We start from the raw sequence: 55,746 nt of genomic DNA on the forward strand, positions 1-55,746 counted from the left end.
GTGGGAGCAGAACGAACAGGCGCAGCCCTGGGCTGAGGACCAGTTTCAAGCCCTCGCGCAGGTATTGCGGGCCGCAAAGAGCGGGTGCAGGCATGGGAGCCTCCAAACGTTGAAAACGCGCCGACCTTACCGACTTTGTGACATTGGCGGAAGCCGGATCGGCATCATGACATTCGTCGAAACAATCTCGCGCCGCCAAAGTCTATCGACCTCATGCGGGTAACCAATGCCGGGATAGCGACAACCTATGAACTGGATAATGAAACGATATTTCCTTAATCTTCGCCGCCCCGATAAGCTTGCGGGCAACTTTTAGACCTATTCCCATTCACTTTGAACCTCGAAGGAGTCGTAATGAGCGTTCTGGTAAACAAACAGGCCCCTGATTTCACAGCAGCGGCAGTCCTGGGTGACGGTTCGATCGTCGACAGTTTTCAGCTGTCCTCCCTGCGCGGCAAATACGTCGTGCTGTTTTTCTGGCCATTGGATTTCACATTCGTGTGCCCTTCGGAAATCATCGCGCACAACAACCGCATTGCTAAATTCCGAGAACTGGGCGTCGAGGTCGTTGGCGTTTCCATCGACTCTCACTTCACCCACGCTGCGTGGCGCAATACGCCGGTTGAGAAGGGCGGTATCGGTGAAGTTGAATTCACCATGGTTGCCGACATCAAGCACGAGATCACTCGCGCTTACGGGATCGAACACGAAGACGGCGTTGCGCTGCGCGGGTCGTTCTTGATCGACCAGGCTGGCGTGGTTCAGCATCAGGTTGTCAATAACTTGCCCTTGGGCCGCGACGTTGATGACATGGTGCGTCTGGTCGAGGCGCTGCAGTTCACTGAAGAGCACGGCGAAGTTTGCCCTGCCGGCTGGCGTCCAGGGCAGAAAGGCATGAAGGCTGACGCTTCAGGCGTCGCCGACTACCTGGCTGAAAACGCCAAGAGCTTGTAATACCGGGCTGCGACCTGGGTCGCAGCTTCAAGATTTCGGGATGGGTAAGCGATTCTTTACTTGCCCATCCTTTTATTCCAGCCGGTACGCCGGTTTAGACCACAGTAACTCCGACCACACATCACGATGGCCGGTCAATAGGAGTGTGTCATGTCTGATGTACGTCATTCCCGAGTGATTATTCTCGGCTCCGGCCCTGCCGGATACAGCGCTGCGGTCTATGCGGCCCGTGCCAACCTCAAGCCACTGCTGATCACCGGCATGCAGGCTGGCGGTCAATTGACCACCACCACCGAAGTCGACAACTGGCCGGGCGATCCCCATGGCCTGACCGGCCCGGCACTGATGGAGCGCATGCGCGAGCACGCCGAGCGTTTCGAGACCGAGATCGTGTTCGATCACATCAACGCCGTTGATCTGGCCGGTAAACCGTTCAGCCTCAAGGGCGATAGCGCTACCTACACCTGTGATGCGCTGATCATCGCCACCGGCGCCAGCGCCCGCTACCTGGGTCTGCCGTCCGAAGAGGCGTTCATGGGCAAGGGCGTTTCGGCCTGCGCGACCTGCGATGGTTTCTTCTATCGCAACAAGCCGGTGGCAGTGATTGGTGGTGGCAACACGGCTGTGGAAGAGGCGCTGTACCTGGCCAACATCGCGAGCAAGGTGACGCTGGTTCACCGCCGCGATACGTTCCGTGCCGAGAAGATCCTGATCGACAAGCTCCATGCGCGTGTGGCCGAAGGCAAGATCGAACTCAAGCTCAACGCGACGCTGGATGAAGTGTTGGGCGACAACATGGGCGTCACCGGTGCGCGTCTGAAAAACAACGACGGGACTTGCGCAGAGCTGAAAGTCGACGGTGTGTTCATCGCCATCGGCCATACCCCGAACACTTCGTTGTTCGAAGGGCAGTTGGCGCTGAAGGACGGCTACATGGTCGTTCAGGGCGGTCGCGAAGGTAATGCGACGGCCACCAACGTTAACGGCGTGTTTGCAGCGGGCGACGTGGCTGATCATGTTTACCGTCAGGCGATCACCTCGGCCGGCGCAGGCTGCATGGCTGCGCTGGACGTTGAGCGTTACCTGGACGGTCTGGCGAACGCTTCGTACTGATCAGGTGCTCCACATGAAAAAACCGGCTCTAGGGCCAATGCCGATCAGTTAAGCCCTACCGCTTGACCTTTGGCAGCAAGAAATCAAAATCCGATGCTTTTACTGGCATCGGATTTTTTTATGCGTCTGGCTCGGGCCCTGGAACTGACCCACAACATCGCCTCCACTCCCGACTCAATTCGGGGACTGGGCTCTTTACTCGATCCTTCTTTGGTCGAACAGGCCCTTGAGCAGGCAGGTGTCGCGGCGTTGCGCAAGCGACGCTGGCCCCTTGAAATGAGCTTTAGCGCGTGTATTTGGGCAATTCTCGGGTTTATCAACAGCGTCAGTACGCTGTGATACAGCGCGCAGCAGGCAGTCCGGAGGTCAGGTTTTCCGGGTCAGTGGCGCAGCGCTGAATTTCACTCCAGCCAGGCCATGCTTGATCAGTGCACGAATGTTGCCGTGGTCTTCGCCTTCAGGGGTGGCCGCCACCGAGCGATAGTGTTCGCCAAACGCCAGCAGGGCCTCTTCGTCGCTCAGGCCTTCCCGTACTGCCAAGCCCAGCGTCTTGCACGAGCCCTCATTCTGTCCCGCTGCGTTTTCTACTTGGCCATTGCTGAACGCTTGCGGCTGGTAGTCGTAATTTGCAGCGATGAAAGCCAGAGTGTCAGCAAACAGGTGCTCGCCGGTTTTCAGGTTGGCACGCAGGGTATCGAGATCAGTCATGTTTGTGTTCCTTGGCGAGCGCGGCTTGTTGCTCGGCGCTGGCTTCTTTCTGATAGAGGGATTTCCACTCGCTGTACGGCATGCCGTAGACCACTTCGCGGGCGTCATCGAGGCTGATGTCGATCTGCTTTTCATCGGCTGCGGTCTTGTACCACTTGGACAGGCAATTGCGGCAGAAACCGGAGAGGTTCATCAAATCGATGTTCTGCACGTCCTTGCGGCTGTCCAGGTGCGCGACCAGACGGCGAAAGGCGGCGGCTTCGAGTTCGAGGCGTTGTTGCTCGGTCATGATGGGCTCAGTGCAAATGAAAGATGAAGCGGATGATAAGAGTGCAGGGCGGGGCGGGCAAGGTCGGTGGTCTTGTTCCAGACGGCAGTAGGCTGGCCGAGTCAGATACCTCGTTCAGCGTGGCTTTGGGAAGCTTGCTCACCAAAGCCAGGCGCCGGTCGCCGAAGAATTGGCGAATGCACCGCCGGATTCGTGAGCAAGCGCTTTGCCCCAAGCTTTATCTGGCTGACGGGCAACAGCTCAGCGTTCAGCGGCCAGGGTGATCGACACCGATTCGGCAAACCGCAGCGCATGGGGCTTGTCGACTTCGACTTCGGCATATTGCACGGCCGCATGACTCATCACCAGATCGAGCACTTCCTGGGTCAGGCGCTCGAGCAAGGCAAAGCGGTTGCTTTCAACGTGCTGGATGATCGCCTTGGTAATGGTCCGGTAGTTGAGCGCGTGATCGATGTCGTTGTCACGTACCGCTTCCTGCGCAGCGTAGAGGATCGTCAGGTTGATCAGCACGTCCTGTTTGTTGAGGATTTCATCTTCATTGATGCCGATGTAAGTGCGCAGGCACAGGTCTTTGACCCGGATACGCGCAGTGCCTGGTTCGAGTCGTGCCATGGACTACTTGCTCCGTCCGATCAGTTGCAAAAATTCCATTCGGGTGGTGGCCGAGTCGCGGAAGGCGCCGAGCATTACCGAAGTGTTCATGGTCGAGTTTTGCTTTTCGACACCGCGCATCATCATGCACATGTGCCGGGCTTCGATGACCACCGCCACGCCCGCTGCGCTGGTTACCCCCTGAATGGCATCGGCGATCTGCCGTGTGAGGTTTTCCTGAATCTGCAAGCGACGGGCGAACATGTCGACGATCCGTGCAATCTTCGACAGCCCCAGCACTTTGCCTGTAGGAATGTAAGCCACATGCGCCTTGCCGATGAAGGGCAGCATGTGGTGTTCACACAGCGAATACAGCTCGATGTCCTTGACGATGACCATCTCGTCGCTGTCCGAGGCGAAAAGCGCGCCATTGACGATCTCCTCCAGCGTCTGGTCGTAGCCGTGACACAGGTACTGCATGGCCTTGGCCGCGCGTTTCGGAGTGTCCAGCAGACCCTCACGCTCCGGGTCTTCACCCAGGCCAACGAGGATTTCACGGTAATGCTGTGGCAGTGACAGGGTCATCAAAGGTTCCTCGGGGCGGCGGCTTACTTGACGTGCCGTCCACCATTTACGGTCAGTGTGGTGCCGGTGACATAGGGATTGTCCAGCAGATAGCGCACGCTCTGGTAGATCACTTCTGGCCCCGGTTCGATGCCCAGTGCCGATTTGGCCAGCGTACGGGCGCGATACGCCGCGTCGTCGTCGGGTTGAAACATCAGCAGGGCCGGAGCGATGCCGTTGACCTTGATGTGCGGGGCGAATCGAGCGGCGAACGACAGCGTCAGGTTGTCCATGCCCGCTTTGCTTGCGCAATAGGCGATGTGCTTGTGACTGCCCTTACGCGTGACGTCGTCACCGATGTGAATGATGTCGGCTGTCTCCGAGCGCTGCAAAAGCCCGGCGCAGTGCAGATTAATCAGGTAGGGCGCGAGCATATGCACGTTAATCAGGCGAGTGAACACGTCGCCTTCATGACCTTCCGTTTCTGCCAGCCATTCGGAGGCGTTATGCACGATGGCGCGCAGACTGTCGGTGCGGTCCTTAAGCTGTGCGATGAAGCTCAGCACGCTTTCCTGTGATGAAAAGTCTGCCTGAACCGTGATCGCGCCCAGCGCCTTAAGCCTCTCGACGCCCGGCCGCTCGGAACGGTAGCTGATAATCACCGGCTGGCCCTCGCTCAGCAGCCGTTCTGCGCAGTACAAGCCGATACGCTGGCTGGCGCCAGTGATCAGGACAGGGGCAGGGGAAGAGGCCATGGCAGCTCGCGCGTTATCAGAAAATAAGGAAACCGGAAGGTTGCGGTATCGGCTCTGAATCGCAATTGATTGCTTTCATTGCGCCATCAGAGAACGAACGTCTGCGGCAAAGTTAACCCAACGGTCAGAGGTGTACAACCAGCCCGCTGGCAGAGGTCATGGGATACGACCGCAGCGAAAGCGTCCACGAGACCGACGCGCAAGCGTTGCCGTGTCAGCGCGTGGAGGCTGGCTCGGCGGGGTTCGTTGGGACCTGGCCGTTGCTGTGCAGCCATCCTGACAGTAAATGGGTCGACAACGGGATGAACCAGAACACCATCAGCGGGGTGAGGATCAAGGTACTGATCATGATCCGCGACAGCAAATCCAGCTGGCCCAGCAAGGGCCCCAGTACGTAATTGAAAATCAGTGACACAGGAAAGAATGCCAACCAGATCGCCACAGCCTGTTTCCATCGGGGAGGGCGTTGACCGACGGTGCCGAACCAGCCCTCCATTCCCCGTACCCGGTGCACCGAGTTTTTTGCGAAAAGCCCGCTGCCACGCACCAACCAGGAGCGTCGGGAGGCCGAATGCTCCCACGCGTGCATGGTGGCTTCATCGGCGAAGCGGAATATGATCTGGAATTCGTCGTCTCCCGGAGGCGGTGCAAGGACGCCGGACCCTAGATAGCCAGGAAAATCGGCAGCGAGCTGTTCGCCTTCATGCAGCCAGGCAATCAGTTCCTGATAGCGACCGTGGGCGACGCGACGCGCAACCATTAGCGTGACGGGTGAGGTAGACATTGTGTATCTCCGGTGGACGAGCGAGTTTCCCGGATAGGGAAATCACAGGGCGCAACGCCGGGGTGGTGGCGGTGCGTCAGCTTCGTTAAGAGAAGCAAGCAAGGATTATTCCCGAATCCGCATGCAAAGCCAGAAGTCTTTGCCGATCTCGAGACTCAAGCGCTTGATAGCAGATGTACAATCGAGCACCAATGACTCTGCGAGGGATACTTTGATGACCCGGTTGCTCAGCGCCCCAGTCGGCAGCGATGACGAATTGCTCCCCATTCGCGAGGTGTCGCGCCTCACTGGCGTCAATTCGGTCACGCTGAGAGCCTGGGAGCGTCGATACGGCTTGATCACGCCGACGCGCACCGACGGTGGACATCGCCTTTACACACAGGCCGATGTCCACACCGTTCGCAACATCCTGATGTGGACGGAGCGCGGGGTGGCCGTCAGCAAGGTCGGCAAAGTGCTGGCAGGTATCCGCGATCTGGACGCCAGAGGCAAAGGCCCGCTCGGTTTGGTTGAGAGCGCCGGGCAGCGGACCTGGAAGGCGCGCTTGCGTCAGGCGGTTAACGACTTCGACGAGCCGGGGCTGGATCAGATTTACGAACAGATTCTCGTCCTTTATCCGCTTGAGGTGGCGTTCGAGGACGTACTGATGCCGGTCTGGCACGATTTTGCGTTGCGCCATGATTCATTCGGTCAGACCAGTGAGTGGTTATTTCTGGACAGCTTCCTGCGCACGCGCACCGTGCAGCGGTTGCTGACCCGTAACGTCCGTGAACACCGCGTGGTACTGACGGCCATACCTGATGGATGCCGAGAGCTGGAACTGTGGGTCGCAGGCCTGCTAATGGCCTGCGAAAAAACTGCAGTCTGCGTGTTGGCGCCAGGCCAGCCGCTGGAAGAACTGGCACTGGTCTGCGGCAAGATGAAGCCGGATGCGTTGGTGCTGTTTTCCGGTCAGATGCCGTCGGCGGATCTGAACAGGCGCCTGGAGCGTCTTAGTCTGGGGCTTGAATGCCAATTGTTGCTGGCAGGAACAACCGCCGATATGGCTCAGGACAGTCTGCAAGGCTCGGCGATTGGCTGTCTGGGCAGCGACGCCGTGGTCATGCAACAGCGTTTGCAGCAATTTCTGGCGGGACGGCTGGATACCTGAGCCAGCCGCGCACTACAAGCTTCGAGATAGGCGACACGATCTAATCTTGCAGCATGAAGCTTAATAGGCCGCAGCTGCTTATAGATGCATGGACGGATGGACTTTGCGGTGTTCCTGAAGGATGTACTGGCGCAGGCGCTCGGTGTCTTCCTTGCTGTTCTGGCTTAGGCGATACGCGGCCAGCCCCTGTTCGGTGAGGCGTTCGAAGGCCCCGCGCAGGGCAATGGGCGCAATGCCTGACGGGGTGAACCAGGCAGAAAAATATTTCGGCGGTTTGGTCTGCTTGCGGATTTCCAGCAGGATGCCTTTGAACGAAATCTCGTGAACCCACAACGCGGTCAGGGAGCCCTTTTCCGTTTGGAGCGCGACGGGTTCTGGCAGCGTCAGGCGCCAGGGGCGAATACGCGGGCCTTCTTCAAAGATGCTGGGAGCGCCGAGTTCCAGGTGCAGTGCATGGAATTCGTCTTCGACCAAATGCAGCGGGAAGGTCATCTTCTGGTTGTCGAACTGCGCCTGAAGTGTGACCTGCTCATGGGCAGCCAGACGCGTGAGCAGATCCTGAATCTGCACGCCGCCGTTGACCACCAGGCTGCTGGAGTTGTCGCCCTGATTCAGCTTGGGGTTGTGCTGCATGTTCTGGATAAACTCCAGCTCATCCTCAGTAAGGATATTGTCGCGCTGCATTGTCGAGCTCGATTAACCGGTTATTGAAAAAGCAGACATTAAATCCACTGCTTGGTTGCTTCCATTCGTCAGCGGCAGACTATCAGCGCTTCAACGCCTCGATTTCCAGCCGAGCTTGCGCCAGTTCTGCCTGTAGTTCGACAACTTTCTGTTGCGTCTGCACATGTTCGGTGACGTCTTTCTGGATGCCAATGAAATACATCAGTTTTTCGGCATCGTTGAATACCGGCGTGATAGACAGCTCATTCCAGAATGAGCTTCCATCCTTGCGATAGTTGCGAAGAACCTGACGACAGGGCTGGCCTTTCTTTAAGGCGTCGCGAATGGCTCTGCGTGCGAACTGGTTGCGGTCATCCCCTTGCAGCAGTCTGCAATCCTGATAAAGAACTTCGTCGGCGCTGAAACCGGTCAGCCGCTCGAACGCCTTGTTGGCATAAATGAGAATGTTATCGTCCCCTTCATGTTCGGCGATGACGATCCCGTCGTTCGAGGCGTCGACCGCCAGTTGCATCAGCTTTGCATTGATCATCTTCAGCCTCCATGCGAGTTCGCAGAGGCGGCATTCTAAGACATTGCATCTGTCTGGGGCATAATGCCGGACGATTTCAATCAGTCACAGGATTACCCAATGAAAGTCGCCATTGTTTCGGGATCGGTATACGGCTCTGCCGAAGAGGTTGCCCGACACGCCCAGCAGATCATCAAGGATGCCGGTCACGAAGTGCTGTTCAATTCACGGGTGACGCTGGCTGAACTGCAGGCATATGCCCCCGATGCGTTCCTGGCCGTGACCTCGACCACGGGCCTTGGCGAGTTGCCGGACAACATCGTGCCGCTCTATTCGCAAATCCGCGACGTACTCCCGGCCGCATGGCGGGGCTTGCCGGGCGGCGTAATCGCATTGGGCGACGCCAGCTACGGCGATACCTTCTGTGGTGGGGGTGAGCAGTTGCGCGAATTGTTTCTCGAATTGGGTGTTCGTGAAGTGCAGCAGATGCTGCGTCTGGATGCCAGCGAAACGGTCACCCCTGAAAGCGATGCCGAGCCTTGGCTGGCTGAGTTCATCAGCAAGCTCGGCGCCTGATTCAACCCTGTGCCGATGTTCCCCGCGTCTGGATCAAGGCACTGAGCACACCGGTTATCCCGTTGCGTTATCGAGCGCCATTCAGTGGGCCTCGTATTGATTGTGGCCTGCTCGCACCTGGTTGAGACTCGGTGACTGTTCAGCGCGTTCTCGAGCCATCCGGTCGGTCCAGGTTCATGGCAGAAGTTGAGAGCAGGCGCCATTACCGGGGAGGTTGGCATGGGTGAAGCGTTACGTTGTCGAAAACAAAGTAGTCATCGTCACGGGTGCCGGGGGCGGACTTGGGCGTGCCCACAGCCTTGCTGTTCGCCCGGCATGGCGCGCAGGTACTTGTCAACGATCTGGGCGGATCGGCTCATGGCGAAGGTGCCAACGCTTCAGCTACCAGCCGGGTTGTGGCAGAAACTCGCGGTTTGATGGTGTTTGTATAGCGGCCAGTTCCAAAGATGGGATTGGCCTTTTTGTAGGGCTGTTATTTGTTTGTGTGTAGGAATACTCTCTTTATCAGGCAATGATCCCGTCTTTAACCTTTATGTCTAAACTTCTGCGTCAGCGCTCCGACAGGTTCTGAAAATCGATGTGGTCTTCGGAGGATTTATGATCGGGAATTTGAGCAAGGTTCAAGAGCGACTGAAATTCTATACAGTTGTTCCAGATAATCGATTCAGCGTCAACTCGGGGCTTAGTCCAAGTGAAGAGGCAGCGAAGCAAAAAGTTCGCCAGTACTGGGCGGACCAGGATATACCTAATGTCGAAAAGTTAGCCGGATTGAATCTTGATTTAAGCGGGTTTGATCCTAGAAATACCTCACATAAAGAGCTTAGATCGATAGCGTTCATCCTGGCGGATCTTGGTATCGTTGATGGTGGCCTCATCGGATCGCTTTCGGATATGAATATTGAGCTCGACAATGCAGGTAATAAGATCAATGTTGATAAGCGTGTTAATGCGTATGCGTTTATGGATCGAAGTCTTGAGTTTTTAAAAAAACATATTAGCGAGGGCGGCGATCACGCTAAAGGTGCATTGATTGATATGAATACGGCAATTACCGTTTTAATGGCATTGGAAGAGCGAGCCAAGACCCCCCTAGTCAAATCGCTTGTTGATATCCGTGCGTAGCGGTGTGCGCGTCGCGCTTGGGACTAGCCGCATAGACGGGTCCAAGCGCGATTCGCATGCAGTTTACATAGGTACGCTGAAGCTGCCTCGATAGCTCACTGTGTGGTTTGTCAGATTATCAAGCACGAGCCTAAAGGTGCCGGCCCCGTAAGAACCAGAAGGGTCATAAGTGGGTGGGGTGATAGCGTTCCAGCTGTCGCCCACCCGTTTCTCTACCTTCACAGTCAATTGCCCCGAAGCACCTCGTACGGTGAAGCGATGGAACGTCGCATCGCATTTCACTGTATAAGGCCCATAAATGACCTTCATCTGACCCGGGGCAGCGGTGCCTGAAGAAATAGAACCCGAGAGCTTGGTACAGAAATTCAGGTTGGCTCCATTAGGCTCTGCACTGGCAACGCCGCCCAGTGATCCAAGGCCTAAAGCCAGTAGCAAAACAGTCATTGCTTTCTTGTTCATGATGAACCTCATTAGTCACAAATTCAGATTTGTCGTTGCGCAGGTCCACACCTGAGTCGCTTCGATGACTAATGTTTAACCATACTAGTTTGTAGGACTGCTGCTGATAATACCGTGGGTCATTTCCCAAGGGGGCCGCTTCATTAGGCCAGCACACGTCACCTGATATCTGCACGCCAGCGCTATGTCAAATGCCAGTCAAAAAAAAGCCGCTGCAGCGGCAGCGGCTAAACAAGACGTTAGATCCAGGAGCTTGAAAATCTACGTCGGAAAATTCCGTCAGAGGTCTGAAAGCAACATCACTCAAACGAAAGGAGCGGAATTTCCAGTTCGCAACGAGGGTAGTCGCGAAGTGCCTGAAGCATAAGTTCTTTTCGTGCGCTTAAATATAGCTGTTTACGACATGGAGTTTTACGCAGGCGGCAACAATTAAAGGCGCTTCTTGATCAGGCGCCTGCTTATTCCTACACGTGATGTCGCCAGATATGACCTGGCAATATAAGTATGTACCTCGATCAGGCTCCAGTCGGATCGTTTAATAGCGGCTCACTTTCATCGCTTATCAGTGTTCCTGAGCGGCTGGATGCCGCGACGGGATGAGCGATTTACCTTGGAGCTTGACCCATGAATGCAGTCATTGATTCTTCCCCTAACTCTGCCTCATCCCAACGCCTCGATCAGATTACCCTGCATCTCGCCAAACTCGCCGAAGCCAGTTCGGGCTGTCAGCAAGTCCTTGCCCACAGCCAGACCTTTCGCGAGTGGGCAGCGCAGCTGCTTCGCGAGCGTATCAAGCAGGCCCGGCTGGGCTTCGGTTTGCGCGTCTCCAATCCTGACGCAATTTTTTTCAACCGGCGCGACAGCAACGGCAAAATTTCTTCGGTCGCCATGACCGATCTGCTGATAGACGCAGCACGTACCATGAGTTTCGCGGCAGAGGTTGCAGATGCAGGTTTCCATGTGCAACACGCAACGTTGGACCCTCGCCATGCACTGGCCAGGTCTCAAAGCAGGCAGCTGATAGACATTATCAAGACGCTGATGCCGACGTTGGCCTCAGCCTATGAAACCCATCAGCGCAACTTCTGGGAGCGCGAAATCGCCAATCCCGCAGATGCGCAGCGGATGGACACGACGTTCCGGACACTGGCTGAGCTGCAACGCGATGCGCTGCTCGGTGAAATTGAGCTACTGGTTTTGTCTCGATCCATTGGCCTTGCACAGCGCAGTCGCCTGTCCAGCGTCGCACGTGGAGAGTCTACCGATGGTGTCTTTTCGCTGTCCTGGGCATCACGAGGCAGCCGTTACATTCAATTGCCGTCGGTCTATGTCGTCACATCGTCCGCTCAAAGCGCCGGTGAGCCTTCGGGCGAGGTCTTTCTGCTGATGCCGTGCAGAGGCATCGCGCGTATTGAATCCGTTGCGGTTCTGCGGGAAACATTGAGTCGTCATCTGACGGGGCCAGACGCCGACCAGCACCTCATAGACTGCATGTCGTTGTCCAATCAGGGCCGACTGAGCGACGGACCAGTCATCGCCCCTGACGCCTGGAAGTTCACGCCCATCGCTCATCCCATGTTGGCTGACCACATGCAGTCGGTACGCCTGAAGCAGGAAGAGGATCTGAATTTCCTCATGCAGCAGCCTGCGCTGGACAGCGCAAACTTTCACGCCAGTCTCGAACGCGTTCAGTTGTGCAGCCATCTGGACGACGCGTTGGGCCATCGTTTCAACCTGCTTTCGGTACGGATGGAAGCGCTCTTTCAGCCAGAGTGGCGAAAATACGCCAAGCAATCAGACCAGACGTATCTTTTGCTGCTCGAGAAAAAGCACCGAGCGCTCAAAAACAGCGTTGCCAAACGGCTGGCAGGCGTTGAGTCGTTCGCTGTATTCGCTTATACCGAACTCACCAGCCACATCCAGCATCGCCTTGGCTGCGCGATCGACCCACGCAAAGTAACGATCCAGATGGAGGACAGCATTGCGCTGGGATCCGGCCAGACCTTGAGCGCAAAATATCGAAAATCGTTGTTTGAATTCGCCGTCGATGGTATGCCCAATGCTGCGGGGAAAATGATTTTCGAACCGGCCGAGGATACCCTTCACGCCGACTTCACCGAGGACTTTGTCACCACGATGGTAGCCGAGTTGAACCTTCATCATCGGTACGGTGTTGCCTTGCGACAGGCTTATGAAGATCCGGACAATCTTCGCGAAATGGTTTTACACCGCGACAGCGCCATCGCCTTGAGTGCTTTTACCGCGTCGATGCAAGGCCACCTGGTTCAGGAACGCAGCCATGAGCTGCTGGGCATGATCCGCGCTGATAAAAGCAAGGTCGGTTCCCGGTACAGTATTGGCAGTCTTTATCTGCTTGAGACCCATACACGTTTCAACGATTTCATCGTATTCGCGGACAAAACCGAGTCTTCCGAGCATTTCGTTCTGTATGCGCCCGGTGCTCCAGATGGACAGGATTTCTTCGAGTTCGGCTCTTGGCGACAGTTGTGCTTCAAGGTTGGCGGATGGCTGGCAACGGAGTCTGGCCGCTCTTATATTCATGATCAGTTGGCGGGACCGACCGAGCGCGGGCATAGCGCGGTCATCAATGACGTTCAGTTGAAACCGGCCCTATGGGGCTTGAACAGCTGCCTTTTCGTTCCTTGCCGAGGAATGATATTCGAAAACAATCTGGCTGACCTCATTACTCAGAAGGTGTCACGAACCGTCCGTGCGGCGGAAATGAGCGCGCCGTCAACGGACACCCGGACTTCTTTTGCGAGCCCATCGGTCGCGGCTCTGATGGATGCCCGGATCGAGGCGCTGAACACAGAGTTCATGAGGCTCAGTCCTGAACTGATCGATTTCCGCAGCTACGTTCATCAGCAGACCTCCCGGTTGCTGAACGACTACCTGCGCAGTACGGGCTACACGCGTCATGTCGATCCCGACACCCTGTACCTGGGCCTTGGCTCACCGCGTCGGGCTGCCCCGGAGTTCGGTGAGCACAGCGAGCTGCGTCAGTTGACCCAACTCATGATGCTGGGAAGCGAGGACGTTCTTTCCCATCGGCCGCAGATACATCTGTATTCCTCGACCGGAATGGATGTGAGCGTACTCCCGGTGACGCTGATCAAGTTCATCGATAAGCACATCCGCGAGGCGGACATGGGCGCCAGATACATGGGCTTCCTCAAGGAAAAATTCCTCAGCGGCAGCGATCCTTTGTATGCAAGACGCAAGCTGTTGATGGCCAAACGTGTTCAGTACGAGATGACACGCGGAGCGTTCAAGGCGTTCATGCGAGGCCAACTGGATGAGGGCCAGTATGCCTGGTTACGGCAGGTCATTATCGGACTTGACAAGAATGCCGCTCCTTCCAGCAAGACCAGCAGTGTTTCGGCATTCAGGATTGCTAACCAGATCATCGAAGGTGTTTTCATTTTTCGGGATTTCAGCAAGAACGATTCGGCCTACAACCTGCTTTATACCCCCAACTCACCGGATGGTATCTCTTTCAGGCCCTTGACCGATTACGCCCGGCTGCTGGACTCGCCTGAGATGCAGAATTACTGCTACCGGCGTGTTGCCTACATGGGCCAGCCGATGGTTGGCACCTTCCTTGAACGGCTGCAACGGGGCGGAAAGTTTGACGAGCAGCTCATTAGAATCGTGAATCGCTTCGAGTATCGGGTCGTCGATGCCGAGCAGCTTTACGGCGACATGATCGGTCGAATGATCGCTGACGTCGACGCGCAGACCGTCAGTCACGCCGAAGCGCGGGCTGCTGCCGCGTGGAACGTCATCCAGTGGCTGGGAAATGTGCTGTTGATGCCCTTCCCGGCGGCCCGCATCGCCTGGGGTATCTTCACCAGTGCCGTCAAGATCTATCAGGGCGTGGATGCCTATCTCTCCGGTGATCGGGCGACTGCTCTGCCTCTTTTAGTGGACGGAGTGATCGGTATCGTTTCCGGGGGCAACAAGTTTCGAAAACTGTTCGGCGCCGCGCAGTTGGCTGTGACGGGGGGCGGTGTGCCCGTGGGTATCTGGATATGGAGCAAACGTGAATTTGAATCGAAGTTTCAGAAAGCGGTCAATGAATACCTCCGGGACCAGGCAAAGTCACTAATCTCTGGGTAAGCCTGATTCGCTGCACCGGGTCGTCACTCAGCATAAGCGCATATTCCAGGTCATGACGTTCAGCCTGGGCGCAATCTAGCGTTTGATAGAGGCCGGCCCGTGCAAGATAGTCGCTCGTATTGGCTTCGCCCATTTCCAGTACACGATTTGCGTCTTCCAGTGAGGCGATAAGGTCGTCGTTTATCTGATGCAGATGACGCAGATTGCGCGACAAACGCTGCAACATGATTTGTGGGGTTGCCGCGCGCAGGTGTTGAGCCTCCAGCGGGATGTCCGAGCCGAACTGGCGCAGTAACAATTCTCGACAGTCCTTGGAATACAGCCTGCGTCCGTCACAAGGGTTCAGCGCATGGTCGGCCCCTGGCACCCGCAGCAAAAAATGCCCCGGGAAATTCACCCCTTCCAGTGGAATCTGTAGGCGACGGGCGAGTTCCAGCGCCACCAATGCCAGTCCCAGCGGCTGACCGCGCCGATGCTCGATTATCTTGTTCATCAGGGCGGATTGGGGGCCGGGCCGAACCCTGTCATCTTGCTGAAAACCGATCATCGCCATAGACCGCAATAGGGGCTGAGCCAGCTCGGCAGCGGGAAGCATCGGTAGCTCCGCGCCGATCTGGCGCTTGAGTTGATCGAGGCGTTCAAGCGTTTGCCTTGGGTCGACCTGAGCATCATGCTCGACACAGATCCACAGGGCTGCTTCAAACGTGCGCGCAGGTGTAGAGCGCAAGCAGGCAAGACATTGCTGACGTGGATTCATCGACTTCTCCAGTCATTGCATCAGGTGTCTGAGAATGTGATCCTGAAAGCCTTTCGTTTTAGCCTCCGTGGCTGCCTTCGTCCAGTTCCGAATGCCAGCCCCGACTGTTTGCCGGAAAAACACCCGCTGGATGCGCACATCGTCCGACGGGGCCATCGCCTTGTGCACCAGCGCCTATACTCGCGGTGACAAGAAGCGGGAGCATTACCTATGTTCGCTCTCATGCAAGACTCACGCGTTCAATCGCTGCACCTGATCGTCGACCCACCGACGTACCTTAAAGCAGTGATCGCGATCCACAGCAGCCAGAAGGGTCCGGCTCTGGGTGGTTGTCGCTATTTGTCCTATCCAAGCGAAGAGGGCGCCTTGGAAGACGCTGTTCAGCTGGCAAGGAACATGAGCTACAAAGCCGTGCTGGCGGGTCTTTCGCTAGGCGGTGGAGCGGCCGTCATCCTGCGTCCTGCCCAGGTGCCGGACCGCGCTGCGTTGTTCGAGGCCTTCGGGCGCTTTATCCAGACGCTGGGTGGCCGCTATATCGCGGCCATTGATAGCGGTACGTCCCGCGAAGACATGGACTGCATTGCGCACGCCACCCAGCATGTAACTTCTACCACCGAATCGGGCGACTCGACCGGCTATACCGCTCTGGGGCTGTATACCGGCATTCGGACTACTGCCCTTGCGCGGCTGGGCAGCGATAACCTGGAAGGGCTGCGCGTGGCTGTTCAGGGCCTGGGCCACGTGGGCTGGGCGCTGGCTGAACAGCTTCACGCTGCAGGAGCCGAGTTGCTGGTTGCAGACCTGGATAGCGACAAGGTACAGCTGGCAATGGAACAGATGGGGGCCAAACCCATCGCCAGTGAGGCACTCATCAGTACGCCTTGTGACATTCTTGCGCCCTGTGGGCTGGGCGGAGTACTCAACAGCCAAAGCGTTACCAAGCTTCGTTGCGCCGCTGTGGCCGGAGGGGCGAACAATCAGCTGCGCTGCGCAGCTACCGCCGATCAGCTTGAAGCACGCGGTATTCTTTACGCTCCCGATTACGTTATCAATTCAGGCGGATTGATTTATGTCGCCCTGCAACATCAAGGCGAAAATCCAGATACCATCACTGCCCATCTGTCGCAGATAGGAGCGCGGCTGACAGAAATATTTGCCCACGCCCAAGCCGAGAAGCGTTCACCGGCGCGGGTGGCCGACGCACTGGCGGAACGACTGCTCAGTCTCGAGTAGCCATTTGATCTGCTCCGATGAGCGTGTCTGCACTGCGATTTTTGCCAAGCGCTGTGGTGGCTGGCAAAACCGCGAGCAAGCTCAAATTCGCGACAGGGCCGGACCGATTGCGCGGTGACGTGTGTTGTGGAAACAGAGCGCCACCCTTGTCATTTGGCGTTCATTCTTCAGCGGTTGCGCTGAGCAACTCACTCAACGCATCAGGCTGATTCTTGAATGCACGGGCAAAAACGTCGCGGTTTTTCGCCATATAGATACCTGCTTCTTCAACCTGTGCTTCGGACAGGGACGGCACAGCTTTACTCAATACGCTGGACAACAGCTCGGCGAGTTCGAGCATTTTGTCATGACGGTCAGCTTCGGCTTTATCCATGAACAAACGCTCCAGATCTCGGCTGCTGCGGTATACCACTTCGACGGCCATTTACCACCTCATATGCCTTCACGATAAATATCTTTAGCGGGGTACTGTGTTTTTATACAGTGCGCAGCATAAGGGAATCCCTGCCGCTTGGGTAGTGGAATTTCACAGGCTTATCAGCGTCAACGATCCGCCTTGCGACAACCGGTCACGTTCTCAACCATGGCCGACGACCTCTTTAATGCCTGGTGCCCCGCGCACGCATAAGCGTCACGCGAGCGCGCTATCATCCGTTTCGGATCAATCAAGGAAGTACATCGTGAAAATCAATTGGGCCGAGTCCCTTCGTCAGCACGTACACAGCTACGCCGAATCGCTGGGCAATCTGTTCGTCGAGACGTTCCACTATCTGGCACTGTTCGCCATCGGCGCTGTCACCGCATGGGCTGCGGTCGTGGCTTTTTTGGGCATGCTGGATAAAGGGCAGATTACGGTTGACGACATCCTGCTCTTATTCATCTACCTGGAGTTGGGTGCGATGGTGGGGATCTATTTCAAGACCAACCACATGCCTGTGCGCTTCCTGATCTACGTTGCGATCACGGCGCTGACACGCTTGCTGATCTCCGATGTTTCGCACCATGCACCGCCGGACCTGGGCGTTGTGTACCTCAGCGGTGCGATTCTGTTGCTCGCGTTCGCGATTCTGGTGGTTCGCTACGCGTCGTCGCAGTTTCCATCAGTAAAAATCCCGGACCCCCATGGCAAGACCAAAGGGGCGGTGATCGAGGAAAAAGGAGAAATTTGATAGGGAGAGTGAAGCGGGCTGATGAGTAGCCCCCCAATGCTGGGGGAGTATGACAGGAGCGCTAGCCGTGTCTTTTTACCGAGCACAATCTGAACCCGTGCCCAACATACATGGGCGCGGGTCACCCTACAGATGATCAGTTAACCCACACGCCAACGTGATAATGCCAGCCATCGCCACGGCTTTCCCAGTACGGATGCTGATACCGATAACCGGGCCGGATCGGCTCCCAGTGACCATGTACGGGTACGTAGCGGTTGCCCTCCCAGCGCCAGTAACCACGAGACCAGACATAGCCTGACCGCGATGGCGGTTCTTGCTCGATGATGCGCGTGGGCGGTGCTTGCGGAGCGACCACTTCAACATACTCGGCTCGCGGGCCGGGGCGTTCGACTACCCGCCGGTCATGAACAACCCGTTCTTCCACGCAGCCGGTCGTCACCACCAGCGCCCCAATCACTGCCAAATAACGTAGAGACATATCGCACCTCTGACTTATCCACACTCGACACCACTCGGCTTACGCCCGGTGATTCGCTTGGATTTGTTGTAACAGGTCGTTTCTGTCTGAGGGCTGAACTGGGACGGTATAAGGAAGAGCAATCGACCGGAGGCGGGTACAGCCAGGCTAACGAAGAGAAGGCGATGGTTCAGTCGCCTCCGTTAGTCTCGTTTCATCGGTTACAGGCCCGCGCTCAGTTGAGGGCGATTGAGAAAGGCTTGGCGCCCCGGTGGCGGGGACAATTGTTTGAGATCCCCGTCGGTCATGGCGGCGAGTATCTTGATCGCACTATGGCCTTGTTCGATGGCGATGCCGAATTGCACGCTCTCGATCAAGCGACGCAGGCGCTTGGGTGAGTTGCGTTGCTCTGGGCTGATCAAACGTTTTGCGACCACGCCTGACTCGTTGGAGAGTGTCAGCATGATGGTTCCGTCGAGGCCCTGGATGCTCAAATTGACCCGGTAGTCTGGGTGAAAAGCATCAGTAATCTGTTGAAAAGGATTTTCCATGGCCTGTCACCTGATTAGCTGTCCGCATACATTGACTCGGGATTAGTGCCTTTAGTTCTGAAGGCATGATCAACGGCGGAAGGTCTCTCACTTCGCCTGGAAGGGTCGACACTGTCCATTGGCGGGCTTTGAAGCCTGACTCATGGGAGCTTGCATGCTTTGGGCCATCGAGGATGAACGGTCGCGGCGGCAGGCATGAACGTATTTCAGCCCTGTATTTGGGAAGAAAGTACACCTTTCTAATTAATTACTTCGTGATAACGGTGTACCGCAGTGGGTTGAGCTGAGCACTGATAGTGGGCTGCGCGCATGGTTTGTGTGCACAAGTGTTCGGGCCGGGCGGATCTTTCCCTGTCTGAATCAAAAAGGGCGGGCCTGTTTCAACAAGGCCCGCCCTTTATTGTCGATCGATGTATTCAAGCCGCTGGTTTAGCTGTGCAGGGCTTGATCCTTCTCCAGAAATTCTTCCTGCAACAGGGCATCCGGGTTTTCCGATTCCTCGCCTTGGACGCTGTCGACTGCCGCCATGCCTGGGCGTTTGCTGCGTAATTTGCCGAACAGATGCTCCAGTGCGTGATCGAGCTTCACGGCCGCACCATCGACCGCCTGATCAAGCGTATCGGCTTTGTGGGTCACGGAAATGGGTTGGTGTCCTTTTGGCCGGGCTTCCATCTGGCAGCGGATGTCGTGCGGGCCGGGCTTGTCGCCGTTCTCGTCGCGAATATGGACTTCGATACGAGTGAGATCTTCTTCGTAGCGGTCGAGCGTGCTTTCAACGGTGGTTCGTACCCACTCCTCCAGTCGGATGCTGCTTTCGATGTGGTTATCGCTGTTGACCTGGATTTGCATAGTTCTTCCCTTACTTTGGCTTGCTCGGGAGAGTCTCGACGACACTGAGTTTTCGTCTGCCCTCAATCACAGTGTTGGCGCCGATGAGCAAACAATTCAACCCCCTGCGTGAGAGAAAATATTTCAGAGCTGAAATATTTTTGCGCTCAAGCCATCAAACTGCAGGGGCCGACTCGCAGCAAGCCGGCTTCTGCAGGGAGGTTGTCTCGGCAGTCAGAACGCTACTGACGTCTGCACATACAGCGTGCGCGGTTCGCCGACGTATTTGCCCTTGTTGTTGTCATCGAATGAACGGGTGAAATACTCGGGGTTGAAGATGTTTTTCACTCCGACCGCCCACGTTCAGGTCCGACATCTGTGGGCCGAAGTCGTACGCTGCGCGGCTGCTGAACAGCATGTACCCAGCAATGCGCCCGGTGCTGCCATCGGCACTTTCAGCGGACGTGTTGGCGTTATCGGCAGCGTAGACGTCGAAACCCGACAGCATCGGGCTCAAACCGTCCAGCGCATAGTTGACGCTGGTCTCGATGCCCTCGTGCCGGGTGTGCCCATGGGCGATCACCGTATCGTTAGTCTGATTACTCTCATCCTGGTGATCGAAATTGATCAGAAACGCTCCGATTTCCGCCCGCAAGTTGCCATTGTCGTAGCGGGTACCCAGTTCCCAGGTGCGCGCTTTTTCGGGTTTTACTTCGCCACCCGCTACTCGATTCGGCATCTGGCTGTATTGCACCGAGCCGAACGAGCCTTCGGTGTTGGCGTACAGATTCCAGCTTTCGGTCAGGTGATACAGCACGTTCAGTGCGGGCAACGCGGTGTTGTAGTCGCCCTGGTATTGACGTGGGTGAGGTTGTTGTTCTGCGCCGAATCGATCATCTCGTAGCGGATGCCCGGGGTGAACGTCCACTTGCCGATATCGATGCGGTCGTCGATGAAGAACGCGTGCGCTTCGGTCGAGCCGCGAGTATCCCGGTCGTTGCGGCTATCGGTGGTCGGCAGCAGATTGAGCGCGGTGTTTTCGCGATAGTGCAGTTCATGGCCGGCTTCGTTGATGTACCGAGAGCCGACCCCCACGTCGTGCCGCGTGTTTCCCAGCCGAAACCTTGGGAAAAGCGCGTTTCGATGCCGCGCACCCGGTACTCGCGCGACGACAGCGACACAAAGCTGCCTTGATCGAGATAGCCGCTGCGCAGGGTCTTGGTGAAGAAGCTGTTGACCGTGAACTCGCGGGCGTTTTCCTGTTGCCCATGCTGACCGGGGCGAATGACAACTGCGGCTGGCCATAAGGGGCGAAGGGCACGGGTATGCCGTCCACCCAGGCCCCGCTGGCGGCATCTACCGGTCGAACCGGCTCCCAGCCGCTGCGGTTCAAGGATACCTGCTGGGCAGCATTGACCATCAGGTCCGCACCGACTCGCTCAGTCGGACTCAACTCAACGCTGCCAGCGAATACCGCCAACTGTGTCCGACCCCTCAACTGATGCACATTGAACCGCGCGCCACTGCCCGCCGCACGCAGGCTGCCTTCAGCGGTCAGCCCCTGCCCGCTGTCGAAGCGCACGTCCAGCGCGGTGTCGGTATTGAGTTGCAGCGGGCGGCCATCGGCCACGGCGACCTTGCGCCGCTTGCCGATGCTGCTGCGGTAGTCGGCCAGCAACGGCGGCAGTTCGAGCCGGTCGCGAGCACTCCAGGTGGGCACCGAACCTGCGCCAAGCAACAGCAGCAGCTTGAGTGCCTGACGTCGGCTGCCGGATTTCGGCGCATTGATCGCGGCATCGGCCAATGGCGACGACAGACCGTGCAGCCGCTGGTTGACCCGCTGGATATGCCCCCATGCGCGCTGATCATCGCTATGGCTGTTGAGCCACAATGGCCAGGCGTGCTGACGGCCGGAATCGAGATGGCCGCTCTGCATTTCGAGCAGCCAGTTGACCGCCTGCTCGGCCACTTGCGGGGAAATATCGGGTCGGTTCAGCGAGTCCAGTCCCGGCCCGCTCAGTCGCGCAGTCATAGTGCGAAATAGCAGCGCATGGCCGCTTTGCTCAGATGACGCTTTACGGTTGCGACGGAAATACTCAGGCGCGCGGCGATCTGGTTGTGGGTCAGACCGTCGATCTGCGCCAGCAGGAACGCGCGTTTGACCAGAAGGGGCAGGCCATCGAGCAACTGGTCCAGTTCGACCAGTGTTTCCAGAATGATCGCCCGCTGCTCTTCGGAAGGTGCGACCGCTTCAGGCTGTTCGGACAGCGCCCGGTAATAGGCCTGTTCCAGTTCCTGACGTCGGTAGTGGTTACACAGCACGCGTTTGGCGATGGTCGTCAGGACGCGCGAGGCTCGACCAACTGCGACGTTTCCCGAGCCAGCAAGACTTTGACGAAGCTGTCCTGCGCCAGGCCTGCAGCGTTGTGCGGGCAGCCCAGCCGACGGCGCGGCCAGCCGGTCAGCCAGTTGTGATGGGCGCTGTAAAGAGCTTCGACAGTGTGATCAAGCCTGGAAGGGGCTATGGACATGGAGCGTTGCAACCCGGGGTGAGCCAGTCATTGCGGGGAATTCTGTCAGACTCTTTTGCATATGAGAATATTTATCATTAGTATTGCGTTCTTTTCTGCGTACGCCGCGAGCATTTCCTGTTGCGCGCTCGATTTCAGGATGATCACTTCAATGCCGTTTCATTCAACGAGCAGCCCGGATGCCCGCGCCTTCTGCGGAGCTGGCGCCTGATGGAGGCGCTATCGGTGGACCCGGCTGTGCCCGAAAAAAGCCCAAAGTTTGTTAAAAGAGGCGGTGGGCGCTCGACGGTGGTGTCCATTCGCTGGCGTCTGGCGGTGGCGTCCCGTGTTGCGGCGGCGGTGTTTGGCGGGTATCTACTGACGGCGCTGTCGAGCATTTGTCTTGCGCAGTTCCTGCCTCTGGCCAGGGCCGAAGCCGTAGTGCTGGGCATGACCCTTTCGTTTCTGGTTTACCTGCCTGCCGTGCTGTGGTGTTTCGCCTGTCGCACGGCCTGGCGCGCGTGGCTCGGGCTGTTGCTGCCCTGCGCGGTTTTGGGGGCGATCTACGCCAGCGCGCGGTGGCTATTGTGAAGGAGGGCTTTCGTCAGGCAATGGCCTGGCTGCACACCTGGGCCGGACTGATCTTTGGCTGGCTGCTCTTTGCGATCTTTCTGACCGGTACGCTCTCCTATTTCAAAAACGAAATTACCCAATGGACGCAGCCGGAAATCGCTCCTCAGGACGTTAGCGCTGCCGACAGCGTCAGCCGTGCGCAGCATTGGCTGCAAGAGAATGCAGGTGATGCGAAACGCTGGTTCATCACCTTGCCGGATGAGCGCTCCCCGGAACTGAGGGTGAGTTGGACCACGCCCAAAGGCGGCTTCGGGCAGAAATCCTTGGACGCTCTCAGTGGCACCCCGGTGCACGCAAGGCAGAGCCTGGGCGGCGAATTTTTCTATCGCTTTCATTTCCAGCTGCAGCTGCCCTATCCCTGGGGGCGCTGGCTGGCATCGCTGGCGGCGATGGTGATGTTCGTCGCGCTGATCAGCGGGATCATCACGCACAAGAAAATCTTCAAGGAGTTTTTCACCTTCCGCCCACGCAAGGGCCAGCGTACCTGGCTCGACGGCCATAACGCGGTGGCGGTTCTGGTGCTGCCATTTCACCTGATGATCACCTACAGCAGCCTGGTGATCTTCATGACGATGGTCATGCCACTGAGCATCCTTACGGCCTATGGCAACCATACCCAGGGTTTTTTCGATGACCTGTTCCCGGGGTTCAAAACCGCCGCGCCAGCTGCCGGCACTGCACCCTTAGCGCCGATTGCGCCCCTGTTCCAGAGGGCTGCAGATAAATGGCCGGACAGCCGTATCGGGCTGATCACGGTGAACAATCCCGGCAGCGCCAATGCTTCGGTGACCTTGACCCGCAGTGGCGCCGATCACATCGCCCACGAGCCCGGCACGGTGCTGGTGTTCGATGGCGTCAACGGCACGCTCAAGGATGAAAGCACCATGACTGCCGCGTCACTGATGCTGGCGGGAGGGCTGTACGGGCTGCACATGGGGCATTTCGCCGGGCCGGTGTTGCGTTGGTTGTATTTCCTTGCGGGTATCGGCGGCACGGCGATGATCGGCACCGGGCTGGTGATCTGGCTGGGCAAGCGCAAGCTCAAGCACGCGAAAGCCGGCGTCTTGCCCTTCGAGCTGCGACTGGTAGAGATGCTCAACGTGGCGAGCATGTCGGGGCTGATGCTGGCGGTGGTGAGTTTCTTCTGGGCCAATCGCCTGCTGCCGGTGAGTTTTGCAGGCCGCAGCGACTGGGAGGTGCGGGCGTTTTTCTGCATGTGGGGACTGGCCTTGTTGCATGCCTTTGGTTGCGCGTTCTTCAGGGATGGCCGCAGTGCATGGCGCGAGCAATTGACCCTGGCTGCCTTGCTGTATTGCGGGCTGCCCATTCTAGACATGCTCACGGCAGGCAATTATTTACGGGCTTCGCTGGGGCAGGGGCACCTGACCCTGGCCGCGCTGGATCTGACGGCGCTCATCACAGGGCTGTCCCTGGCGTGGGGAGCCATGCGGTTTCATGCCGGAACCAAGACCACTTTCGCGAGCGAGCTCGTCCCCACAGGGCCGAGCCGTGAACCCGGTTCTGATGCGGTTCTGAACCGGGATGGCAAGCGCGCTTCCACAGGCACGCGTGGTCAACCGAACGCTGTTGCAATGGCCAATGGCGATAGCCAGCCCACGCTCACAGGCATTCCCGGTCACTCAGGTTTCGGCAAGGCTCTGAGCGGTGGGCGCGAGCTTGCTCGCGAAAGCGTCAGTACTAACGCTACCGCGCCGCAGGCCCATTGATGCTGCTGGTCGCGATGCTGTGCTACGTGGGTTTCACTTGCCTGTGCCTGTCCATGAGCCGCCACTATGGCGATCTCGTCGGCGGCTCACTGAGTAGGGTTCGAAGCAGAATGTTCAAGTGCCTGGGCTGGGGCGCGCTGCTGTTATCACTTTGCGCTGCCCTGGTCTTGCAAACGCTGGGCAAGGGTCTGGTGCAGTGGTTCGCCGCCTTGATGGGCAGTGCGGTGCTGTGGGTTTTCGTGATGTCGTATCGGCCAGGGCTGGCCTTGTCGTTGGCAGGGGCCGGGGCAGTGCTTGCCCCGGTCGCCGCCTGCATTCTTCTTCTGGCCTGAGTCCATCATGATCGACCTCATCCCGCCGACACCAAAGACGGCTACATCCGACGCCGATCAGGACACCCCCAAGGCTGCACGGGCGCATTTCCTCAAAGTGTTTCTCTCACAGCGCCCGCAGATGGAAGCCTTGGTAAGTCGACGAGTCGGCTGCCGGGCCACGGCTGCGGATCTGGTACAGGACCTGTTCGTCAGGTTCTGGCGGCGTCCCCTGGTGCAGGTCGAGGAACTCAGCACGTACCTGCTGCGATGCGCCGGCAATATCGCCATCGATCATCTGCGCAACGAGGGTACGCGCGCGCGACTCAACGACGAGCTTATGCCGCAAGAGCAGGCATTACGCGGTGATGAGCCGCAAGCTGCGCTGGAAGCGCGCAACGACTTGCGCCACATAGAAACGGCTCTGCGCGGATTACCGGAGAAGACCCGACAGATCTTCCTGCTCAGTCGCATCCACGGGCGCAAATACGCAGAGATCGCCAAGGTCATGGGGCTTTCCCAAAGTGCTGTGGAAAAACATATGATGCGCGCCTTGCAAGTCTGCAAGGCGAGTCTGGATCAGGACGTCACGCGCGGCGCCCCCGTTCGTGCCAGGTCAGGGGACGCTCGTCGATGAAAGCGCCTGCGGATTCGATCCCGATGCTGACCCCTGAGCAACACGATGCCGCCTTGAAATGGCTGGGCCTGCTGCATGATCAGCCGAGCGCGGCCGATCAGGCGCGACTCAGCCGCTGGCTTCAGGCCGACCCCGCCCACGCCGAAGCCTATGCCCAGGCGCAGGTCATATGGGAGATGAGTGAAGAGCCTGCGGCAAAGCTGGCGGTCGAAGATTCGGCGGCGCTGGCAGCCTTGCTCAAGGTCATGGACGCTCCAGCCCAAGCCCCCCAGCGGCGCCGATCGTTAGCACGCTGGAGTGCCACCTTGGCCATGGCAGCCTGTCTGGTGCTGATGGTTGGCATGGGCCTGGGGTGGCAGCCGCAGCGCTGGGGCGATGATCTTGGCGCGGATTACGTGTCGGCACCGGGGCAGGTGCGAACCGTGACGCTGGCGGACGAATCCCAGGTGACCCTTGACGCCGACAGCGCCATTGCCGTGCATTTCGACAACGGTGAGCGACATGTGCGGTTGCGTCGCGGTGCGGCATTCTTTCAGGTCGCTCACACTGGTGAGCCGTTCGTGGTCGACGGCGGACATGGCGAGACCCGTGTGCTGGGCACCCGGTTCGAAGTGCGCCTGCAGCCGAGCGGAGCGCAGGTCACGGTGCTGTCCGGTCGAGTGGGCGTCAAGGCCGGCGCCGATCTGCCGCAGCAACTGCTTACGGCGGGGCAACGCGTCAGTTACGACCAGGCGCGCACGACCGCCCCACAGTCCGTCGACAGCGAAAGCCAACTGGCGTGGCGTCAGGGCTGGCTCAATTACTACCGCACGCCGCTGGCCGACGTGATCAGTGACCTGAGCCGTTATTACCCAGGGCGCATCGTCGTGCTCAACGATCAGCTGGCGACGAAAAGAGTCAGCGGCAGCTTTCCCAGCAACGATCCGCGGGCGGTGCTGGCGGCGTTGAAATCGGTGGTCGGGTTCCAGCAGTACGAGGCACTGGGGCGGGTGATTGTGATTCGTTGAATGATCGGCGCCGCACAGCTCGTTGCCAGAGCCGCGGGTTCTGGGTCGAACCTGGACGTGCGATCTGTCTGCAACGAAGAGGTTATGTGACACAACGCAAGCGTGGGCAAGCGCGCTCTTACAGGGCTACGCTCATCAACGGGGGGCAATGCAGTTGAACATCTGGTTTGGCATTTCCATGCTCACGCTCTGGAGCGCATGGGTTCAGGCGGAGCCTGCCTATGACTTTTCAATCCCCGCCAAACCGTTGCCCCAGGCTCTGAGCGATTTCAGCCGCGTCACCGGGCAGGGCATCATCTACACCCAGGACACGCCCTACAGCATCGACGCTCCGGCGCTCAACGGCACATTCAACCCCGAGCAGGCGCTGAAGCTGTTATTGAGCAACTCGGGTTTGAGCTTTCGTCGTATCACGCAAAACACCTTCAGCCTTGAACCCGCCCCCAACACAGGTGCAATCACCCTTGGCCTGACCCGGATCGAATCGCTGCTTAATACAGAGCAACGTTATCAGCCACCTGTCAGCACGTCGGTGATACGTGCTTCCACAGCGCAGCTGGAAACCCCGCAAGCCGTCAGCGTGGTGCCTGCGCAGGTATTGCGCGATCAGGCGCCGCGCAATCTTGACGATGCGTTGAGCAATATCAGCGGTGTCACCCAAGGCAATACGCTCGGCAGCACCCAGGACACGCTGATGAAACGTGGTTTCGGTGACAACCGCGATGGCTCGATCATGCGCGACGGCATGCCCGTGGTTCAGGGCCGCAGCCTCAACGTCAGCGCTGAACGGGTTGAAGTGCTCAAGGGGCCTGCGTCGCTGCTGTACGGTATCCAGGACCCCGGCGGGGTCATCAATGTGGTCAGCAAACGGCCCGAATTGCAGTCGTATAACGCCCTGACCGCTCGCGGCTCAACATACGGTTCGGGAAAGAATGGCAGCGGTGGCACTCTCGACAGCACCGGCGCACTGAATGGCCCTGAGTCGCAAAGCGGACGACTGGCCTATCGCATGGTCATCGACCACGAAGATGAGGATTACTGGCGCAATTACGGTGTGCATCGAGAGTCGCTGGTGGCGCCTTCCGTGGCCTGGTACGGCGACGACACGCAGTTGCTTGCCGCCTACGAGCACCGCGAATTTCTCTCGCCCTTCGATCGCGGTACAGCCATCGACCCGCGTACCAACCGCCCGCTGCACATCCCGGCCACACGGCGTCTGGACGAGCCATTCAACAGCATGCAAGGGCGTTCGGACCTCTATCGCATCGAGGCCGATCATCAATTCGACGATAACTGGAAGGGCCATCTGGGCTACAGCTACAACCGCGAAACCTATGATGCCAGTCAGGTGCGGGTGACCGCCGTTGACCCGGTCAACGGCACGCTGACGCGCTCGATGGACGGCACCGGCAATGCTCTGAGCACGGACCGTTTCACCACTCTGACATTGAATGGCAACGCCGAGTTGGCCGGTATGCAGCACGACCTGCTCTTCGGTCTGGATGACGAATACCGCAAGATCTACCGTGGCGAGCTGATCCGCCAGAAGAGCCTCACGACATTCAGTTATTTGAGTCCGCTGTACGGACAGGAAATTGAAGGCACTCGAGTCAGTGCGCCGGATAGCAATCAACTGGACATCCTGCGCACTGACTCGCTGTTCTTTCAGGATTCGATTCACCTGAGCGACCGCTGGATTTTCGTGGCGGGTGCGCGCTACCAACTGTTCGATCAACAGGCGGGCAAAGGCATTCCGTTCACCCGCAACACCGACCTGAATGGCGAAAAATGGATTCCCCGCGCCGGCCTCGTCTACCGCTATAACGATGAGCTGTCGTTCTATGGCAGCTACACCGAAGCGTTCAAGCCCAACTCCAGCATCGCTGCGCTGGCGGGGGGCACTGTGCTGGACTCTGCGACCCTGCCTGAGCAGTCCAAAGCCTGGGAACTGGGCGCCAAGTGGGATGTAGGCGATCGCATCAGCGGCACACTGGCGTTGTTCGATATCAAGAAGCGCAACGTGCTGGTGGCCAATTTCGATTCGCTGACCGCAACCACCGTTTACACCAACGCCGGTGAAGTGCGTTCGCGGGGCGCCGAGCTGGATGTGAGCGGGCAGCTGTCGGAACGCTGGAGTCTGATCGGCGGCTATGCGTTTACCGATGCATGGGTAGTAGAAGACCCGACGCTGAAGGGTAATCGGCTGCAGAATGTGCCCAAGCACAGCGGGTCATTGTCGGCTGTCTATGACGCCGGGGCTGTGTCAGGGGGTGACCGATTGCGGCTTGGCGCTGGCGCGCATTACGTTGGCGAACGGGCCGGCAACCCGGACAACGATTTCCACTTGCCGGGTTATACCGTCGTCGATGCTTTGGCCACCTATGAAACCAAGCTGGACGGGCAGAAGGTCAAGTTCCAGCTCAACGTGAAGAACCTGTTTGATCGCACCTATTACAGTTCGGCGGTGAGCCGGTATTTCGTGTCGATGGGCGATTCGCGACAGGTGGTGGTGGCAACGACGCTGGAGTTTTGAGCTCCAGGCGCGGCTTTTGATCTGGCCGCAGGTCGCGGGCAGAATCAAAAGCCGAGTGCCTCAGTCGTTACGTCTCAAACGCCAACCGATACTCCCCGGCCGTCGCGCCCATCACCTGTCTGAAGCGATTGCTGAAATGGCTGGCGCTGGCGAATCCGCATTCCAGGGCAATCTCACCAAACGCCTTGCGCGTGCGGCGCAGCAATTCCCGGGCGCGGTTCATGCGCCGGGCCAGCAGGTATTGATGGGGTGGCAGGCCGAAGCTTTCGCGAAACATCCGGGCGAAGTGGTATTCGGAGAGTGCGCAGATCCCGGCCAGTTGCCCAAGGCTTAATGGCTCGGCCAGATTCAGCTCGATGAACTCCATCAGTTGCCGACGCAGATGCGGTGCCAGTCCGCCTTTCAAGCGCAAGCCGTCACGCAGCCCGACCTGGTTCAGGGTCATGTGATCGAGCAGTTCATGGGCCAGGCTGCTGGTCTGCAAGCGCTCGCCTGGCTCGGTCCAGTTCATGCCGATCAGCCGGTGAAAGCGCTCGGCCTGCGCCGGGTCATCAATGAAGGTGTTCTCTTGCAGCATCATTTCCCGAGGTTCGCGGTCCAGCAGCGTGACGCAGTTGAGCGCCAATTGTTCGGGGCTGATGTAGAGATGGGCCAGGCGGATGTCGCCGTTGATCACCCATGACGACTGATGCCCGGCGGGGAGCACGCAAAGCTTGTCCGGCGCGCCCTTCCTGCCGGGCTGATCGCGGCGGTAGGTCTCGAAGCCGCCAGCGATGTAACAGGACAGGGTGTGATGGCTGGGCGCGTGGTAATCCTGGGCGTCATGACGGTTGCTCCACAATGCAGCGACGACACCGTCACCCAGGGATGCGCTCTGCTCCAGCCGGGTGTGGGGCGAGCTGTTCAGGGACTGGAAAACCTGAATGGTTTCAAGTGACGACATGGTGGCTCTCGGGGACTCGGGGTCGGCTGCAGCGCTATCTTGAGTGGCGGCCTGTGGCAGTGAGCTTGCTCACCAAGGCTCACCAGAGCCAAGCATCTTCATCGGTCATACCTCAGCGTTCGTGAGCAAGTTCACTGCCACGGGCGCGCGGGGTCGGCAGCGTCTTCAATGTCTCGCATCCTACTCCGCAGCGGTCCCGCTGCCAGCGGCCTGACGCTCAAATGCGCAAGTTTTGGCAAGTGAGGTTAGAGGCAGGCCCGCAGACTGAGCCCTCAATGAGGAGCCTGCCATGAACATCTCGCTGCATCTGCTGACCGTTCTGATCTGGGGCACGACCTGGATCGCCTTGAAACTGCAACTGGGCGAGGTGGCGATTCCGGTATCGATTGTCTACCGCTTCGGCCTTGCAGCGCTGATTCTGTTCGTCATGCTGCTGGTCAGCGGCAAGCTGCAGAAGGTCAATCGCCGTGGGCAACTGATTTGCCTGGCGCAGGGCTTGTGCTTGTTCTGCGTCAATTTCATGTGTTTTCTGCATGCCAGTCAGTGGATTCCCAGTGGGCTGGTGGCGGTGGTGTTTTCGACCTCGACCCTTTGGAACGCACTGAGCGCCCGGCTGTTTTTCAAGCAGAAGATCGCCCGCAATGTGCTGGCCGGTGGCGCCTTGGGCTTGGCAGGGCTGGGGTGTCTGTTCTGGCCTGAGCTGTCCGGGCACAGCGCCAGCCGCGAAACCGTGATCGGTCTTGGCCTGGCCCTGCTCGGTACCCTTTGCTTCTCGGCAGGCAACATGCTCTCCAGCCTGCAACAGAAAGCCGGTCTGCGTCCCTTGACCACCAATGCCTACGGGATGATGTATGGCGCCGCGATGTTGTGCGTGTACTGCCTGGTCAGCGGCACACCGTTCACGTTCGAATGGAACCCACGTTATATCGGCTCGCTGCTGTATCTGGTGATCCCGGGATCGGTGATCGGCTTTACCGCTTACCTGACATTGGTCGGACGCATGGGACCCGAACGCGCGGCGTATTGCACGGTGCTGTTCCCGGTGGTGGCGCTGAACGTTTCGGCGTTCGCTGAAGGCTACCAGTGGACCCTGCCCGCATTGATGGGGCTGGTGCTGGTGATGCTCGGCAATGTGCTGGTGTTCAGCAAGCCCAGGGTGGTGATGCCGGTAGCAGGCAAGTCAGCCTGAAAAAACCGAAGGATCGTACCCACGCTCTGCGTGGGCACGCAGCCTGTGACGCTCCGCGTCACCCTGAGCAAACGCAAGAGCGTCGTGCGGCATTCCCACGGGGACCGTGGGAACGATCATCAAACCGTGGGACGATCAAGATGGCGAGGACCTGCTGATCGTACCCATGCTCTGCGTGGGCACGCAGCCTGTGACGCTCCGCGCCACCCTTGGGCAAACGCAAGAGCGTCGTGCGGCATTCCCACGGGGACCGTGGGAACAATCATCAAACCGTGGGAACGATCAAGATGGCGAGGATCTGTTGATCGTACCCACGCTCTGCATGGGCACGCAGCCTGTGACGCTCCGCGCCACCCTTGGGCAAACGCAAGAGCGTCGTGCGGCATTCCCACGGGGACCGTGGGAACGATCATCAAACCGTGGGACGATCAAGATGGCGAGGACCTGTTGATCGTACCCACGCTCTGCGTGGGCACGCAGCCTGTGACGCTCCGCGTCACCCTTGGGCAAACGCAAGAGCGTCGTGCGGCGTTCCCACGGGGACCGTGGGAACGATCATCAAACCGTGGGACGATCAAGATGGCGAGGACCTGCTGATCGTACCCATGCTCTGCGTGGGCACGCAGCCTGTGACGCTCCGCGTCACCCTTGGGCAAACGCAAGAGCGTCGTGCGGCGTTCCCACGGTGACCGTGGGAACGATCATCAAACCGTGGGACGATCAAGATGGCGAGGATCTTTAACCCTTCCAGACTTGCTGATTCACCAAATCCTGTGGCTTCTCGCCCAGCAACGCCGCACGCAGGTTGTTGTAGGCCCGGTCGGCCATCGCCTGGCGGGTTTCATGGGTCGCGGAGCCGATGTGCGGCAAGGTCACGGCATTGTTCAGCGCGAACAGCGGCGACTCAGCCAGCGGCTCTTGCTCATAGACATCCAGACCAGCACCACCAATGGCGCCGTTCTGCAGTGCTTCGATCAGCGCGGGTTCGTCGATGATCGGGCCGCGCGCGATGTTCACCACAATGGCGGTCTTTTTCATCAGTGACAGTTCGCGGCGGCTGATCATGTGCCGGGTCTTGTCGCTGAGCGGCACCACCAGGCAGACGAAGTCGGACTCGGCCAGCAGTTGATCCAGCGTACGGAACTGCGCGCCCAGTTCCTGCTCCACGGCGGTCTTGCGGCTGTTTCCGCTGTAAAGAATTGGCATGTTGAAGCCCAGACGACCACGACGCGCCACTGCCGCACCGATATTGCCCATGCCGACGATGCCCAGGGTTTTGCCATGGACATCGGTACCGAAGTGCGGCGCCTCGATGCTGCGCGTCCACTTGCCTGCCTTGGTGTAGGCATCCAGCTCGGCGACGCGGCGGGCGCTGCTCATGATCAGCGAAAAGCCCAGGTCGGCAGTGCTTTCGGTGAGTACGTCCGGGGTGTTGGTGAGCATGATGCCGCGCTCGGTAAAGTAGCTGACGTCGTAGTTGTCATAGCCCACCGAGATGCTGGAAACGATTTCCAGTTGCGTTGCGCTTTGCAGTTGCTCGCGGCCCAGCTTGCGACCGGCGCCGATCAGGCCGTGGGCGTGGGGCAGGGCTTCATTGAATTGCGCGTTCAGATCGCCCTTTTTCGGGTCCGGGATGATCACAGTGAAGTCTTGCTGCAGGCGCTCGGCCATTTCCGGGGACACGCGGCTGAAGGCAAGGACAGTCTTTTTCATCGGATAGCTTCTCTCGGCGGTTCAGATGGAAGATGCGTAGCACGCTAACATTCTTGTTGTTGGATTGACGAGGGTGTTTCGGTCTGCCTGAAAGCTGAGCCGGCTTGCTTACGATCCTGGCGCAGGACCTATGGGCGCTGTGCAACAGCGACGAAAGCGCAGTGTCAGAAACCTTCACTTGCAGCTGATCCACCGCGTTGGCTGCCGTCGTACCTGCGGCATCTACCACCGGGTTCATGGCGTGCTCGTGAGGTGTGACCTCCACCAAACCAGTGCAGCGTGGTTGCTTACACACCCTCCGGCAGAAAGTGGGCCTGCAAATCCGCCTCGTGAGCCGCCATGATTTCCGGCAGCGAGCCGCGCAGGTACTCGACCCAGGTTTTGATCTTGGCATCCAGGTACTGGCGCGAGGGGTAGATGGCGTACAGGTTCAGCTCATGGGAGCGGTATTGCGGCAGCACGCGAACCAGCGAGCCATTACGCAGGCCCTCGATGGCCGAATAGATTGGCAGGATCCCGATGCCCATGCCGCTGCTGATCGCTGCTTTCATGGCGTCGGCCGAGTTGACCAGGAACGGCGAGCTGGCGATGGTTACGGTTTCCCGGCCATCAGGGCCGTCGAATGCCCATTTCTCCAGCGGAAACACCGGGCTGACCAGGCGCAGGCAGGCGTGATTGAGCAGGTCCGCTGGCTTGTGCGCCACGCCGAATGCCTTGATGTAGGCAGGCGAGGCGCAAACGATGCTGTAAGTGATGCCCAGGCGTTGCGACACAAAACCCGAATCCGGCAGCTCGCTGGCCAGCACGATGGACACGTCGTAGCCCTCTTCGAGCAAATCCGGCACGCGGTTGGTCATGGTCAGGTCGAACGACACGTCCGGGTGATTGCGCCGATACCGGGCAATGGCGTCGATCACGTAATGCTGACCGACACCGGTCATCGAGTGCACTTTCAGCTGCCCGGCCGGGCGCGCGTGGGCATCGCTGGCTTCGGCTTCTGCTTCCTCGACATAGCTCAGAATCTGCTCGCAACGCAGCAGATAACGCTTGCCCGCTTCAGTCAGGGCTATACGTCGAGTGGTTCGGTTCAGAAGTCGGGTTTGCAGGTGTGCTTCAAGGTTGGAAACGGCGCGCGAAACGTTGGCGGTGGTGGTGTCCAGCTGGGCCGCGGCAGCGGTGAAGCTGCCCGCCTGGGCCACGCAACTGAAGGCGCGCATGTTTTGCAGAGTGTCCATTGGCCGTTCTCTGGTGAGATGGCAAATTGTGACATGAAGTTACTGATCCATGTCAGCTATACCAAAGGATTATCTTCCGTTCGGTAATAAAGATTCGCAGAAGTCCCGGCTTATCGCAGAATCAGGCGCGCTCTAGAATCGCGGCTCGATTCGTCTCCTCCTCATTCGGGTAATTGCAGCTGTGCCGCGTCGCATCGTCAGGGGGCTCAAGCCCCTCAGTGTCTGGGCTTTAACGTTACTTATCAGCGGCTGTATCGGAACCGGCGGAATCGCCCCTCAAGGCACCTCGTTGTCGCCAGACACACTGGCCACCGACGACGCTATCAAACACGCTACCCAGGACGCTCATTGGCCGAACGCTCAATGGTGGCGCGCCTACGGCGATGATCAGCTCAATCACTGGATCGAACTCGCCGCCCTCGGCAGCCCGAGTCTGGCGATTGCTGCCGCTCGCGTGCGTCAGGCCAGGTCCATGGCCGGTATTGCGCAAGCGGCGCAGTCGCTGCATGTCAGCGGCGACAGCGCGCTCAAGCGCCATAACTGGCCGACGGATCAGTTCTACGGGCCGGGCGAGCTCTCGAATACCAGCACTTGGGACAACAATGCCTCCATTGGCCTGAGCTATTCCCTCGACTTTTGGGGCCGGGAGCGTAATAACGCCGAGCAGGCGCTGGACATGGCGCACCTGAGCGCCGCCGAAGAGCGCCAGGCGCAGTTGGAACTGCAGGACAACATCGTTCGTGCTTACATCCAGTTGTCGCTCAACTACGCCCAGCGCGACATCGCCGAGGCGACCCTGGCTCAGCAACAGCAGATGCTCGACCTGGCACAGCAGCGTCTTAAGGGCGGTATCGGAACGCATTTCGAAGTCAGTCAGGCGCAAACGCCGCTGCCCGAATCCCATCGGCAGATCGACGCGCTGGACGAAGCCATTGTCCTGAGCCGCAATCAGATTGCTGCGCTGGCGGGCAAAGGACCGGGGGAGGGCGCGAGTCTGCAGCGTCCGGCCCTCTCGTTGAAAACCACGCTCGCGTTACCTTCCTCATTGCCTGCGCAACTGCTCGGCCAGCGACCGGATGTGGTTGCCAGTCGCTGGCGCGTTGCGGCGCAGGCTCGCGGCATCGATGTCGCCCATGCCGGTTTTTATCCCAACGTGGATCTGATGGCCAGCCTGGGTTACATGGCTACCGGTGGCGGGATGCTGGAATTTCTGACCGGGAAGAAATTCAACTACAGCGTGGGCCCGGCAATCAGTTTGCCGATCTTCGATAGCGGTCGTTTGCGCTCGCAGCTGGGCGTGGCATCCGCCGGTTATGACGCGGCTGTGGCGCAGTACAACCAGACACTGGTGACGGCGCTCAAGGATATTTCCGATCAACTGGTTCGCCGGGAGTCGATGGACAAGCAGCAGGGGTTCGCCGATCAGTCGGTGGCAGCGGCACAGAACACCTATGACATCGCCTTGGTCGCCTATCAACGGGGCCTGACCGACTACCTCAATGTATTGAACGCGCAGACCCTGTTGTTCCATCAGGAGCAGGTGCAACAGCAGGTTCAGGCCGCGCGGCTGACCGTGCATGCCGAGTTGGTGGTTGCCTTGGGCGGCGGTTTGATGGCGGGCAATGATACGCCGACCGCCGACAAGACAGCGGCGCCGAAGACTCCGGCGGCGTTGACGGTGCTGGATTGGAAATGAACACCAGCCTGCGTTGGCTCAAATCCCTGGAATGGCGTCGCGAACTCAATGGCTGGGCGCGCAGCGACGGGGTGACCTGGATCTACATCTTCAAGGTGTTGATCGCAGCATTCCTGACCTACTGGATCGCGATGCGCCTTGAGTTGCCGCAACCCCGTACGGCGATGATCACGGTATTTATTGTCATGCAGCCGCAAAGCGGCCACGTGTTCGCCAAGAGCTTCTACCGCCTGCTCGGCACGCTGGCAGGCTCGGTGGTGATGGTCACCCTGATGGCGCTGTTTGCGCAGAACAGTGAACTGTTCCTCGGCAGTCTGGCGATCTGGGTGGGTTTCTGCTGTGCCGGTGCAGCGCGTTATCGTAACTTCCGCGCCTATGGTTTCGTGCTTGCCGGTTATACCGCCGCGATGACCGGCCTGCCGGCACTGGCGCATCCTGAAACTTCGTTCATGGCCGCCATGTGGCGCGTGCTGGAAATCTCCCTCGGGATTGTCTGCTCAACGCTGGTCACCGCCGCCATCCTGCCGCAAAGCTCGGGCGCGGCCATGCGCAATGCCCTGTATCAGCGCTTCGCAGTGTTCGCTCAGTTCGTGGTCAGCGGCCTGCGCGGCAGCGATCCGGCTGCGTTCGAGGCCAGTAACGTGCGCTTTATCGCCGACGCCGTCGGCCTGGAAGGCCTGCGCGCCGTCACGGTATTCGAAGACCCGCACATGCGTCGACGTAACGGTCGGCTGAATCGCCTGAACAGCGAATTCATGACCATCACTACGCGTTTCAATGCACTGCATCAGTTGCTGGAGCGCTTGCGCTGTCGTGGTGTAACACCTGCCGTTGCAGCGATCGAGCCGGGGCTTGATGCGCTCGCAAAGTTGCTTGAGCACTTCGCCGGTCGTGCGCTGACCAACGCCGATGCTGCGCTGCTCGCCAACCGGTTGAGCGAATTCAAGGCCGATCTGCCTGAACGGGTCCGCAGCCTGCGCGCCGAGTTTGTCAAAACCGACCCCAGCGACGACGATCTGCTGGATTTCCATACCGCCTACGAATTGCTGTACCGATTCGTCGACGACATGCACGACTACGCTCAGACCCACGCCTCGCTGGCCGATCACCGTCACGTGCGGGAAAAGTGGGTGGAGCCTTTCGTGTCTACCACCAACTGGATGTCTTCGCTGGCCTCGGGCTTGCGCGCGACGTTGATTCTGGCGCTGATGTCGGTGTACTGGGTCGCCACAGCCTGGCCCAGTGGCGCTTCAATGACACTGGTGTCTGCGGCCACCGTTGCCCTCTCTGCGACCACGCCCAACCCCCGGCGCATGTCATTCCAGATGGCGTGCGGTACGTTGCTCGGTGCGCTTCTTGGGTTTTTCATCACATTCTTCGTGTTGCCCCGGATTGATGGTTTTCCACTGCTGTGCATGGTGCTGGCACCGGTGTTCGTGCTCGGCACTTTCCTGACCACGCGCCCGCAATGGGCTGGCTATGGTCTCGGGCTGCTGATCTTTTTCTGCATCGGCTCGGCACCGGACAACCTCACCGTCTACAACCCCTATGCGTTCATCAACGACTACATTGCGATGGTACTCGGCATGCTGCTGTGCGCGGCAGCGGGGGCGATCATTCTGCCGCCCAACAGTCGCTGGTTGTGGCAGCGCCTTGAAGTTGATTTGCGTCAGCAGGTGGGGTTCGCAATCAGTGCGCCGCTGCGCGGGATCCGTTCGAACTTCGAAAGCCGCACGCGCGACCTGATGCATCAGGCATACGGGCTGGCGGCCGGTAAACCCGAAGTGCAGCGCAAGCTGCTGCGCTGGATGTTCGTGGTTCTGGAGATCGGCCACGCCATCATCGAACTGCGCCGCGAGCAGGACATCCTGCCGATTCACCCCAGCTACGCCCAATGGCAACCGTGGCGTCAGGCGATTCGTGCCATGGGCCGCTCGCTGGTACGCCTGTTCATTCAGCCGGATCGGCACAACCTGGCCCGCAGCCTGTACGCCGTGGATCACGCGATCATCTGCGTGCAGAACACCGACGAGCCGTTCGCGCCGCATTTCGATACCTCGGCGCTGCGGCGAGTGAAGAGCTATCTGCATTTCATCCGCACCAGTCTGCTCGACCCGCAATCACCATTGGCTGCCTACGCCCCCGCGCAGGCGGCACAAGGACTTTCCCATGCCTCGTGAACTCGCTTTCCACGGCGTTTACATGCCGACTGTGACCGTGATGTTTCTGGTCGCTATGGTGCTGTCCTGGGCGCTGGACCGCCTTATGTCCGACCTGGACCTGTACCGTTTTTTCTGGCATCCGGCGTTGCTGCGCCTGAGCCTGTTCAGCTGCATGTTTGGCGCGATGGCGCTGACCGTTTACCGTTGAGGCACATGTGAATTCGAGATGAAAAAGCTCATCAGTCTGATCGCGACATTATTGATTCTGGCGCTGGCTATCTGGATCGGCCGCCTGTTGTGGATTCACTACATGGACACCCCGTGGACTCGCGACGGGCGGGTACGTGCCGACGTGATCAACGTTGCCGCCGACGTCAGCGGCATGGTTATCGACGTGCCGGTCAAGGACAACCAGCCGGTCAGGAAGGGCGACCTGTTGATGCAGATCGACCCTGAGCATTACCAATTGGCCGTCAAGCAGGCCGAAGCGATGGTGGCATCGCGCAAGGCGACCTGGGAAATGCGCAAGGTCAACGCCGCGCGCCGCAAGGATATGGACGCCTTGGTGATCTCGGCTGAAAACCGCGAAGACGCCTCCAACGTCGCCAGTTCCGCGCAGGCTGACTACCAGTTGGCGGTGGCGCAACTGGACGCCGCACAACTGAACCTTAAACGCACCAGGGTGCTGGCGGCAGTCGATGGCTACGTGACCAACCTCAACGTGCATCGCGGCGATTACGCACGGATCGGCGAAGCGAAGATGGCGGTGGTCGACAGGAATTCGTTCTGGGTTTATGGCTTCTTCGAGGAAACCAAGCTGCCTCACGTCAGGGTCGGTGATCCGGCGGACATGCAATTGATGAGCGGCGAAGTGATGAAGGGCCATGTCGAAAGCATTGCCCGGGCGATCTACGACCGCGACAACCCGCAAAGCCGCGAGTTGATCGCCGACGTCAACCCGACTTTCAACTGGGTGCGACTGGCCCAGCGCGTGCCGGTACGCATCCACCTGGATGACGTACCGCAAAGCGTGGTGTTGGCGGCGGGCATTACCTGCACGGTCATCGTTAATCCGCAATGATCAACTGTCTTCGGATGGTGGTTTTTTCGCGCCTGCCGACAGTGCAGAGGCTGCTAGCCTGCGGATCTCCTTTATGGCCAGTCCCCGCGCGTAAACCCTGAGCGCGGTGTTGTTGGCGATGAAGTTACCCAAGGCATCGTAGGCGCCCAGGATGGCACCGGGTGGAATGTTGTTGGCGTAGTTGATTTCGGTGGGTTTGAACTTGATTTTTTTCGCTGTGTGGGGATACAGGGCGTTGTGGTGGTTCTGATAGAGGTGGTAACCGTCGAATCTGCGCGCATCAATTACATAGGTATACCCCCCTTTCTGACCGCCATAGACGAAAGCCCCGACGTTTTCCCTGTAGTAGTACGCCGAAGTCGAGATCCCTCTGCCGTCGATGTCCAGCGCATCATGACCTCCGCCGAAACCGCCACGCACTCCCGTGACCTGGTGGATGTCTTTCTGGATCTCTGCCGCGGGCGTTCTTAACTCGAAACCCTTTTCGAAAATCTCCTCCGGCGGGCGCATATCGCCCCGGAACACCTTGCCGCGGTATACAACCAGATCATGACCTTCGACGGTTTTGTTCAGCAGGCGACCGCTTCGGTCCACCAGCCTCTGGGCCTGCTGTGGTCCTCCCGATAATTGCGCGGCCACTTCTGTCTTGATGCGTTTTACCTCGGTCGGTGCGGGCGTAATTCTGTCGTAGCTCGACGCTTTACCGGGGTACAGGCGTGTTCTGTTCAAGTGTTTGAACACCCGAGTGCTGATGTGGGTTTTGTTCACCGTCGAGACCGCCTTACCCAGCAGTTTTTGCGCAAGGGGGCCGGTGATCTCGGCGATGGCGGTATACAGCGCTGACTTGTAATGCGCTTCTGCTTGCTCGGGAATATCGGCGATTGCGCCGCGCACTGCTTCCAGGGCCGCTGAACCCTGCCCGAGCAGAAACGACACCAGCAACCGTGCTGCCAATCCGCCGCCACCGCCAACGGGCAGGGTAGCGACAATGGAAAGTCCTTGCAGAATGGACGCTCCGGCTTCAAGAAACTTATCGGTCAGACGCTCGCTGTCAGTGGAGACCAGCGTGTCGATGTTCGAGAGCATGCGTTTGATTCTGAGCGAGTGCAGTGCTTCAAACACATCGTCATCGGGGCGAAATTGCAATGGAGAGACGCTCGTCACCTGTGGCCCGAAGTAGCTGTTGACGTAGTGCAGCTTCCGGTTGCCATGCAGGATCTGGTTGTACAGGGGCAGGCGTTGCAGGATCAGGCGCCGAAGTCTGGGGGACGATTCTATAAACCAGCGCTTCGTGGCCTGCGCCAGCGGTACGATCGCATCGTCTTCGGTTGCGTCCAGGAAAATCAACAATCCGTCGGAGGACGGATCGGCCTTGAGCCGCAGGTACAACACCTGCGCAACATCGACCTGCCAGGTGCGGCTTCGAAACTGCACACGTTCAAGCCTGGCTTCACCACGACCATAAGCGTGTGCCAAGTGCCGATAGACCTGGGGTGCATCTGCGCGATTTGCATACTGTTCCAGACGATTCTGCACTTCGACCATTGACTGCAGCTTCAACATGAACCTGGCATCCGCGGTGCTCAAGCGTCGTTCGACATCGGCCTGATAGTTCGCCTGCAGGTTCGCCGACTCCAGTTTTGCGATCAGGTCTTGCGGGAACTCGGCAGGCCAGTCGATCTGTACCTGGTGATGGTCGTCGAGCAGGCGCCGGTAGCTGTCGGTGACGATTTCGTCGAGCCTGAGTTTCTGTGTTTCCCTGGGACCGAGAAAGGTGCTGGCATCAATTAGCCCGCTGGTTGCAGCAGGCCGATGCCGAAAGCTGACATCGATTGAGGTTAGTGCGTCGATGCGGTTCTTGAGCTCGTCTGACGCGCTCGAGTCGTCCACCATCTGACGTATCGAATCATTGATGTACAGCACTGGGTCCAGCAGATTCGGGTCATAGACATTGTCGAACAGCGCGATCATGTCGTTCGTGACGCGGTCCAGCTCATGCTCGGTGAGGCGTAAGGCGTTCGCGGACAGTTCATCGTCGGGTTCGGCTGCGGGGGCTGTGCCGCTGCTTGGGTTGAGTTCGCCTATTTCGATGCCTTCTGCCGTGAACCCTGACGACTCTTGAACAGGAGGCATGCCAAATTCAGGCAGATCCTGGGACCTGCCTTCGTCGCCAAGATGAAAATCGTCATCGTAAAACGCTGGGTATTCGCTCATGGTGTCTTCCTTGACAGTGGATGGGCTCGCTGAAGAGCCTTCGGTTTAGCCGTGTGCAGGCTGAGTCAGGAAGTATTGGGTGAGGGCAGGCAAATTGCTGTAGCCAGATTCTTTAGGTGTGCGCGAAAAGGCATCAATATGGAGCAGTTACGTCGGCTGGATGGCGCAGGCGTTTCGCCGCTCGGTCAGTAATTAATTACAGCAGCCCGTGAAGCTTGAACCGTTTGCTCAAAATCCTCTCCAGCAATGCCTTGGGCAGCAGCCTTGCCATCAAGGGCAATGCGCGGCAGCCGGTGCCGGAACGCAGCAAGCGAGGAGGCCTGGCTTTTTGCACCGCATTGAGCACATCGCGGGCAATGTCGCCGGCCGGAGTCGGGTGGGTCTGCGAAGCGTTCGCCCGGGCGCGGATGCCTTCACGTAACGGCCACCACGGCGAGTTCTCGTTAATTACCTGCTCGGCTTCGTACCTGGCGTTTTTCGCAAACCGGGTATCGACGGCACCGGGTTGTACTTCCATCACGCGCATGCCGAAGGGGGCCAGCTCCATGCGTAGTGCATCACTCAAGGCACTGACCGCCGCTTTCGACGCGCAATAAGCGCCGCCGAACGGTGTGGTCAGTACGCCGGAAACGCTGCCCATGTTGACCACCAGACCCTTGTTACGGCGCAGCAATGGAAACATTGCACCCGTAACACCGACGACGGAAAACACGTTGGTCTCGAACTGCCTGCGCATCGCCTCCACGCCGCCATCGAGCAGTGGGCCGATGCCGCCGTAGCCGGCATTGTTGATCAGCACGTCCAGCCCTTTGCCATGTTGCTCCAGCTGAGCAGCGAGCCGGTCGAGTGCTGCACGATTGTTCACATCCAGTTCCACCGCCCGGAAACCGGCTGCTGCCAACGTCTCGACGTCGGCAGTCTTGCGCGCCGTGGCCCAGACTTCGTGACCCGCAGCCTTGAAGGCATCCGCCAGGGCGCAGCCAATACCGCTGGAGCAACCGGTGATCAGAACAACAGACATGGTGGTTCATTCCTTGAGGGAGAGGGCGCGTCAGTCGGAGAAATTGCCTTGCAGACCTTCGGCACGGAACTCCAGCGTTTGCGGGCGATAACCGGCCCGCAGGGGAGGCAGCGGCAGGCAGTCCTGCCACTGGCTGCCCGGTAGCAATTCGCCCGGGCCTCGATAGCGCGGCGCCGCGTAGGTGTCTTCTGCGAGGTTGACCGTATCCCCGGGAGCATAGGCCGCGACTTTCCAACGCAACTCGCGCAGAGGCACATCGTTGCCGTTATCGATCAGGACCAGCAGAGGTCGCCCGGTCGGGCATTTTTCCGGCGCGTAGTTCAAACGTGGCTGAAGGCGCTCCAGTCGCTGTGCATCGCGCTTGTCCTGCCAGATCACCATGCCGGCGACAATTCCCAGGCCTGCTGCGGCAGCCAGAGACACCGGCAGGGCTTTGGCGGGATAGCGCAGCAGAAGGATCAGCCAGGTGAAGATCAGTACGGCGCCAATGATCATGTCTTCAGACTCAGGGATGCGGATGCGGCATCGTACCGAAAGGCATGCGATTGACCAAATGCTCGGCGCTGCAAGGCAGCGTCCGGGTCTGGCGCTGAACGCAAACCGCAGAGATCTGCAGTGGTCTGTATCGACGTCTCGCGAACAGCTACGCTCCAGGGCTTCTTGGCGGCGTGGCCATGTTGGCTTCTTTAAGCAGGATTCGAGCGAAAAAAAGCCCCGCCCACCCCCTGCGGATGGGGAACGCAGAGGGTGGGCGAGGCAGCGTAACGGATGCCGTTACGGTTGAATCAACGGGCGATGGTCTGGGTTTTCACGCCGGCTTCGATGCCTTGAGTGGAGCGGCCATAGACGTCTTCGAAGCGTTCGATGTCATCTTCGCCCAGGTAGCTGCCCGACTGTACTTCGATGATTTCCAGCGGGATCTTGCCCGGATTGCGCAGGCGATGCACCGAGGCGATCGGGATGTAGGTTGACTGGTTTTCGGTCAGCAGGAATACGTTTTCATCACAGGTGACCTGCGCCGTGCCCGAGACCACGATCCAGTGTTCGGCGCGGTGGTGGTGCATCTGCAGCGACAGGCTGGCGCCCGGCTTGACCGAGATGCGCTTGACCTGAAAACGCCCGCCCATGTCCACCGAGTCGTACGAGCCCCACGGGCGATAGACTTCCAGATGGTTCTGGGTTTCGGTGCGGCCCAGCTCATTGAGCGTGTTGACCATCTGCTTGACGCCCTGAACCTTGTCCTTGTGGGCGATCATCATGGCATCCTTGGTTTCGACCACCACGATGTTGTCCAGACCGATCACGGTGACCAGTTTGCCGTTGCCCTGAATCATGCAGTTGCGGCTGTCCTGGATAACCACATCACCTTTGGTGACGTTGCCGTGTTCGTCCTTCTGATTCACGTCCCACAGCGAAGACCAGCAACCCACATCGCTCCAGCCGGCGTCCAACGGGACTACGCAGGCGCGTTGGGTTTTTTCCATGACAGCGTAGTCAATGGAATTGTCCGGGCAGCAGGCGAAGCTGGCGTCATCCAGTTCGATGTTGTCGTCTTCACGCTTGCTGCGTTCCAGGGTCAACAGGCAGTTATCGTAGATGTCCGGGTCGTGCTTTTTCAGCTCTTCCAGATAACGGCTGGCGCGGAACAGGAACATGCCGCTGTTCCAGTAGTAGCCACCGGCGTCGACGAATTCGTTGGCGCGTTTTTCGTCCGGTTTTTCGACGAATTGGGCCACGCGGCTGACGCCTTCTGGCAGCAAGGCATCGGCGGTGGATTTGATGTAGCCGTAGCCGGTTTCCGGTTTGGTCGCAGGTACGCCGAACAGCACCATCTCGCCACGTTCGGCGGCGACGGTGGCCAATGCCAGCGCGCGTTGCAGGGATTTCTGGTCGTCGATCACGTGGTCGGCCGGCAGCACCAGCATCAGCTCGTCACGGCCTTCGTTGGTCAGCATCATGGCGGTAATGGCCACGGCAGGCGCTGTGTTGCGACCGAACGGCTCCATGATGATGGCCTGCGTCTCCAGGTTCAACGCATCGAGCTGCTCGCCGACGATGAAACGGTGATCCTTGTTGCACACCACGACCGGGTGTTGCATGCCTTCGAACTGCAGGCGTTCGAGGGTCTGCTGAAAGAGGGTATGTTCGCCGGTCAGTGCCAGGAACTGTTTTGGAAACTGTTTGCGCGAAAGAGGCCAGAGTCGGGAACCGCTGCCACCTGACAAGATCACTGGAATCATTTTTCATTCTCCAAATAGCAATAGCGTTTGAATGGGCTAGACGTCGGTTGTTCTGTCGTTTCGTCTGTCTTGTTGTTGTCTGGCTGCGGCCGGTGCCTGACGGCGTGCTGCTGCGCATCACCGGGCACCGACTGCATGGAGCAACCTGTGAGAGCGAGTGCTCCCACAGGGGATTCATGTCGGCTTACCGGGTCGAAGCCGCAGGCTTGACCCAGACTGGCGACAGGTTGCTGCCGGAGCCAGTGACGTACAGCACGGCCGCTTCACCGCGCTCCAGTGCCACAGGCTTCAAGTCGCTGACCTTCTTGTCGCCATCGAAAAGGGCGAGGCTGACCTTCACCGGGTTGATTTCACGCTCGCCGGTACCCTTGGAGGCCACGGCCTTGACCACGTCGGTCTTGCCGTCTGCAGTTTTCAGGGTCAGTGGCTTGTCACTCAGGTTCTGTACGCGAACCAGGGATTTCTGCTTGTTCTTGAACGGCGGCTCTTCAACCAGTTGCGGCGCGCCGGAGGTGTTGTTGACGATGGTGTAGTAATGATCGCTGGCCAGTTTTACCGGCAAGGTGTTGCTGCCGATCTTGGCGCTGTAGTCGCCCTGCGGCATGAAGCTGAAGTCACTGCTGGCCAGCGGGCCGACTTCGTTGAGGCTGGTGTTGCCGACACTTGCGCTGACTTCGGCGTTGCTGGCGTTGTAGACACGCACGAAGGTCGAGCCTTTGGGGGCGGTCGGGCCGTACAGCGCGGCGTCGCCACCGGCGAAAGCCGAGAGGGAGACAAAGCCCAGGCTTGCGGCCAGGATGCAGGTTTTGAGCAGGCTGCGTTGGGTTTTATGGGCAGTCATGCAAGTAGGGTTCTGTAAGGTCATTTTGCGTAGTCCTCTCAGTTTTGCGCCCGTTTGGGCGACTCGGAGTTGTTGGCGTTCTGGGCCAGATTTTGTTGGGGGTCACGAGCCTTCTTGAGTTCGGCGATCCAGTTCGGATCGAACTCGGTCAGGTCGTTGTGAGCGGGCAGGTAGCGTTCCGGGAACTCCCATATGAGCACCTGCGGTGGGCTGCTCTTGAAGGCGTCGGTCTGCAGATACTTGAGCATCGGCAGAATCGGGCCATGGCCGTCTTCGGCGTAATTCACCACGTCGCTGTGCAGCGCTTGTTTGAGCGCGCCTGCGAAGTTCCAGTTGGGGTTGGCGCTGTAGCTGGTGCCGACCAGACCCACCGCTACCGAGGTGTCCGCGAACAGCGCGTCTCCCCCGTCACCCTCGATCTGGGCCGGGTTGGTGCTGCGTTGTTGCAGGTCGTCCGGCTTTGGCAGCAGGTTGCTGAACAATGGATCGAGCGGCAGGAAGTTGGTCAGGTCGCCCTTGTACGGCGCGCTGGGTTTGGCTTCGGTGACGAAGGTCTGTGGATCGCCACTGAGTGGGGTCTTTTGCGAGATCGCTTCGCCCAATTGCTCGGCCACGACTTCGGCACCCATCGGCGTCCAGTGGGTGTCGGTGCGCAGGAACACCTGTCCTTTTTCCTTGGCGCTTTGCAGCGGCGCCAGCAGGTCAGGGGCGAAGATGCCGGCCTGACTGACCTGGGCGTGGAACTGTTGATACAGGTCGGTGTGCAGGGCAGCAGGTTTGTTTTCACCAACATGCTCAGGGTACAGACGGGTCTTGGCCGGAACGATCGCCAGCACCAGTTGCGTGCCCTGTTTTTTCAGGGTGTCGCGCACGCCCTGGATGATCGCCAGGTTGTCCGCTTCGTTCTGCTCGCCATTGGCAACGGCATCGAATTCCTCGTCGGTGTACAGCCACTGGTCCTTGCCCAGTACCACGCCTGGACGACCTTCGTTGAACACCTTGTAGTCCAGCGCAGCCCAGAGATTGGTCCCCAGACGCTTGATCGGGAACTCCTCGTCGTAGCGGGTTTCCACAGCCTTGGTCCAGTGACCGTTGAGTACCGTGGTTTCCTTCGACGTCGAGAAACCGACGAAGCTGCGCAGCGACCACAGGCCCAGCCCCAGCAGAATCGCCAGGAACAGGAAGATGTAGAGGAAACGTAATGAACGGGTCATGTCAGGCTCCTCAGAACTGGAAGTACAGGAACGGCGAGAAACTGGCCGCCGAGAGTTTGAGAATCGAGGCAACGAACATCAGCAGGATCAGGGCGCGCATGACGTAGCGCGACCAATCGGCGGTCCAGTAGGCAGGCTGGACCTGCGCTTCGGTGCCGACGATGTAACCCGGTTGATGAATGCTGCCTGGCGTATCGCCCGGAACCGCCTTGATCAGACCTGGCTCGGCAGAGGCAGGGCCGTCGGTTTGAGCAGGCCGATCACTTTTAGGCTTGGCCGGTGCGCGGTTCTTGTAGAAGTCGCGCAGACCGAAGAATGCCAGCGTTATGTAGGCCACGATCAGGGTTGCCACTTGCAGCCCGGTCACGCTGGCGCGATTCAGATCCGACAGGTGCCATTCGCCGAAGCTGAACATCGCGCCGTACATGCGAGCGGCAACGTGCAGGTTCTCGGAGCGGAAAATCACCCAGCCCATCACCACCAGCAGGAAGGTGAAGGCCCAGCGCACGACATTGAATGTACGAGGGGTGGTGTTGATGCCCAGCGCTTTTTCAATCGCCAGCCACACACCGTGCCAGGCGCCCCACACGATGTAGGTGATGTTCGCGCCGTGCCACAGGCCACCCAGCAGCATGGTCAGAAACAGGTTGCGGTACGTCGCCACCTTGCCGCCACGGTTGCCGCCCAGGGTGATGTACAGGTAGTCACGTAACCAGGTCGACAGGCTGATGTGCCAGCGACGCCAGAACTCGGTAATCGACTGGCTGACGTACGGCTGCTTGAAGTTTTCCATGAAGCGGAAACCCATCATCAAGCCCAGGCCGATGGCCATGTCGCTGTAGCCGGAGAAGTCGAAGTACAACTGCGCGGTATAGGCCAAAGCCCCCAGCCAGGCGTCGCCGGTGGTCGGGTGCTGCAGGGCGAAACAATGGTCGGCCAGCACCGCCAGGGTATCGGCAATGAACACCTTCTTGATGAAGCCCTGCATGAACCGCGTGATGCCCTCGGAGAACTTGTCCAGGGTATGCGTGCGGTTGTTGAACTGGTCGGCCAGGTCGCGAAAGCGCAGGACCGGGCCGGCAATCAGGTGAGGGAAGATCGCCACGAACGCCGCAAAATCGATCAGGTTGCGGGTCGCGGGGGTATCGCCGCGATACACGTCGATGATGTAGCTGATGGATTCGAAGATGTAGAACGAGATCCCGATCGGCAACAGCACATGAGTGAGGATGAACGGCTCAAGACCGAACGAAGTCATGATCGCGTTGATGCTGTCCACGCCGAAATTGGCATATTTGAAATAGCCCAGGATGCACAGATCGACTGCGACACCGAGCAACAGCCAGCGCTGCGCGGGTTGGGTCCTAACCCCGGCTCTACCTACGCGCAGGCCGATCCAGTAGTTCCACAAGGTCACACCTGCGAACAGCGCCAGGAAATCCACTCGCCACCACGCATAGAACACGTAGCTGGCCACCAGCAGCAGCAGGTTGCGATAGCGTTGCCCACTCAGGTAGTACAAGCCGAGAAACACCGGCAAGAACAGGAACAGGAACACGTTGGATGAGAAAACCATCCTTAATCTCTCCGTTTGTCCATCATCAAGGGCCGAAGCCCCCCCAAACCCCCCACGAAAAAATGGAGGGGTGAAACGTTATCGAGCGTCACTACGTGATCGTTACCACGCTCTGCGTGAGAAGGCACACCTTGGTGCTCTGCGCCTACTGATACCGACGCGGAGCATCACCCGATGCGTGCCCACGCAAAGCGTGGGTACGATCATGTCGTTGAATCAAGAGCCGCCCTTGTCACCTTTCTCATGGGTCGGGTCATACGTGCGGGTCATGTCGCCGCCCAATCGGAAGTTCTTGAAGGGCTGCATCCTGTGCTTGTCATTGAGCACGTCCGGGCTGCAGTCGTAGAGCGAGCAGTAGGGTTCCAGCCAGGCGAATTTCATGTCGGTCTTAAGATCGGTCATGTCCTGCTTCTGGCCGTCGCGGGCCTGGAACTCGTTACCTGAATCCTTGACCCCGGCCAGCACCCGGTCACCCAGACGCTTCAATGCGCCGTTGTTTTCCGGACGCAAATCCACACCATTGGCCTGGGCGAAACTGGCGATCATTGCCAGTGGCGGCAGGGCGTAGTTGTGGTACGCCAACGCGCGTTGTTTGCGCTTGAGTTCGTTTGGCAGGAAGCCCTGCGGATCGATCTGATTGGCCGCTACCTTGAACTCCTTCACCGACCAGTCGAACAGGTCGTGACGGTTGGTCGCTACGGCGGTGGACATCACCGACCAGGCCGCCCAATACGAGTGGTTGTTGGTCTTGTCCATCGGCAGGTTGTTCCAGTCGCTGACCACCTGGTCGGCGAGCTTGCTGAACCAGGCCTCAATCACTTGCGAATCCTGCTGACGAGTGGCCAACGGGTGCGATTCGGAGAATTTCAGGCGCAGGTAAGACGAGGACATGCTGCCCAGTGCCCATTTGCGCATCGACTTGCCGGTGTGGTTGAAGTCTTTGGACTCCAGCGCGTCGGCCTTGGCCCAGGTGGTGAGCATGCCCAGTGCACAATCGAGCTGTTCGGGACGACCGTCACGCATGTACTGCATCACCACTTTGCTGGTGTTGCGCTCCATGGTGGTGATGTCCTTGGTGGTGTCACGGAAGGCTTGATCCGAGGCCACGTTCAACGTGGCGCGAGCCTTGTCCGAGCCCTCGTACTTGCTGCGAAATTGCAGCGAGCCGGTGTAGGGCTGCGGCGTGGCATCACAGGTGAACTTGTTCTGGCCGCTCTTGAATTTTTCGACACCTTCGTAATAGCCCTTTGGCGGTACGAGGGTAGACCCGGCGCCGCTGCTGGCGTTGGTGCACGCTGACACAGACAACATGGCCAGAGAGAGCAGGGTGGGTAACATCAGTTTTGGAGTGTGCATAAGAGCCTCATAACCCGGCTTGCGCGGTTTGATGCGCGACATTCGGGAACACGTTGCGTTTGCATACTTTCGCTTCGACCTGCTGTGGCGCAGCGCCCGCTTCAGGGCCCTGCACTTCCAGCGCGAGCAATTGCTGGTCGGCCCAGTCCTTGTCATCGCGCAGTTCGAAGGAGAAGCGCCCGTCGGTTTCAGATGTTTCAGGTTTTTCGATCTTCAGATCTTCATGGCGGCCATTCATGTACCAGAGGCGCGCCTGAAGGGTTTTCACCGAGGTATCGGCGAACTTGATGTCGATCTGATTACTGCCGTTGCGCACATCCTTGATGCCGTTTTTGCCATTGACCAACAGCTCGTTGATGCCTGGCTTGAGCGTGGTGCTGGTGGTCATCAGCGCCGGTTTGCCCTCACACCCGTTGTCCAGCAGCGACATCATCTGGCGATAGATGGTCTCCTGATCCAAGCGGTAGAGAGGCGAGAATTCCCAGATGAGAATTTTCGGAGGGTGTTTCTGGAAGTCGTCGCTGCCCAGGTATTGCAGCATCGACCCTTCAAGGCCGCCGCCCGGGAAGGCGACGTTCAGCACGTCAGCACCAATGTATTCCTGCAAAAAGCCGGCAAAGTTGTAGTTCTTGCCGCTGTGACTGGTACCGACCAGCGTGATTTCCGGGTTGCCGGAGTCATCGAACAGATCGCCATCGCCTGCTTCGCCTTTAGGTTCGGTCTCGAACTGATCCATGTACTGGATCGCGTAGCTGGTGCCGCACAATTGACCGGCCATATTGTGCAGAGTGCCCTTCTTGCCCATGCGACCTGACAAATGGGTCTCGAATTCGCGCTTGGGGATGCCCGCGTACTCAGGCATTTTCTTCACCGACGCGGCAACGATTTTCGCGGTGCGCTGAGCGCCGTACGGGGTCCAGTGCTGGTCGCCACGGAAGTAGAAGTCGTGCGCCTGCTGCTCGTTGGTCAACGGCGAAAGGTCCGGCACGGTGTAACCCATTTTCGCAAAGCGACCGAGCATGGCCTGGTAGTTGCGCAGGGCGGTGTTGTAGTCGAATTTGTCACGCTCGGCCGGGAACAGCTTGTTGCGGTCGACCAGTCCGCGGGTCGGTTGATACACCACGACCAGCTCGACACCCTTGCTCTTGAATGCATCGTGCAGTTGTTGCATGCGACGGTAGCCTTCGGGCGTCGTATCAAACTCGGTGCGCAGGTCTTCCTTGGTGCGGAACAGCCAGTCGCCCTGAGCCTGGACGAGCGTGGTGAAGTTCTGCTGGTAGCGGCTGACGTAGTTTTTTTCGTCATGCGCTTCAGGGCACAGGCTGCAGCAAGGCTCGGCGGTGAACGTCGGCGCCGCTGCATCGTCCGCACGCGCAGCATTGCTGGCGGCGAACAGTGCGAGGGTCAGGCCCGAGAGGCCGAGCAATTTTGTCAAATGTGCGTGCATAGAAATGGCTTCCTCAGTCCCGGAGTTGTTTCTGGCTTTCGACCGGGTCGATCAACACGGCTTTTTGTTGGCGAACCAGCAGATCGAGGATCTCTTCCTGACGATCGCCGAGTACGCCGTTGAAGCTGATGCCGGTGGTCTTGCTCGGTGCCAGCATCGATACCTTGTACAGCTCGACGCTGAGCGGGGAGTCGATGGACAACGGGCCGGAACCGTTGGAGGTCAGCTCGCCACCGACCATGATCATCGAGACCTCTGCGTCGAATGGGTCGAGCTTGATATTACGATCGGTGTCGGAGAGGTCCTTGATGTGGCCATAGACCCCCATCAAGCCATTACCGATGGCAAGGTTCTCGTACAGTTTGATGTTGGTACTGTTGCGAACCCGGATGCCGTGACGTTTGTTGGCGAACACGCGGTTGCCCCACAGCAGGTTGTCGCCACTTTCATACAGCGTGATGCCGTCACTGTGGTTGCGGTAGGTCTCGTTGTAGGCCACCAGATTGTTCACGCTGTTACGGTCAAGAACGATGCCCGACAGGTGGTTCTCATAGCTCTTGTTGTTGATGATGAAGCTGTCATTCACCTCACGGGAAACGATGATCCCGTGCTTCTTTTTGGTCCCGCGCACCGTGTTCTCGGCAATGATCAGGCCGTGGGAACGGTCGTGGGGGTCGATGCCGTAAATGATGTTGTCACGGTAGGTGTTGCTCTTGACCACGAAGTCGCGGGTTTCATAGCAGTAGAAGCCGTACCACATGTCCGAGAACTCGGAGTTGACGATCCAGCCGGTCGGTTCCGGGCGGTTCATCTGCGCCTTCATGTTCGGCGTGTACTGGGAAATACTGATGCCGTACGACTTGCTGTTGTTATAGCCAAGGCTTGCGACCTTGGTGTTGAACATGTAGGTCTCGGTACCGCCCCAGGACAGCAGGAAAGGCCGGAACTCCTTCGGCGTCTTGAAGGTGGACGGGCCGTTGGTCTTCTCGCTCCAGCCAGTCAGCCTGGTGTCGGCGATGAACAGCTTGTTGTCATTGACCAGGAACGAACCGGCCTCCTGCGACAGGCGCAGTTCGCTGGTTTTCCTGTCGATTTCGAAGATGCCGTTCTTGGTGACGACGATGGGCAGACGCGCCAGGAATACGCCAGGCGAGGTCTCGCTGAGGTACTGTTTAGGTACTTTTTTTGCCAATTCCTGCAGCGTCATGTAGCCATCTTCGATAAAGATCGCTTGCGGGATTCCGTGTTGACGGGCGACCCATTCGGCCATCTTGTTATCGCCGCCGATGAATTCCTTCAGCGAGTCTTCCTGCATGATGCGTTTGATCGCGACCTTGCCCGGTTTGCTGCGCACGATTTTCTTCTGCATTGCCTGCTGGGTGTAGCCCGACAGGTTCGGCAGTTTTGGCTTGTCCATCATCAACGGCCCGGCTGGCGGGCTGCTGATGGTGTAGGTACTGGTTTGATGCAGACCTTTGACCACGTCCTCGCCAGCGGCCGGTTGCGCGGCGGCGGGGGCGTGCGCAGGGGCTGGACTGTTGGCCATGGCCGCAGTGCTCGCCAGCAGTAAGGCGCTGCTGAACACGGCACTTTCCAGCAAGGCATGGGGCCAGGCCCGGTGACGCAAACTGCTTGCTTGACTGTTCATCTCATTGCACTCCTATCGCGGCTTGCATCAGAAGCGCCAGATGACGTCGACGATGGCGCGGTGCATGTAGTCGTCGACACCGCTGTGGTACGCATCGCCCGGCTTGAACACGCCCGCACGCAGACGAATCAGCGCCGACGGTTCGTCGAAGGACTGGCTGACCGAAGCGGGCAGCAGGCCTTGCTTGAAGTACTTGGTGACGACCAGGTCCATTTCCTGACCCAGGTCCTTGCGGCCGTCTTCCAGCGGCAGGGAGTCCAGACTGCTGACGCCATCGGCATCTACATCCTGGGTGACCGGGTTGAGCCCGGAACCACCGATCCCTGAGTGACCGTCAACGCGGCGGAACTTGTGGTAGATCAGCGAGGCGTCGTACTCATCCTGCATTTGCCAGGAGGCGAACAGCGAGCCGGATTCCACGTTGGCCATTTCGCCCTGGAATGCCTCGCCGAAGCGATGTATCCGTGAGCGGGTACCGGTCCAGTTCGAACGGTTGGTTTCCAGCCCGTTCTGCTCGTAGTTCTTGCTGGCGCGGGAGTAGGCGCCGCCCACTTGCCACATCGGGTCCAGACGAAAACGCAGACCCAGATCGGTGGCCCAGCCATTGACGCTTTCGTTGCTCTTGGTGCCCGCCACGTATTGATCGGCGGTGGTGTCGTAGGTCGTGGCGAGGCGGTCACGATTACCGGTCAGCCAGGTCAGGCTGCCCCAGTAATTGACGGTATTGAGGTTGCGATAGTTGTAGGCGTCGCTGTTGGCCTGAATGCCCAGCCAGGTCAGGTCACCACGTGCCGTCTTGTCCAGATCGTCGATGGCCTGGCCCTGGTGTTTGAAGCTGCCCCCGTCATGGCTGTAGTGAGCACGTACACCCGCCCACTGGCCCGGGGTCCACTGGTAAGCCACATCGCCGAACAGGTGTTGGCGGTCCTTGTCCTGGGCTGACAGCTGGGTGAGGTCCGTGCGGTATTCGCTGAACCGTTGTGCAGCGCCCACTTCTGCCTTGAGCAGCGTGGTGTCGAACATCCAGTTCAGCGCTTCGATGTTGGTGTCGTGCCACTGACCGTCATCGTTGCGCAAACGCTGACGGCCGAATTTCAGGATTTCACCGGGGTAGGGTGTGAAGCCGCTGTAACCGACCCAGAATTCACGCAGGGCCGCATAGCTGTCCTCTACTTCACGACTGCTGGAAGTGCCTTTACTGCGCTGAGAAGTCTGACCATTGGCATCGGTGACTTGCTGGTCCAGCGGGTCGGTCTGGATCGTATCGGTCGCCGTCACCACTTGGCCCATGGCATAAGCGCTCCAGTCGCCCCATTGGCCGAACATCCATGGCCGCAGGTCCAGGCCCACGCCGTTGACCTTGCCGCCACTGCGGGTGCCGAGGTCCGTGTCACCTTCGGTCTGGCCGGTGACTTTCACTTCGATGCCGAAGTTCTGTGTATCGGTCAAGGCTGCCAACGTCGGCGTGGCCCAGATCAGGCTGAAGCCCAGACCGAGCCCGGCCGCCATCAGAGGGTTCAACTTAAGCTTCATAGCGGTGCGTCCTCGCCGTCTTTTTCTTCTTGCAGGGTCTGCAAGGCCAGCGCGTTCTGCGCTGTGGTGCCACGGACCTGCTGTTCACGCTGGAGAAGACTCTGCGCCTGGGCATGCTTCTCGGGCGGCAGTTGATCGTTGAGTTGCTGCATCAGATCCGCCGCCTGCGGGGTTCCCTGAACCTGCGCCAACTGGCCGAAGACCCAGGCATTGACCGGATCGGGCTTAATGCCTTTGCCTTGCGAGAACAACTGCGCGAGGGCAAAGTCGGCACTGTTCTGGCCGCCGCGTGCAGCGGTCAGCAACTCGTCGACGGCTTTCTGTGCATCCGGGTGGCCAAGGTAGCCACGGCGGTACAGCTGGCCCAGGTAGTAGTGCGCGGAGATCTGCGTCGGAGCAGCCTTGGTCAGATGATCTTCGGCTTTCTTCGCATCCGGCAGCACCAGCTTGCCTTCGTAATACAGCCTGCCCAGCAGCAGCTCGGCGCGCGGCTGGTCTGCGGCGCGACCGTTGTCCAGGTATCCCATCATCTTGTTGACGTCACCCAGCTCGGGATAGTCGTACAGCAGTTGCGCCAGACTCACCCAGGAAGCGGGGTAGCCAGGGGCGACTTTCTCCAGCAATTGCTGAGCGGTCTTCTCGTCGGGCTTGCCGAGGGTCGCGTCCGCCAGCACACGAGCGACGCTGTCGACCCGCATGGCCGGGACGCTGCCGCTGGCATAACCTTTTTGCATCTGTTCGAGCAGCGCAGCCTGCTTGTTGGCTTCTGCGCGCTTCTGGTAAACCGTGGCCAGTTCCGTGTAGCAAACGTCACTGGTGCGCAGGGCTTGTTTGCAGATGCTTTCGACGTCAGCCAGATGCTGGTCGTAGGTGCCTTGCGTGCGATACAGCACCACCTGCGCAAGACCGGCTTCCGGGTAACCCTGAGCACGCCAGTCGTTGATCTGCTGCTGCGCATTCACGTTGGGGAACGTGTGCGGGTATTGCAGATAAAGCATCGCCAGCGGAATCAGGGTGCCGGCTTCGCCATTGGCAAAGGCTTTCTTCAGCAGGCCCTCGGCTTCGCGCTGTTCGGCTTCGGTGGAGTCGGGTTTGACGGCCAGCAGCTTGCCCAGGCGCGATTGCGCCCGAGGCGAAGTCTGGGCTGCCGCGCGGTAAGTCGCTTCGGCCTGCTTGATCAACTCCGGGTCGCGGGTGCCAACCTGGATGTCCGCAAGACCCACCTGTGCATCGCTATAACCCAGGTCCGCCAGTTGCCGATAGTTCTGCTCTGCCAGCGCGGTATCGCCGCGTTGCAGGGCCTCATTGGCCAGGCGTTGGTCGGGCAGGCCGGCACAGCCGCCGAGACCGATTGCGATCGCCAGGCTCAACAACGTAGGGGCTGACAAGCTTCGTAGTGGGCTAGCCATGCTTAGAGACCTGTGGCCGTGGCTTTATCGATCAGCCAGTTCAGCGACGGACCGCGATCACTGACCACTTCCACAGGCAAACCGGCCAATGTGCTGCTCAAGGTTTCATCAGGCTGGATCTGCACACGAATGTCGGAAGACAGATCCGCAGGGCTCAGGGCCGTGGCGCTGACGATCTTGCCGCTGTGCGTGGCGTTTTCACCGGCCACCTGGAAGTTGACGCGGGCACCTGGCTGCACATCGGAGAACTGGCGATAGGTGAAGCGAGCCTCGACATTGGCAGGAGCGTTGCGCGGGATCATCTGGAAGATCACCTGACCTTTGCTGGCGTATTGACCGTCGGCGACCAGTTGCTTGCCGATGATGCAGTCGCAGGGGCTGGTCATGGTTCCGGCCAGTTGGCGACCGAACAGTTCTTCGATCTTCGCCGGCTGCATTTCGTCCGGGTCCAGGTTGCCCTTGAGCATGTCCAGCA

Annotated in this window: 54 protein-coding genes and 3 pseudogenes (2 of these 57 only partly in view); 21 read left to right on the plus strand and 36 right to left on the minus strand. The window is 59.0% G+C overall.

From position 1 onward, the window contains the following. On the minus strand, window positions 1-94 hold the start of the coding sequence (gene cysZ / locus EC915_RS05255) for a sulfate transporter CysZ (RefSeq protein WP_133749485.1). Its footprint begins 671 nt before the window's first position; only the first 94 of its 765 coding nucleotides appear in the window; the start codon lies at window positions 92-94; its stop codon lies beyond the left edge, outside the window. A 260-nt stretch (window positions 95-354) separates the two neighbouring features. On the opposite strand from cysZ, the gene EC915_RS05260 reads away from it, so the two are divergent. From EC915_RS05260 to EC915_RS05270, 3 genes are all read left to right on the plus strand, one after another. Beyond that, window positions 355-954, plus strand: a complete 600-nt coding sequence (locus EC915_RS05260) for a peroxiredoxin (RefSeq protein WP_133749486.1) — start codon at window positions 355-357, stop codon at window positions 952-954. Window positions 955-1,104: 150 nt separating this feature from the next. Beyond that, window positions 1,105-2,067, plus strand: a complete 963-nt coding sequence (trxB, locus tag EC915_RS05265; RefSeq protein ID WP_133749487.1) for a thioredoxin-disulfide reductase — start codon at window positions 1,105-1,107, stop codon at window positions 2,065-2,067. Between the two features lie 120 nt (window positions 2,068-2,187). Beyond that, complete coding sequence (locus EC915_RS05270; RefSeq protein ID WP_256658667.1) at window positions 2,188-2,406, plus strand: transposase domain-containing protein; 219 nt, start codon at window positions 2,188-2,190, stop codon at window positions 2,404-2,406. A 27-nt stretch (window positions 2,407-2,433) separates the two neighbouring features. On the opposite strand, the gene EC915_RS05275 is transcribed toward EC915_RS05270, so the two are convergent. The 6 genes from EC915_RS05275 to EC915_RS05300 form a co-directional block, all read right to left on the minus strand. After that, window positions 2,434-2,775: a HopJ type III effector protein gene (locus EC915_RS05275; protein ID WP_133749488.1), complete on the minus strand. Its 342-nt coding sequence runs from the start codon at window positions 2,773-2,775 to the stop codon at window positions 2,434-2,436. Then, entirely contained in the window at window positions 2,768-3,064 is a 297-nt protein-coding gene (locus tag EC915_RS05280; RefSeq protein ID WP_133749489.1) for a DUF1244 domain-containing protein, read from the minus strand. Before EC915_RS05280 ends, EC915_RS05275 begins: the two co-directional genes overlap by 8 nt. Window positions 3,065-3,304: 240 nt before the next feature. After that, complete coding sequence (gene folX / locus EC915_RS05285) at window positions 3,305-3,676, minus strand: dihydroneopterin triphosphate 2'-epimerase (RefSeq protein ID WP_133749490.1); 372 nt, start codon at window positions 3,674-3,676, stop codon at window positions 3,305-3,307. Window positions 3,677-3,679: 3 nt separating this feature from the next. Beyond that, complete coding sequence (gene folE / locus EC915_RS05290) at window positions 3,680-4,240, minus strand: GTP cyclohydrolase I FolE (protein ID WP_133749491.1); 561 nt, start codon at window positions 4,238-4,240, stop codon at window positions 3,680-3,682. A 23-nt stretch (window positions 4,241-4,263) separates the two neighbouring features. Beyond that, window positions 4,264-4,974 (minus strand): dihydromonapterin reductase, encoded by a 711-nt coding sequence (gene folM / locus EC915_RS05295; RefSeq protein ID WP_133749492.1) that lies wholly within the window; start codon window positions 4,972-4,974, stop codon window positions 4,264-4,266. Window positions 4,975-5,188: 214 nt separating this feature from the next. Beyond that, complete coding sequence (locus tag EC915_RS05300; RefSeq protein ID WP_133749493.1) at window positions 5,189-5,758, minus strand: antibiotic biosynthesis monooxygenase; 570 nt, start codon at window positions 5,756-5,758, stop codon at window positions 5,189-5,191. Between the two features lie 214 nt (window positions 5,759-5,972). Between EC915_RS05300 and EC915_RS05305 the strand changes: the two genes are divergently transcribed. Continuing rightward, window positions 5,973-6,908, plus strand: a complete 936-nt coding sequence (locus tag EC915_RS05305; RefSeq protein ID WP_133749494.1) for a MerR family transcriptional regulator — start codon at window positions 5,973-5,975, stop codon at window positions 6,906-6,908. A gap of 78 nt (window positions 6,909-6,986) precedes the next feature. On the opposite strand, the gene EC915_RS05310 is transcribed toward EC915_RS05305, so the two are convergent. Next, a complete protein-coding gene (locus EC915_RS05310; RefSeq protein ID WP_133749495.1) occupies window positions 6,987-7,592 on the minus strand; it encodes a hypothetical protein in 606 nt (201 codons plus the stop codon). Window positions 7,593-7,674: 82 nt separating this feature from the next. Then, window positions 7,675-8,121, minus strand: coding sequence for a PAS domain-containing protein (locus tag EC915_RS05315; protein WP_133749496.1), 447 nt, complete (start codon window positions 8,119-8,121; stop codon window positions 7,675-7,677). A 99-nt stretch (window positions 8,122-8,220) separates the two neighbouring features. Between EC915_RS05315 and EC915_RS05320 the strand changes: the two genes are divergently transcribed. The 3 genes and pseudogenes from EC915_RS05320 (at window position 8,221) to EC915_RS05330 (ending at window position 9,798) form a co-directional block, all read left to right on the plus strand. Then, window positions 8,221-8,676, plus strand: coding sequence for a flavodoxin (locus EC915_RS05320; RefSeq protein ID WP_133749497.1), 456 nt, complete (start codon window positions 8,221-8,223; stop codon window positions 8,674-8,676). A gap of 219 nt (window positions 8,677-8,895) precedes the next feature. Continuing rightward, a pseudogene (locus tag EC915_RS05325) lies at window positions 8,896-9,086 on the plus strand (serine/threonine protein kinase); the annotation flags it as partial. 187 nt (window positions 9,087-9,273) lie between these two features. Then, a complete protein-coding gene (locus tag EC915_RS05330) occupies window positions 9,274-9,798 on the plus strand; it encodes a hypothetical protein (protein WP_133749498.1) in 525 nt (174 codons plus the stop codon). Window positions 9,799-9,861: 63 nt separating this feature from the next. On the opposite strand, the gene EC915_RS05335 is transcribed toward EC915_RS05330, so the two are convergent. From EC915_RS05335 to EC915_RS05345, 3 genes are all read right to left on the minus strand, one after another. Next, window positions 9,862-10,257: a hypothetical protein gene (locus tag EC915_RS05335; protein WP_133749499.1), complete on the minus strand. Its 396-nt coding sequence runs from the start codon at window positions 10,255-10,257 to the stop codon at window positions 9,862-9,864. A 660-nt stretch (window positions 10,258-10,917) separates the two neighbouring features. Then, window positions 10,918-11,217 carry a hypothetical protein gene (locus EC915_RS05340; protein WP_133749500.1) on the minus strand — a complete coding sequence of 100 codons (300 nt, stop codon included), beginning with the start codon at window positions 11,215-11,217 and terminating at the stop codon, window positions 10,918-10,920. A 330-nt stretch (window positions 11,218-11,547) separates the two neighbouring features. Continuing rightward, the gene (locus EC915_RS05345) at window positions 11,548-11,961 is read right to left on the minus strand and encodes a hypothetical protein (RefSeq protein WP_133749501.1); all 414 of its coding nucleotides are present in this window, start codon (window positions 11,959-11,961) and stop codon (window positions 11,548-11,550) included. 12 nt (window positions 11,962-11,973) lie between these two features. On the opposite strand from EC915_RS05345, the gene EC915_RS05350 reads away from it, so the two are divergent. Continuing rightward, the gene (locus EC915_RS05350; protein WP_133749502.1) at window positions 11,974-14,397 is read left to right on the plus strand and encodes a dermonecrotic toxin domain-containing protein; all 2,424 of its coding nucleotides are present in this window, start codon (window positions 11,974-11,976) and stop codon (window positions 14,395-14,397) included. Here EC915_RS05350 and EC915_RS05355 read toward each other — a convergent pair. Next, on the minus strand, window positions 14,351-15,154 hold the full coding sequence (locus EC915_RS05355) for a SirB1 family protein (RefSeq protein ID WP_133749503.1): 804 nt from the start codon (window positions 15,152-15,154) through the stop codon (window positions 14,351-14,353). The genes EC915_RS05350 and EC915_RS05355 overlap by 47 nt on opposite strands. A 210-nt stretch (window positions 15,155-15,364) precedes the next feature. Here EC915_RS05355 and EC915_RS05360 point away from each other — a divergent pair, with 210 nt between their 5' ends. Further along, entirely contained in the window at window positions 15,365-16,387 is a 1,023-nt protein-coding gene (locus EC915_RS05360) for a Glu/Leu/Phe/Val dehydrogenase dimerization domain-containing protein (protein ID WP_133749504.1), read from the plus strand. Between the two features lie 160 nt (window positions 16,388-16,547). Here the strand turns inward: EC915_RS05360 and EC915_RS05365 are convergent, their stop codons facing one another. Then, a complete protein-coding gene (locus EC915_RS05365) occupies window positions 16,548-16,811 on the minus strand; it encodes a YebG family protein (RefSeq protein WP_133749505.1) in 264 nt (87 codons plus the stop codon). Window positions 16,812-17,067: 256 nt separating this feature from the next. Between EC915_RS05365 and EC915_RS05370 the strand changes: the two genes are divergently transcribed. After that, window positions 17,068-17,556, plus strand: a complete 489-nt coding sequence (locus tag EC915_RS05370) for a phosphate-starvation-inducible protein PsiE (RefSeq protein WP_133749506.1) — start codon at window positions 17,068-17,070, stop codon at window positions 17,554-17,556. A gap of 136 nt (window positions 17,557-17,692) precedes the next feature. On the opposite strand, the gene EC915_RS05375 is transcribed toward EC915_RS05370, so the two are convergent. The 6 genes and pseudogenes from EC915_RS05375 to EC915_RS05400 form a co-directional block, all read right to left on the minus strand. After that, window positions 17,693-18,037 (minus strand): YXWGXW repeat-containing protein, encoded by a 345-nt coding sequence (locus EC915_RS05375; RefSeq protein ID WP_133749507.1) that lies wholly within the window; start codon window positions 18,035-18,037, stop codon window positions 17,693-17,695. A gap of 200 nt (window positions 18,038-18,237) precedes the next feature. Beyond that, window positions 18,238-18,567 carry a DUF3509 domain-containing protein gene (locus tag EC915_RS05380; RefSeq protein ID WP_133749508.1) on the minus strand — a complete coding sequence of 110 codons (330 nt, stop codon included), beginning with the start codon at window positions 18,565-18,567 and terminating at the stop codon, window positions 18,238-18,240. Between the two features lie 429 nt (window positions 18,568-18,996). Then, on the minus strand, window positions 18,997-19,416 hold the full coding sequence (locus EC915_RS05385; RefSeq protein ID WP_133749509.1) for an HPF/RaiA family ribosome-associated protein: 420 nt from the start codon (window positions 19,414-19,416) through the stop codon (window positions 18,997-18,999). A gap of 280 nt (window positions 19,417-19,696) precedes the next feature. Continuing rightward, window positions 19,697-20,490, minus strand: a pseudogene (locus EC915_RS25420) (TonB-dependent receptor domain-containing protein). After that, entirely contained in the window at window positions 20,450-21,427 is a 978-nt protein-coding gene (locus EC915_RS05395) for a DUF4880 domain-containing protein (protein WP_305955377.1), read from the minus strand. The pseudogene EC915_RS25420 and the gene EC915_RS05395 overlap by 41 nt, the downstream one beginning before the upstream one ends. Then, window positions 21,424-21,926: pseudogene (locus EC915_RS05400) on the minus strand (sigma-70 family RNA polymerase sigma factor). The gene EC915_RS05395 and the pseudogene EC915_RS05400 overlap by 4 nt, the downstream one beginning before the upstream one ends. A 210-nt stretch (window positions 21,927-22,136) precedes the next feature. On the opposite strand from EC915_RS05400, the gene EC915_RS05405 reads away from it, so the two are divergent. The 6 genes from EC915_RS05405 (at window position 22,137) to EC915_RS05430 (ending at window position 28,753) form a co-directional block, all read left to right on the plus strand. Beyond that, complete coding sequence (locus tag EC915_RS05405; RefSeq protein WP_133749510.1) at window positions 22,137-22,496, plus strand: DUF3649 domain-containing protein; 360 nt, start codon at window positions 22,137-22,139, stop codon at window positions 22,494-22,496. Then, a complete protein-coding gene (locus EC915_RS05410; protein WP_133749511.1) occupies window positions 22,493-24,265 on the plus strand; it encodes a PepSY domain-containing protein in 1,773 nt (590 codons plus the stop codon). The genes EC915_RS05405 and EC915_RS05410 overlap by 4 nt, the downstream gene beginning before the upstream one ends. Next, on the plus strand, window positions 24,265-24,597 hold the full coding sequence (locus EC915_RS05415; protein WP_133749512.1) for a DUF3325 domain-containing protein: 333 nt from the start codon (window positions 24,265-24,267) through the stop codon (window positions 24,595-24,597). Before EC915_RS05410 ends, EC915_RS05415 begins: the two co-directional genes overlap by 1 nt. Before the next feature lie 7 nt (window positions 24,598-24,604). Further along, complete coding sequence (locus EC915_RS05420) at window positions 24,605-25,213, plus strand: RNA polymerase sigma factor (protein WP_133749513.1); 609 nt, start codon at window positions 24,605-24,607, stop codon at window positions 25,211-25,213. After that, the gene (locus EC915_RS05425; RefSeq protein WP_133749514.1) at window positions 25,210-26,220 is read left to right on the plus strand and encodes a FecR family protein; all 1,011 of its coding nucleotides are present in this window, start codon (window positions 25,210-25,212) and stop codon (window positions 26,218-26,220) included. The genes EC915_RS05420 and EC915_RS05425 overlap by 4 nt, the downstream gene beginning before the upstream one ends. Window positions 26,221-26,398: 178 nt before the next feature. After that, window positions 26,399-28,753 carry a TonB-dependent siderophore receptor gene (locus EC915_RS05430; protein WP_256658681.1) on the plus strand — a complete coding sequence of 785 codons (2,355 nt, stop codon included), beginning with the start codon at window positions 26,399-26,401 and terminating at the stop codon, window positions 28,751-28,753. 67 nt (window positions 28,754-28,820) lie between these two features. Here EC915_RS05430 and EC915_RS05435 read toward each other — a convergent pair whose 3' ends face one another. Beyond that, the gene (locus EC915_RS05435) at window positions 28,821-29,696 is read right to left on the minus strand and encodes a helix-turn-helix domain-containing protein (RefSeq protein ID WP_133749516.1); all 876 of its coding nucleotides are present in this window, start codon (window positions 29,694-29,696) and stop codon (window positions 28,821-28,823) included. A gap of 289 nt (window positions 29,697-29,985) precedes the next feature. On the opposite strand from EC915_RS05435, the gene EC915_RS05440 reads away from it, so the two are divergent. After that, window positions 29,986-30,885 (plus strand): DMT family transporter, encoded by a 900-nt coding sequence (locus EC915_RS05440; protein WP_133749517.1) that lies wholly within the window; start codon window positions 29,986-29,988, stop codon window positions 30,883-30,885. 738 nt (window positions 30,886-31,623) lie between these two features. Here EC915_RS05440 and EC915_RS05445 read toward each other — a convergent pair. Both EC915_RS05445 and EC915_RS05450 read right to left on the minus strand, forming a co-directional pair. Continuing rightward, complete coding sequence (locus tag EC915_RS05445) at window positions 31,624-32,598, minus strand: D-glycerate dehydrogenase (RefSeq protein ID WP_133749518.1); 975 nt, start codon at window positions 32,596-32,598, stop codon at window positions 31,624-31,626. Window positions 32,599-32,885: 287 nt separating this feature from the next. Further along, window positions 32,886-33,833 (minus strand): LysR family transcriptional regulator, encoded by a 948-nt coding sequence (locus EC915_RS05450; protein ID WP_133749519.1) that lies wholly within the window; start codon window positions 33,831-33,833, stop codon window positions 32,886-32,888. Between the two features lie 181 nt (window positions 33,834-34,014). Here EC915_RS05450 and EC915_RS05455 point away from each other — a divergent pair, with 181 nt between their 5' ends. Genes EC915_RS05455 through EC915_RS05470 form a run of 4 tightly spaced genes read left to right on the plus strand, consistent with a single transcriptional unit; the run spans window position 34,015 to window position 38,772 of the window. Further along, window positions 34,015-35,529, plus strand: coding sequence for an efflux transporter outer membrane subunit (locus tag EC915_RS05455; RefSeq protein WP_133749520.1), 1,515 nt, complete (start codon window positions 34,015-34,017; stop codon window positions 35,527-35,529). Further along, window positions 35,526-37,709: an FUSC family protein gene (locus EC915_RS05460; protein WP_133749521.1), complete on the plus strand. Its 2,184-nt coding sequence runs from the start codon at window positions 35,526-35,528 to the stop codon at window positions 37,707-37,709. The genes EC915_RS05455 and EC915_RS05460 overlap by 4 nt, the downstream gene beginning before the upstream one ends. Further along, window positions 37,699-37,899, plus strand: a complete 201-nt coding sequence (locus EC915_RS05465) for a DUF1656 domain-containing protein (protein ID WP_133749522.1) — start codon at window positions 37,699-37,701, stop codon at window positions 37,897-37,899. Before EC915_RS05460 ends, EC915_RS05465 begins: the two co-directional genes overlap by 11 nt. 18 nt (window positions 37,900-37,917) lie before the next feature. Further along, window positions 37,918-38,772, plus strand: coding sequence for an HlyD family secretion protein (locus EC915_RS05470; protein ID WP_133749523.1), 855 nt, complete (start codon window positions 37,918-37,920; stop codon window positions 38,770-38,772). Here the strand turns inward: EC915_RS05470 and EC915_RS05475 are convergent, their stop codons facing one another. The 13 genes from EC915_RS05475 to EC915_RS05535 form a co-directional block, all read right to left on the minus strand. Further along, entirely contained in the window at window positions 38,773-40,986 is a 2,214-nt protein-coding gene (locus EC915_RS05475) for a hypothetical protein (protein ID WP_133749524.1), read from the minus strand. Window positions 40,987-41,182: 196 nt separating this feature from the next. Next, window positions 41,183-42,007: an SDR family oxidoreductase gene (locus tag EC915_RS05480; protein ID WP_133749525.1), complete on the minus strand. Its 825-nt coding sequence runs from the start codon at window positions 42,005-42,007 to the stop codon at window positions 41,183-41,185. A gap of 30 nt (window positions 42,008-42,037) precedes the next feature. Further along, window positions 42,038-42,502 carry a multidrug transporter gene (locus EC915_RS05485; RefSeq protein WP_133749526.1) on the minus strand — a complete coding sequence of 155 codons (465 nt, stop codon included), beginning with the start codon at window positions 42,500-42,502 and terminating at the stop codon, window positions 42,038-42,040. Window positions 42,503-42,792: 290 nt separating this feature from the next. Beyond that, window positions 42,793-44,247 (minus strand): mannose-1-phosphate guanylyltransferase/mannose-6-phosphate isomerase, encoded by a 1,455-nt coding sequence (locus EC915_RS05490; protein WP_133749527.1) that lies wholly within the window; start codon window positions 44,245-44,247, stop codon window positions 42,793-42,795. A 184-nt stretch (window positions 44,248-44,431) separates the two neighbouring features. Further along, the gene (locus tag EC915_RS05495) at window positions 44,432-45,088 is read right to left on the minus strand and encodes an alginate O-acetyltransferase AlgF (protein ID WP_133749528.1); all 657 of its coding nucleotides are present in this window, start codon (window positions 45,086-45,088) and stop codon (window positions 44,432-44,434) included. A 38-nt stretch (window positions 45,089-45,126) separates the two neighbouring features. After that, window positions 45,127-46,302, minus strand: a complete 1,176-nt coding sequence (locus EC915_RS05500; protein WP_133749529.1) for an alginate O-acetyltransferase — start codon at window positions 46,300-46,302, stop codon at window positions 45,127-45,129. 10 nt (window positions 46,303-46,312) lie between these two features. Then, window positions 46,313-47,878, minus strand: coding sequence for an MBOAT family protein (locus tag EC915_RS05505; protein WP_133749530.1), 1,566 nt, complete (start codon window positions 47,876-47,878; stop codon window positions 46,313-46,315). A gap of 216 nt (window positions 47,879-48,094) precedes the next feature. Further along, window positions 48,095-49,234: a mannuronate-specific alginate lyase gene (locus EC915_RS05510; protein ID WP_133749531.1), complete on the minus strand. Its 1,140-nt coding sequence runs from the start codon at window positions 49,232-49,234 to the stop codon at window positions 48,095-48,097. 7 nt (window positions 49,235-49,241) lie between these two features. Next, complete coding sequence (locus EC915_RS05515; RefSeq protein WP_133749532.1) at window positions 49,242-50,681, minus strand: alginate O-acetyltransferase; 1,440 nt, start codon at window positions 50,679-50,681, stop codon at window positions 49,242-49,244. A 13-nt stretch (window positions 50,682-50,694) separates the two neighbouring features. Then, window positions 50,695-52,329 (minus strand): mannuronan 5-epimerase AlgG, encoded by a 1,635-nt coding sequence (algG, locus tag EC915_RS05520; protein ID WP_133749533.1) that lies wholly within the window; start codon window positions 52,327-52,329, stop codon window positions 50,695-50,697. 27 nt (window positions 52,330-52,356) lie between these two features. Further along, window positions 52,357-53,862: an alginate export family protein gene (locus tag EC915_RS05525; RefSeq protein WP_133749534.1), complete on the minus strand. Its 1,506-nt coding sequence runs from the start codon at window positions 53,860-53,862 to the stop codon at window positions 52,357-52,359. Then, window positions 53,859-55,271 carry an alginate biosynthesis TPR repeat lipoprotein AlgK gene (gene algK / locus EC915_RS05530; protein ID WP_133749535.1) on the minus strand — a complete coding sequence of 471 codons (1,413 nt, stop codon included), beginning with the start codon at window positions 55,269-55,271 and terminating at the stop codon, window positions 53,859-53,861. The genes EC915_RS05525 and algK overlap by 4 nt, the downstream gene beginning before the upstream one ends. Window positions 55,272-55,273: 2 nt before the next feature. Continuing rightward, on the minus strand, window positions 55,274-55,746 hold the end of the coding sequence (locus tag EC915_RS05535) for a PilZ domain-containing protein (RefSeq protein WP_133749536.1). The gene runs 700 nt beyond the window's last position; only the last 473 of its 1,173 coding nucleotides appear in the window; its start codon lies beyond the right edge, outside the window — the gene reads right to left on this strand; its stop codon occupies window positions 55,274-55,276.

The sequence above is a fragment of the Pseudomonas sp. LP_7_YM genome, from assembly GCF_004364435.1.
In the GTDB taxonomy this organism is placed as follows: domain Bacteria; phylum Pseudomonadota; class Gammaproteobacteria; order Pseudomonadales; family Pseudomonadaceae; genus Aquipseudomonas.

What these genes read in the sequence shown, in the direction of transcription:
- EC915_RS05385 (WP_133749509.1), bottom strand. Translation starts at nt 19,416, where the DNA reads ATGCAAATCCAGGTCAACAGCGATAACCACATCGAAAGCAGCATCCGA.
- EC915_RS05485 (WP_133749526.1), bottom strand. Translation starts at nt 42,502, where the DNA reads ATGATCATTGGCGCCGTACTGATCTTCACCTGGCTGATCCTTCTGCTG.
- EC915_RS05470 (WP_133749523.1), top strand. Translation starts at nt 37,918, where the DNA reads ATGAAAAAGCTCATCAGTCTGATCGCGACATTATTGATTCTGGCGCTG.
- EC915_RS05380 (WP_133749508.1), bottom strand. Translation starts at nt 18,567, where the DNA reads ATGGAAAATCCTTTTCAACAGATTACTGATGCTTTTCACCCAGACTAC.
- EC915_RS05425 (WP_133749514.1), top strand. Translation starts at nt 25,210, where the DNA reads ATGAAAGCGCCTGCGGATTCGATCCCGATGCTGACCCCTGAGCAACAC.
- EC915_RS05270 (WP_256658667.1), top strand. Translation starts at nt 2,188, where the DNA reads ATGCGTCTGGCTCGGGCCCTGGAACTGACCCACAACATCGCCTCCACT.
- EC915_RS05460 (WP_133749521.1), top strand. Translation starts at nt 35,526, where the DNA reads ATGAACACCAGCCTGCGTTGGCTCAAATCCCTGGAATGGCGTCGCGAA.
- EC915_RS05275 (WP_133749488.1), bottom strand. Translation starts at nt 2,775, where the DNA reads ATGACTGATCTCGATACCCTGCGTGCCAACCTGAAAACCGGCGAGCAC.
- EC915_RS05395 (WP_305955377.1), bottom strand. Translation starts at nt 21,427, where the DNA reads ATGACTGCGCGACTGAGCGGGCCGGGACTGGACTCGCTGAACCGACCC.
- folX (WP_133749490.1), bottom strand. Translation starts at nt 3,676, where the DNA reads ATGGCACGACTCGAACCAGGCACTGCGCGTATCCGGGTCAAAGACCTG.
- EC915_RS05465 (WP_133749522.1), top strand. Translation starts at nt 37,699, where the DNA reads ATGCCTCGTGAACTCGCTTTCCACGGCGTTTACATGCCGACTGTGACC.
- EC915_RS05310 (WP_133749495.1), bottom strand. Translation starts at nt 7,592, where the DNA reads ATGCAGCGCGACAATATCCTTACTGAGGATGAGCTGGAGTTTATCCAG.
- EC915_RS05355 (WP_133749503.1), bottom strand. Translation starts at nt 15,154, where the DNA reads ATGAATCCACGTCAGCAATGTCTTGCCTGCTTGCGCTCTACACCTGCG.
- EC915_RS05495 (WP_133749528.1), bottom strand. Translation starts at nt 45,088, where the DNA reads ATGACTGCCCATAAAACCCAACGCAGCCTGCTCAAAACCTGCATCCTG.
- EC915_RS05260 (WP_133749486.1), top strand. Translation starts at nt 355, where the DNA reads ATGAGCGTTCTGGTAAACAAACAGGCCCCTGATTTCACAGCAGCGGCA.
- folE (WP_133749491.1), bottom strand. Translation starts at nt 4,240, where the DNA reads ATGACCCTGTCACTGCCACAGCATTACCGTGAAATCCTCGTTGGCCTG.
- EC915_RS05490 (WP_133749527.1), bottom strand. Translation starts at nt 44,247, where the DNA reads ATGATTCCAGTGATCTTGTCAGGTGGCAGCGGTTCCCGACTCTGGCCT.
- EC915_RS05360 (WP_133749504.1), top strand. Translation starts at nt 15,365, where the DNA reads ATGTTCGCTCTCATGCAAGACTCACGCGTTCAATCGCTGCACCTGATC.
- EC915_RS05525 (WP_133749534.1), bottom strand. Translation starts at nt 53,862, where the DNA reads ATGAAGCTTAAGTTGAACCCTCTGATGGCGGCCGGGCTCGGTCTGGGC.
- EC915_RS05415 (WP_133749512.1), top strand. Translation starts at nt 24,265, where the DNA reads ATGCTGCTGGTCGCGATGCTGTGCTACGTGGGTTTCACTTGCCTGTGC.
- algG (WP_133749533.1), bottom strand. Translation starts at nt 52,329, where the DNA reads ATGAACAGTCAAGCAAGCAGTTTGCGTCACCGGGCCTGGCCCCATGCC.
- trxB (WP_133749487.1), top strand. Translation starts at nt 1,105, where the DNA reads ATGTCTGATGTACGTCATTCCCGAGTGATTATTCTCGGCTCCGGCCCT.
- EC915_RS05420 (WP_133749513.1), top strand. Translation starts at nt 24,605, where the DNA reads ATGATCGACCTCATCCCGCCGACACCAAAGACGGCTACATCCGACGCC.
- EC915_RS05305 (WP_133749494.1), top strand. Translation starts at nt 5,973, where the DNA reads ATGACCCGGTTGCTCAGCGCCCCAGTCGGCAGCGATGACGAATTGCTC.
- EC915_RS05435 (WP_133749516.1), bottom strand. Translation starts at nt 29,696, where the DNA reads ATGTCGTCACTTGAAACCATTCAGGTTTTCCAGTCCCTGAACAGCTCG.
- EC915_RS05345 (WP_133749501.1), bottom strand. Translation starts at nt 11,961, where the DNA reads ATGGCTGCACAACTGAACGCGTTCGAGACTGGCGTGAAAGTTTGCGCT.
- folM (WP_133749492.1), bottom strand. Translation starts at nt 4,974, where the DNA reads ATGGCCTCTTCCCCTGCCCCTGTCCTGATCACTGGCGCCAGCCAGCGT.
- EC915_RS05510 (WP_133749531.1), bottom strand. Translation starts at nt 49,234, where the DNA reads ATGCACACTCCAAAACTGATGTTACCCACCCTGCTCTCTCTGGCCATG.
- EC915_RS05340 (WP_133749500.1), bottom strand. Translation starts at nt 11,217, where the DNA reads ATGGAAACCTGCATCTGCAACCTCTGCCGCGAAACTCATGGTACGTGC.
- EC915_RS05315 (WP_133749496.1), bottom strand. Translation starts at nt 8,121, where the DNA reads ATGATCAATGCAAAGCTGATGCAACTGGCGGTCGACGCCTCGAACGAC.
- EC915_RS05480 (WP_133749525.1), bottom strand. Translation starts at nt 42,007, where the DNA reads ATGTCTGTTGTTCTGATCACCGGTTGCTCCAGCGGTATTGGCTGCGCC.
- EC915_RS05475 (WP_133749524.1), bottom strand. Translation starts at nt 40,986, where the DNA reads ATGAGCGAATACCCAGCGTTTTACGATGACGATTTTCATCTTGGCGAC.
- EC915_RS05375 (WP_133749507.1), bottom strand. Translation starts at nt 18,037, where the DNA reads ATGTCTCTACGTTATTTGGCAGTGATTGGGGCGCTGGTGGTGACGACC.
- EC915_RS05280 (WP_133749489.1), bottom strand. Translation starts at nt 3,064, where the DNA reads ATGACCGAGCAACAACGCCTCGAACTCGAAGCCGCCGCCTTTCGCCGT.
- EC915_RS05330 (WP_133749498.1), top strand. Translation starts at nt 9,274, where the DNA reads ATGATCGGGAATTTGAGCAAGGTTCAAGAGCGACTGAAATTCTATACA.
- EC915_RS05365 (WP_133749505.1), bottom strand. Translation starts at nt 16,811, where the DNA reads ATGGCCGTCGAAGTGGTATACCGCAGCAGCCGAGATCTGGAGCGTTTG.
- EC915_RS05440 (WP_133749517.1), top strand. Translation starts at nt 29,986, where the DNA reads ATGAACATCTCGCTGCATCTGCTGACCGTTCTGATCTGGGGCACGACC.
- EC915_RS05505 (WP_133749530.1), bottom strand. Translation starts at nt 47,878, where the DNA reads ATGGTTTTCTCATCCAACGTGTTCCTGTTCCTGTTCTTGCCGGTGTTT.
- EC915_RS05445 (WP_133749518.1), bottom strand. Translation starts at nt 32,598, where the DNA reads ATGAAAAAGACTGTCCTTGCCTTCAGCCGCGTGTCCCCGGAAATGGCC.
- algK (WP_133749535.1), bottom strand. Translation starts at nt 55,271, where the DNA reads ATGGCTAGCCCACTACGAAGCTTGTCAGCCCCTACGTTGTTGAGCCTG.
- EC915_RS05500 (WP_133749529.1), bottom strand. Translation starts at nt 46,302, where the DNA reads ATGACCCGTTCATTACGTTTCCTCTACATCTTCCTGTTCCTGGCGATT.
- EC915_RS05405 (WP_133749510.1), top strand. Translation starts at nt 22,137, where the DNA reads ATGGAGGCGCTATCGGTGGACCCGGCTGTGCCCGAAAAAAGCCCAAAG.
- EC915_RS05300 (WP_133749493.1), bottom strand. Translation starts at nt 5,758, where the DNA reads ATGTCTACCTCACCCGTCACGCTAATGGTTGCGCGTCGCGTCGCCCAC.
- EC915_RS05335 (WP_133749499.1), bottom strand. Translation starts at nt 10,257, where the DNA reads ATGAACAAGAAAGCAATGACTGTTTTGCTACTGGCTTTAGGCCTTGGA.
- EC915_RS05320 (WP_133749497.1), top strand. Translation starts at nt 8,221, where the DNA reads ATGAAAGTCGCCATTGTTTCGGGATCGGTATACGGCTCTGCCGAAGAG.
- EC915_RS05515 (WP_133749532.1), bottom strand. Translation starts at nt 50,681, where the DNA reads ATGCACGCACATTTGACAAAATTGCTCGGCCTCTCGGGCCTGACCCTC.
- EC915_RS05450 (WP_133749519.1), bottom strand. Translation starts at nt 33,833, where the DNA reads ATGGACACTCTGCAAAACATGCGCGCCTTCAGTTGCGTGGCCCAGGCG.
- EC915_RS05430 (WP_256658681.1), top strand. Translation starts at nt 26,399, where the DNA reads ATGCTCACGCTCTGGAGCGCATGGGTTCAGGCGGAGCCTGCCTATGAC.